A 45115-nucleotide genomic window follows, 5' to 3' on the forward strand; every position below is an offset into this window, starting at 1 on the left:
CCCCTTCGCGGCACCTTTGCGCTTTGTGACAATTGAAATGACCCCTTTTCGGCTGACAAAACTCTCATACTCATCACCTGGCTGAATGCCAGCTATCAAACATTGCTCAAGCGGTAACGTCACCTGCCTTTTTTGGCTAACTATTGGCATACAACACCTCTTTACTAAATTTAAAAAGTAAAGATATGCGTATCTTTGTATGTTGTCAACAGTAAATATATACCCAATGGATTTCAAGATGGATCGCGACGGCAAGGGAGCGAATCCCCGGGAGCATAGATAACTATGTGACCAAGGTGAGCGAGTACAGCCAACAAAGAGTCAACTTGAAAGATAACGGGTATAGAATCTTTTTTTGAATTACATGACAACTCGCTATCATCAATAAATTGAAAGTAAGTTACGTATGCATATCAGAAGGAGAATAATATGGATTGCTGCTGGTCTTCATTAATTGGAAATAATGCCGGTAAAAGCCGACATTATTTTATTAATTGGTCATCGAATAGGTAAAAACCTAAAGATCTACTTATTTGGCATTTAACACTTCGTTTAATTTACTTTCATCAAGCTGACGACAACGTTTCGCTACCACAATCGTTGCAACGCCATTACCAATTAGGTTCGTTAACGCTCTTGCTTCTGACATGAAACGATCTATTCCCAATATTAATGCCAGCCCCGCTAGTGGTAAATGCCCAACCGCAGAAATTGTCGCAGCTAATACAATAAACCCACTACCTGTTACACCAGCGGCACCTTTAGAGGATAAAAGCAATACAACTAATAGCGTTATTTGATGCACTATATCCATATGAGTATTCGTTGCTTGAGCAATAAATACCGCAGCCATTGTCAGGTAAATAGAGGTCCCATCCAGATTAAATGAATATCCCGTTGGTATTACCAAACCAACAACAGATTTCTGGCATCCCACTTTCTCCATTTTATCTAACATACGCGGCAATGCAGATTCAGAAGACGATGTTCCCAATACGATTAATAATTCTTCTTTAATGTAATTAATGAATCGGAATATACTAAACCCAGTGGCTTTAGCAATCGTTCCTAAAACAAATACCACAAAAAGAATACAGGTAATATAAAAGCAAACTATTAATTGCCCTAATTGTACCAATGTACCAATACCATATTTCCCGATAGTAAATGCCACTGCACCAAAAGCCCCTAAAGGAGCTAACCGCATTATCATATTGATAATACCGAAAATAACATGAGAGAAACCATCAATAATATTAAAGATTGGTTTCCCTTTCTCTCCTAAACGATGAAGTGCAAAACCAAATAACACAGCAAATAATAAGACCTGCAAAATATTACCACTGGCAAATACCCCGATGACACTGGCCGGAATAACATCAAGTAAAAATGCTACTGTCCCTTGTTCAGCCGCCTTTTCCGCATATAGGGATACCGCTTTAACATCTAATGTAGAGGGATCAATATTCATCCCCGCGCCAGGCTGTACAACATTGACAACAATTAGCCCAATAATCAAAGCAATTGTGCTAACTATTTCAAAATATACCAATGCAATAGCGCCTGTTTTACCAACAGCTTTCATACTTTCCATACCTGCGATACCGGTTACAACGGTACAGAAAATAACTGGAGCAATAACCATTTTGATTAATTTGACAAACCCATCACCTAATGGCTTCATTTCTGCACCAAGCTGTGGATAGAAATGCCCCAGAAGTATGCCGATAGTTATTGCAACCAAAACTTGAAAATAAAGACTCTTTAGTAAATTTTTCTTCACTTCTTAATTCCCTAATCCATAGTATAAAATCAGATTCTATTTATTCTTATTAGAACGGTGTAGCTATTGTTAAATGTACCTTATGTCTTCATTCATATAACACATAAAGTAAATTTTCATCATTTTTTCACAAAAAATTAAAATTAACACACAATTTTTTAAGATATAGATCACATAAACACACAATCAATAACCTCACTAAGATGATTGAACCGATAATCATCTCATAAGTTATTTAAAACTTTCCATTTAATAATACTATTTACTTGAAGAACATTTATTTTTCAATCCATTAAGTATTACATTGAAAAAATTAACAAGTTTTTGATGCATGAGCGTTTTGATAACCATTTAATCATAAGATATTATTAACTATAATTGTACAACCCAGTTGCTTTTTCATAATTTAAGCAACAATATACACGGTACGATATCAATACCTGACAGAAAATAATTCTCATCATGAAATTAGACACCCCGTTAAATTACCATATGCAGATACCGGAAAATCCGCTCTCTTCTACTCCTGTGGTATTCATCCACGGGTTATTCGGTGATCTCAATAATCTTGGGGTTTTGGCCCGTGATTTGCAGCAATACTATCCCGTCATTCAAGTTGATGTACGCAATCACGGTTTATCTCCACGGGCAAATAACATGGATTACCACGATATGGCACAAGATGTTATTTCCCTGCTGGATCATCTGCAAATTCAGGCCGCCATTATTATTGGTCATTCAATGGGCGGTAAGATCGCGATGGCAATAACCGCGCTAGCGCCAGAACGGATAGAAAAAATTGTTCTTATTGATATAGCGCCTATCGCTTATCAGGTTCGCCGTCATGACCAAATCTTTACCGCACTAAACAACGTGACAGAAGCCGGAGTTAAAACCCGTCAAGACGCCGCTAAAATTATGCGAGAAAATATTCAGGAAGAAGGTGTCATTCAGTTTTTACTGAAATCATTCCATCAAGGGGAATGGAAATTCAATTTGCCGGTATTAATTGACCAGTACGAAAAGATCAGCGGCTGGCAAGAAATCCCTACCTGGCCTCATCCCGCTTTGTTTATTCGTGGCGGCCTCTCCCCTTATATTCAGGAAGAATATCGGGACGATATCGCCAGACAATTTCCACAGGCTAAAGCTTGGGTAGTCGCCGGTTGCGGCCACTGGGTTCATGCAGAAAAACCAGACGCAGTTTTAAAGGCAATTCATCGCTTTCTTAATACCGATACGCAATTAATGTAGGAAACCAGTCGATTAGCGATAAAAGTGGCTCATTTATCTTGAGCCACTTGATTACCAGGAATTTAATTAAGCAAATTTCCCCTTGCCAATCGTGACATCTGCCCATGCCGTTGCGATAGCCACTTTCGCTTGACTTTCTAGCCCTTCAATAAAACCATTATCACCGGTTGTCGGAGCAAAACCACTCATTGCCTGGATCAAAGAATCCACCACATTATCTGACAGTGCCGTAAATTCACGCTCCCCTAATACGTTCTTATCACCTATCTGAGTCACCAATTTGGCGCGATTGCCATTAAAGTAATCATCAAAGGTAATCGAACCTACTGATTCAAATAACCCCTGAGCGCTATTGTCCCGAGTTTGGCGCTTCACTGACAGCACCAAATCATATCCGCTGCGCTGCAACCACAGGTTTCGCCAGTCAACGTCATTCAGCAATATCATGTCTTCTGCGTTGATATCATTGACCGACGTATCAATCACCTCTCCGCTAACCACAAAACTGTCTGCGCCCGAACCACCCAGGAAGCGGTTCTGGTACCCGCCTAGCACCAGTAGATCCTGACCTTCACCGCCATCAAATTCACTGAACTTCGAAATCGCCGCAGCTATCAAGTGATCATCACCTTCTCCACCGTTGATTACCGCATGATAGCCCATCAGTTTTATTGCATCGTTACCGGAATAGCCGTCGATCCGGTTGTCATTGCCAAATACTCGGGCAAAATCATTGCCTCCACCCAATTCAACCTGGTTATTATTGCCGATGGCGACAACATAATCCTGACCTTCACCGCTATCTACTCGGTTATAGTTGCCGGAGATAGTGACGTAATCCTGTCCGTTACCCGCATCAATAAAACCGCCTTCACCAAAGACAAACGCCTGATCATTACCTTCACCCATAAACACATGGTTAATACGCCCGGCCACTACCGCGGTATCATTGCCATTACCGCCAAACATCCAGTTTTCACGTCCCATCAGGACGCCCAGATCATCGCCTTCACCGCCGGTAAAGATGTTGGAAGTACCAATTGAATAATAAACATCATCACCTCGACCACCCCAGAAGTTGTTGTTATCTCCCAGATAAGCACCGAGATCTTTACCATCTCCACCCCAGTTGAAGTTGTAGTTTCCCAACGATATATGGATATCGCCATCATCATGCAAATGACCGCTGTTACGCAGGAAATCAAACGTTTTTTCCTCCATATTAAGCAAATCAGCCGTCAGGTTTTCTTTCAAATGCGTGGCTAAGGACGTCATTTCTGCTTGCTTATCTTTACTGAACATCGTCGCAAACAGACTAGGCAGATTCAGTGAGTTAAAGCCAAATGCAAATTTTGCTGTATCATCGGCCTGAGTACGCTTTCCATCAATGTTTACTGGAGATTCCGGTTTACGGTTTTCATCAGAGGCTTTCTCTTGCAAACCATGACTTTCCGCAAACGATCTGACGCCATCCTCGCCCATATCAATTCCCGCTTTCAAACCATCAAGCAATCCCTCTAGATTTGTAAAAGCTTTCAGTTGATCCCCACTAAAGTCTGCAATCACTGTCAGCATCTCTTGCAGAATCGCTTCGCTATTAACCGGTTCTCCTGTACGGGAAACAATGTAGCCCTCTGCGGTGTAATTCACGGCAAAAATGTCCGCTAAGGTAGTCTCTGCATTTACACTTGCTAATCGGCCAAGCAGCTTATTCTTAAGCTGACGCGGCAAGTCTTGCGGATGATAGGTAAAAGTGGTCTTCGCCATACCCGTTGTCGAATATTGCTGAGTCATCAGACCAAACAACGAACCCAGGTTGGTATCCATAATCGACTGGATATGATCACCAAACATAAAATTCCAGTTTCCGGCTGTTACCTGGATATCTGCCCCTTGACCACCGACGGCAAAGTTAAAAGCCAGCTTCTCATTAGCCTGACGGAATTTATTTGCGCGGCTCATTGTGCCCATATCATTCACATTGCTGGTTAGCCATTGGTAGTATTTTTTATTCAATGTGGCTTCAATATCTCGCTTCAAACCACGGCTACTACGTTCATGCTGTAAATCCAGCTCAACCAACGTCTTGTAGTTCACACTACTGGTCTGATCCAAACCAGACATATCCTGCACAAATTTGCTCGCACCGGCGATAGTCCATTGCTGATCTTGCGCGATTAACCAATCCTGTTCTCTACCAGAGCGGGAAATACTTTGTAGTACCCCACTAACATGCGCCACACCATCAAATGGGTTAACCAGTGGCGGCGTTGGAATGGATTTATCCATCATCACAATCAAGTCATTACTGCTGCCCTGACTGAAACTAACGTTACGATGACCGATAAACATCTGCGCCCCTTCAAGCGCCTGATAACCACTGATATCGTAGCTGTGTTTGCTGTCACCGTCACCGATATGAACCATCACATTATTGTCACCGAAGGCCAGTGATTTAAAGCCACCGCTACCCACTTTAATACCGACATTTGATGTTCCCCAATTGAGCGCAGTAAACTCCCCTTCACCCACATTAACCTGAATGTTGCCGGAGTAGCTAAACTGATCGTTAGGGTCAATTTGAATAATATTTTCACGTTTCTTTGGCGCAGTAAAAGGGCGACGATAATCTGCAACTGCCCCTCTCGTCACCACATCAGCCCCAGAGTATCCCACTTTGGAAAGAATGATGTCACTTTCAGTAATACCGCGAATAACCCTTTCTGTACTGGTCGTCAATCCATCTTGTTTATTCCATTCGAATACGACTTTGTTATCAGGCAAGTTATTAACCCACTGGTTATTGGCATCACGGGTAAATTTACGGCCTGTTGCATCAACCGCTACTTCGCTACGGCGGGCGGAAACATTACTGCGAATACCTTGCTTATCTAACTCTGTGATAAAGCGATGGGCAAAACCGTCCCGTTTGTCATCACTTATCAAAGAACAACCCACGATGCTGATATGGTCAGGTTTACCCGCTGGTTTAAAGTCGTGACTGAACTGCCTTAGTCTGACAGCCAATTCATCGGCAGTGTAACCACTCAGGCGAATGTTATTTTCCTCCGACGTATCACGGCCATGACCGACAATTTGCCAACGTAACTTGCCGGATAATCTGGCAGAATCGCCATAAACGACACGATATTTACCATCAGCATCGAGTTGCACCACCACACTGGAATCCGGGTGTTTACCGGCCAGATTGGCGGCAGCTTTAGCAACAACCGGATTATCCTCCATTTGAATAATGACCTGATAACTAAAACGAGTCGTACGCTCATCGGCTTGTGGTGTGACAGCTACCTGCTCCCAATCCCCTGCATTTTTGTTTTTGATGATGTCACTTGATGACAGTTTTTCCAGTAACGTGCTCGCCGCATCACTATCAACCGGCATTTTAAGTATCAGCCGATTTGTTGCTGGATAAGAGAGGACTTTATCGATATTCAACTGCACAAAGCTGGTCGCTTGTTTAAAGTTGTTGCTCTCAATGTCGACCAGAACCTTCTTAGTTTGTTTACCTTGCTTAGCTGTCACTTCCAAGGTGATATCACCTTCTCGGTAATCAACTACACGGCCAGTGACGTTTTGAATTAAGTTAAATACCTTGCCTTGCTCTTTCAATGCACGCAATACGTAGTTTTGTTCACCATCACGCGACGTTTTCCAAACGCCGTCATATTTCGCAATGGTTCCCTCTTCAAACTTATTAAAGTGAATATAAAAGCTTTGGTCGGGTTCTTTACTTGCCTGAAATTTATAACTCGTTATAAACCCTTTATGAAACGCATCCATAAAACGGCGGAAATCGTTATAGTTAGCAAACGATTTGCCGCCATAGTTAGGATCATAAAATGACCAAACTGTTTGGTTGAGTTTTTTATGCACCACAACAGACATGGCATGTTCTTCAGACATGAATGATATGTAAGTCGACTTTCTCACATGAAGCAACTTATCCATAACGGATTCATAGCCCTCAGCAGAGTAATTAAGTGCATTACTAATATTCGGCCCGGCCAATCCATTAGCTTTCAATTTGCCGCCATAGGCAGCATTCGCTTTTTTATAGGCTTCAAGAGTAGAGTCATCCATAAATTGGCTGTACTGCATCGATAATAAATCTTCAATAACCAGCCCAATATTTTGACGGCGATATTGGATTAACAAAGCGGATTCGATGGCGTTGATATCGTTTTTCTTATTGACTGATTTGTCGTTGTAGGCTTTTACAGTGTCCTTCAACCACATCATATAAGCTTTACCGCCTCCTGAGCCATGTACTCGTTCTTCCATTAAATAACGAGCAGATAAAGCAAAACACAATCCTTTCATGAGTTTTTTAGACTCGGCGGTATCTCCTTTAGTCAGAAGCACACTGCCAATTTCCGGGATAATTTCGCTAAGTTTTTCCAACACATTACCGTCCTGGCTAAAATGAAATGAATAAGCCTCCAGCTCTTTTCCGTGTGCTATAAAGTCAAAAATTTTATTATCAATTTTTTGTAAAACATCCCCTTTTATTGTCCCACGATGTTGAGAAGATGTTGTTAGTAGATTTTTATCCAACAGGATTTGATTATTAACCTGCAACCGATTAATCATGTTTTCCGCATCTTTCAGTACGGCCAGATCTTCTTCCATCAACCCTGCACTGAATCGCCCATCTGCCTGTACAGCAAACTCGGGGTTGACATGGCTGCTGGTTTCAACCATAGCCGTTGACTGGTAAGCCTCTCCAGACAAACCGCTGCCAAGTGCCCCCATACGCTGTGGCTTAGCATTGTCACTCTGCTTGGCGCTCTTCGCATCGGTTTGTGCCTGAATCACTTTATCCTCAGCCACAGCAATTTCCTGTTTGCCTCGATTCTCTGCCTCCTGATAGGCAATGTTAATATCATTCTTAGCTTTTTCTGCCTGCTGCTGTTGTAATAGCGCCTCTTTCTTTCTCAATTTTGCTTTTTCATAAGCGCCTATTGCATCTTGTTGCATACCAATACGATGCTGCTCACTTTTCGCTACACCTGCCTCCGATTGCGCAATCGCTTTTTTTATTTTTTGTTGATTATCAGTAACATTTTTCTGAGCATTAAATAACTCTTCCTGTGTAGTAAATTTGGTGTGCTCCCATTTACTTCGAACATTGTTCAATAATCCAGCAGCAAATTGATTACGCCATGGATCACCTGATTTACCGTGGTAATTATCAAAGTCATTCAGTGTATCCAAACCTTGAGTCATGGAGAGCAGTTCATCTGTTACTGCTTGTGATTCTTCTTTTATTGCATCACGTTGTGCTTGCCCATTGGTGTTTAGCGCTGCCTGATCCGTTGATTCCAACTGAGACCGCGCTCCTGCAATTGCTGCCAGTTGTTTCTCTTTCTCTTGTTCTAAGATGCGGCGATCTTTTTCAGCTTTATCTTTATCGTTTAACGCATTTTGCGCCGCTTTATCCTGTTTTATCTGTTCGATAACAGCCTTGGCTGGTCGTAGGCTCTCCGATTTCGCAACAATATTATCGAGAACATAACCTACGCCATCATTTAAACCTGTACCTTTAAATGCAATTTGGTTACTACCTGCTTTTGCTGTCAACTCCAGCGTTTTGTTTTGCCATCCAGCGGCATCTCCAGCAGTTGAGAATACCTGTTCCCCGTTCCAGAAAACCTCCATGCCATTGTTGGTAAGATAAGCATTATGACGATTGGCAAAATCAAAACTCAGTGAAATAACTTCTCCTTCGAACAAGTTTTGTAGATCCTGATAAATCGCAGTGTTTTTATCCGCATCAAGTTCACTAACCCGCTCTCCATGCCCCTCGTTATCAAGACCGTAAGCACCGGCTGGGTGATATGCCTCAATACCATTAGTTGCCTGCCAGCCGTAATTACCTTGTTCAAAATTACCATTGATGATCAGATTGGCTTCCTGTTCCGGATCATCGCTTTCATTAATATTCAATGAATGATGGGTATTTTCGAATTCGGGCGTTTCGACCGCTGTTATAGAACCATTTAGGCGGCTGCTCAAGTCTGAACTCACTGGTGCGATTTCATCCAGCTTAAAACCATCAATAGCAGAAACTTCGGCTAAATTAATCGCCCCTCTGCCTTTATGTGTCCCTGACGTATTAGCCTCGCCCCCCTCAACCAGATAGTTAATCGCCTGACTGCCCCCCACACCTAACGCTGTCTGTTTGATATGTTCAAAGAAGGAAGAGAGTTTGTTGCTTGGCGTATTGCTTGCTGCAACAGAGAAGCTATAGAAATCACCGTTACCAACCTTAATCGCCACGTTATTACGTGCATAAGAGGCATTCATCCCCAAGCCATCACCAATATGAATATTGGCGTTATTTTTACCTTTCATCACCGCAACATTCAGGCCATTTCCAACTTTAGTATTAACATTGAAATGACCCCATGCCACGTTAACGGAAACACCCTCACCCACTTTGGTATTCACATTCAGGTCGCCATGCGTCGCCGTTACATTTAAGCCATTTCCCACGGTGGTAGTGATATTCGCTTTGCCTTTTGCCACAGTAACCTGCATGCCATCACCCACTTTAGTGACAATATTCCCTTTACTCCACAAGGCATTAAAACTGTTACCATTACCCACCTGAGTCACAATGTTAGCCTCACCTTTGGCAAGCACCACATTGCGCCCATCACCGACCTTGGTAATGACGTTAGCTTTACCCCAGGCGCCAGTGTAATCATCACCGTGACCAACATAAGTGATAATATTGGCGTCACCTTGAACGATGGTCACTTCTTGTCCATCACCCACTTTGGTTATGATGTTCGCTTTACCTTTCGCGAAGTTATAACGATCACCATGCCCCTTTTGCGTCAGGATATTGGCCTCCCCCCAAACCGCATTAAGACCATCACCATTGCCCACTTTAGTAATGATATTGGCTTTGCCTTTAGCCAATCCCACTGTTGTGCCATCACCAACATGGGTCATAACATTACCCACATTCGACACCAGCAAGCCGACGGTCGTCCCCTCTCCTACTTTGGTCAGAATATTACCTTCGCCAAGTAGTACGCCAGCGGTCATCGAGTCGCCTACATGAGTAATAACGTTAGCTTTCGCCCCTGCAACAACCCCCATAAAATCATTACCGGTTTTGGTGACAATATTCGCTTCTCCTAACGCCAAAACACCGGTTAAGCCATTGCCGACATGGGTCATGATATTGGCCTGACCAAACATTGCCGCCAACGTTGTACCATCACCGATTTTAGTCATCACGTTCAGTTCACCGGCAAACAAGCCAATACTGGAGCCATTACCCGCATGGGAATAGATGTTAGCTTTACCTATCATCAAAGCAGTTGTCAGACCATTACCGATCTTAGTCAACACATTGGCGCCACCGATCATGGCGGCAAAGGTATTGCCATCTCCCACATGGGTAAAGATATTGGCGCCGCCAATCATTGCGGCCAAAGTCATACCATTACCCACTTTAGTCGCGACATTGCCTTTCGCCAGCATCAGGGCAACACTTCCCCCATCACCAATGTGGGTAAATACGTTGCCTGCGGCTATCATCAGCGCCAACGCATCACCATCACCCACTTTAGTAAAGATATTGACTGCGCCCCCCATCAGCGCCCATACATCACCGTTACCAACATGAGTAAAGAGGTTGCCTGCGCCAATCATGGCTGCAATCACAGTTCCATCCCCGACTCTGGTAAAGATATTGCCTGCTGCCCCCATTACCCCCAAAGTCTGACCGCCACCGACATGGGTAAGTACATTACCTATACCAAACAGAGTGCCAGTAGTATCGCCGTCTCCTACTTTGGTCAGGATATTGGCGCCACCGAGCATCACACCTGTCGTATTCCCATTACCAATGTGGGTCAGAACGTTTGCTCCTCCCCCCATCACTGCCAGCACATTGCCCTGTCCTTTCTTGGTAAGTACATTAGCACCACCCAACGCAATTGCCCTGGTACTCGACATTTCAGCATCATCACTGATATGCGTGATAATGTTAGCCCCACCGAGCATACCGGAAACCAAATCACCGGCACCGAACTTAGTCAGCACATTAGCGCCGCCCACCAATACCGAGGAGACATTGCCATTTCCTTTTTGGGTCATGACATTAAAACCGCCCGCACCTAACCAACTCGCTCTGCCATTACCTATCTGCGTGTGCGTGTTGTAACCACCCAGCATAATAACCCGACTGTTACCATTGCCTTTTTGAACCGAAATATTGCCAACTGCCAGAAGATGTGCCAAATATCTTCCATCTCCAACCCGCACCAGAACATTTGCGGCACCACCAGCGTTAACATCCATTTCTCCATATTGACTTTGATGAAGGATAACGTTTGCTAAACCAGCACCGTTAAAATTGACATTGCCATAGGTGACGCTGGAGGTAATAACATTTCCTCCGCCAGCGCCATTGAATTGAATATCACCGGAACTGTCACCACTGTTAGCAGATGAGTTCACCAGTGCTTGCTGACAGTATTCTTCGGTATGTGCTAACCGATCAGAACCACACCGCATCGTTGCATTAAGGCTATATTGAAGCTGACTTAACACACAACTACCTGCACTCACCGAGTAGTAATCGTTTGCGGATGAAATATCTTCATCAGCCAGATTACTGGTATGATCACCTGCTTTGCACCACGCATTAACAAAGTATTTGAGTTCCTGCGTGATAGGATCATTTCCTAGTTCAACCACCACCACTCTCGTGCACGATTCCAAATATTTAGCGTACACATAAGTATTTGGTTGACGGTTCGATCTCACCGCGGAAACATCAAACTTCTGACAATTGGCAAAGATCGTATCTCCTCCCATCTTTGCATCAGAGAGAGTGATATCTTCCGCTTTGACCGTTGTTCCACTCGCATAAATAATCCACTCGTTTTCAGATAACCCCTCTTCAACGGCATGAATAGTTACCGGCTGATGATGTTCGACCATTAAATTGAAAAGACGATAAGCATCATTGATGTTGATATTGACAAATCCATTACCGGAAGAGATCTCCGTTGAAGCGAGACCATTAAGGTGATTACCTTCCTTATACCAAGAGGTGGCGTAATAATTGAGCTTACCGGTTTCGGGATCATTTTGGAGCTGAATTTTGCTGATTTTTGTATACATTTCGTCAGCAAAGGCAAAAAGATAAGTATCAGGTTCAACCGTTGATTTAATACCTGTCACTTGTCGGGCTTCTTGAATCCAAGTTCCGCCCATCGTTGCTGTGGTTAATACAATATCTTTAGCCTTAGCATATTCCAGTGTCTCATCACGGAGACTGTTATTTACACCGATTCTTGATATTTGGTTGTAGGCTCCGGCGCCGGAGAAATTGATATTGCCATGTGCAATATTAGAATAAATGTTGTTATAACCACCTGCCCCCTCGAAAGAAATATCACCACGGGTTTGTACGTAAACATCTTCTTTTTGGCGAATACGTTTAATTCGGTTCGATGCCCCGGCGCCAATCAAGGTAATATCACCTTCTTTACCTTTACGTACAATATGATTATCAACCCCGGCGCCTTCGAAAACAATATTACCTAACTCTGTCCGCGAGCTAAGACTATTTGCCGCGCCTGCGCCATTAAATGTGACATCGCCACGGCTTCCGTTGTAATTGTCATACCAGGTGCGGTCAATTTTGTTACCCGCTCCAGCGCCATCAAAGAATAAATCGCCCTGATTAGTTCCATGCCATAATTTATTGTAGCCGCCAGAGCCATTGAAGCTCATATCACCCGTTAGACCGTTACGGTTCATTTCGTTATAAATAGCCGCACCGGTAAAATCCAGATCACCATGATGACCTGTATGATCCATAACAACGCCACCCGCAGCGCCAGAAAATGAAATATTACCATCACCATTTTTATCAATATCGGCGTAACCCGCACCACCTTTTACTATCAGATTACCAGTGGAATCCTCAACGGATAAATATGCGGCACCACCGACTACCGTGTCATTACCTGCGCCGGCATAGACTTTGGCAGCAATCGACCCTAACGTAATATGGTCATTTCCTCCACGGGCATAAATGTAGCCACCAAATCCAATGGCATTAATGTCATTATCATTGTCATCAGCGAAATAATTCCCAGTAAAAAAATATTCCGCACTCCTGCTTGATGATTTCCCCATAAACAATCCCTTAGTTTAATAGAAGTTAGAACCGTACTCGACGGATATAATGGTTAGGTTGAACATCTCATTTTTTGGCAATACAAATCCTTTAGCCTCTCCATGATAAAAAGAGACTTAAAAACAAATTGTTAGCAACGTTAAAGCGGTGATCACCGGATATGGCCATTTCGAAAAAAACAGATATTCCGGCTCAACGATTAAGCTTTATTTAAAATACTGAGAGCAAGAAAATGCTACTCCACCGTTTTTCATTTATCCGATAATTTTATTCTTAGCACACGGAATATAAGGCCAGAAGTTCTCCTGCTAACATGCAGATTAGAGATAATTTGTACGAATCTTTCAGACATACTTTTACTCAAAAGACAATTTATTCATAAAAAGTGCACAATAAAACTTTAAAATCAGAAAATACCTAAACTGATGTATAGACAAATACTTTCAGATAAAACCAAGAATAAAATAAAACCAAAATTCAAAAACAATATTTAACCCAGAAAACCCCTTTCTTTCACATAAGATATAACGTTTCACTAATTATGATCAATTATTTATTTTTTCTTTATTAAAATACCAAAAATATATTTTCACGAATAATATTAATTTCACAAACATAATATATATTTAAAATAATATATATTTAAAATAATAATAATTTGAAATAATTAATATCGATTCTATTTAATGTAAACCTGCCACCTATCCTGACGTTAAAAAAATGCCCAGTTCACATTTAACTGGGCATTAATCTAGAAAAGAGAGGTTAAAGAAGGAGAATGATTTTTCTTAATTCTATAAAGAAATCATGAGAATACCCCATGCTCCAGACGCCCGATGAGATCTAACACTTCAAGTGCGCCGCTTTCAGTTGCAATAAGAGACATCGGAGTGACTGCACCAAGGCTCTTAACAGGGCTTTTTAACCATGTCCATGCTTCATTCTTATTTCCGCCAAAAAGTTGTACTGCGGCATCAAACACACGAATCAGCCGTGCAACACGCTCATTCTCTTCGACAGAAAGGACGAAACCTGCATTTTTTCGGCGGATAACGTTTTGCTCCTTATATTTGTATTTGTCAAAGTTGTACATATGACACCTTAGTTAATCTGATAATGACCGCTATAGCTCAGCTACCACAAATTACGAACTTGGAAGTTTGCAAGATACAAAAACAACCGTACAGTATGTTGTACGAACAATGGGCACTTCGTTGTATTTTTCAGGTTATTTCTTGGCATAGGTAGGATAAATGAAAGTGTTAACTGACTCAGAAGCAAAACAAAATCTTTCTGAAACGATGATAAATGTCGTGAACGATTGTAGCCCAGTGATTATCACTCGTAAAAATGGCGAAAGTTGCGTACTTATGTCATTAATTGATTTCGAATCTTTGCAAGAAACAGCTTATTTGATGAGATCACCAACCAACGCGAATCGTCTTCTGGAATCTATCTCTCAGTTAAGAACCAGAAAAGGGAAACTCAAGGAATTAGATTTAGACTGATAGTACAGAGCAGGAAAAACTCCCTGCTCTGACTACTAACGAGGTCTTGGATAATTTATTCTCCCGGGCACCGATTTACCCATTCTTCATTTTACCTTTTACTGCTGTGGCAAACGGTTTACCACCATCTAACGCAGTGTAATGAAGATGAATCTGAATATCTTTCAACTGCGATGTGAGGATATTGGGAACCAAGACATCAATCACAGACTGATCGGGGAATTCCAATGTCCAAGTTGAAATAGCGCCTGTTCCTTCGAAAGGCAGATAGCGATCATCATCAAACATCAGGGTGCAGAGCCAATTCTCTTTCGCAACACCACCATCATCTTTTTCATTTAAGGAAGAGAGGGCAATTTGCTGTTGGGCTCGTAGATTCTTCACAATATTTTTATCGCTTCCACTATTTCTGGTTGGATCATAAAGCCAAGTTATCCCATCAATATCGGCACTGGTTAAAGTGAAACTGCTGGTTTGTGTCAGGATGGCGCTAATCTCCGTCGGTAACGCAGGATAAGGGCTAAGTGCGTTTACCAATATCGAAACAGAAATGCGCTTAATCTGGCGTAAATAATGTCCGGGATACCAGAAGAACGCCAAACTCACCACTTTTCCACTATGCTTTAAGCTTACACAGGATGGAAAGAATAGCAGCATCGCAGCGCTTCTATGGTGTTATATTATCAACCTATCTATTTACTTATCAATTTTCGGCAATGGCCCCAATTTCACACCTTCTGGGTAATATTTCCAGCCATCACGAATACGGATGCTTTCATCCCAAGGCAATTTATATTCACCGTTTGCCAAATCGCGCACCCAAGTCAAATAATTAGCTCTCTCTCCGCCAGGTTTACCAACATAACCTCGGCAACCGAGATTAAAAATACTGTTCTCTAATGCCCAATTCTCACGAGCCTTATCTGCCAGACGCGGGAACAATTCAGCGGTGACAATTTCCCACGGATTACGCTGGCCTTGCTGGATAACGTTACCGTCATAATTACAAATTGTACCTTCACCGAAATAATAAAAAACCTCATCATAGCCTGCCAGATTAACCGATACGGTATACATTAAGTTCTGCCAGGCATTAGTGCGATTAGTCCAGATCCATTGATCGTTAACTTGGGTAGAATAACCGGAAATACGGATAAAAACGTTACAGCCTTTATAGGCGGCTTCGCGTGCCAATTCAGGAAACATACCATCGTGACAAATACACACCGCCAGCTTCGCACCTTTTGGCCCCTCACAAACCGGCATTCCCAAATTACCCGGCATCCAAGGTTCAATCGGCACCCAAGGCTGCAATTTTCGGTAATGCAATGCAATCTCACCATTGTTGTTAATAATAATTGCGGCGTTATAAGGTGGCTGTGACGAATCTTCATTACGTTCCATGACTGAAAACACGCCCCAAATATCATTGCGAATACAAGCCTGACGAAAACAATCCACTTCTGGACTATCTAGTGATAATAGCATTTCATCATAGGTCCAGATCTTGGTATTTAATCCCTGAGCGGAATATTCAGGAAATACAATAAGATCCAAATCAGGATAACCGGCTTTAGTTGAATCGATTGTTTTACAAATCTGCCGCACTTGAACCTGAATATCTTCAGGCACCTTAATCACAGGAACAGGATATTGAATAGCAGCAATTAATAACGCCTCATCCCATGCACTGACACTTCCGGTACTGCCCATAAAGACCTCTGAATGAATAGTAATTATTAAAATTGAATGACAAGTTTCATCGTTATACAAACAAATAGAACTTATCTTTACCCGTCGTTAAGTGATTTCACTAATGCATAATAGCGCCTCTTTTGTTTACAAAAATGCGATCTTTAACATTAAATAAAAAAATTAATAACTTTTTAGTAAAGAATACTGTTATTAAAACTAGGGTTAATTTGCCCTTAATAACTTTGCAAATAGTCGAGCACTTTGAAGGAACTCAATCCGGTTTGAGCGATATGAGGAGTTATAAAAAATCCCAAACGACCTGTTTGGCCTTTGCAGCATGTTGACCATCAGCAATCAGTTGATAGAGGACTTAGATTCACTGTATTTGAGTGTAAAAGCTAATAATGCAAGTTCGTAAAAGCTAGTAATTCAATATCGTAATAGCTAATATTGTATTCCCGTATTAGCTAATACTTAAACATCTGCTGGAAGAAAGACATGGCAAAAACTGGAAACGAAAGGTTGGCAGAAGCGCTGAGAGCTGCAAGCGATGCGGCCGTGGGCAACGTGCTGAGTTCTAAGTCAATCACTGATAAACAACGCACACTTCTGATCAATAAAGGCTATTTCAAGCAAATCATCAGGGGATGGTATCTCCTGGATGCAGATCTCACGACTGAAAAAGCGGGTGATTCAGTACTTTGGTATGAATCCATCTGGTCTTTCGTTGGGCAGTACGTCGAAAATATCTTCGGAGGTGATTACTGGCTAAGTCCCGAATCCTCTCTTGATTTACATACAGCAAACAATGCCTTACCAAACCAGATAATTGTCTACACCTCAGACACGACGCCTCGCACACTTAACCTACCTAACAACATGAGTATGGTGATCATCAAGGGAAGGGTTCCCTGTAAGACTGTCAAAGTAAACGGTATAAATGTTCATTCGTTAGAAAGCGCACTCGTTGAAACTGGCCCACAAACTTTCAGAGCCAACCCTATAAGCATTCAGCTAGCACTCAGGAATGCTGATCTGAGTCTGCTTTCAGAAGCAGTACTGACAACCAAGAATGTTGCCTCAGGGAACAGATTAATTGGCGCCTACCAGCAGCTAAAGATGAAGGCCGAAAGCCGGAAACTACAAACCATCATGGAAGGAGCCGGTTTTGAAGGTATTAAGCAGGTTAACCCATTTGACTATATTCCGATGATAGTAGGTGGTAGTCGGGGAGAATCCCCAAGCGCAGTTCGCGTTAGGCTCTTGTGGCAGGAGATGAGACAAGAAGTCGTCGAGGTATTTGATGACTTTCCACCACCTTTTGACTTCTTTGAGCGCTCAATCGAAAAAACACACGCCATGATGAGCAACCTCTACATAAGCGATGCCTACAACTCACTATCCATCGAGGGTTACAAAGTTACGCCAGAATTAATCGAGCGTCTGTCTAAAGGTGACTGGTCGCCGGATACCATCCAAAGGGACAAAGAGCAGAAGGATGCAATGGCTGCCAGAGGCTATTACGATGCCTTCAACAAGGTGAAAGACCTACTGCGTGAAGCACATGAAGATAAGGAAGGCTTGGACATCCACTATCTGATTGACGTTGGCTTAACTGACTGGTTCACTGCGCTGTTCAATCCCTGTGTAGATGCCGGAATCATCAACAGACTGGATTTGGCGGGATTTCGCAAAGGACCAATCTATATCCGCACTTCAATGCATGTACCGCCCTCCAGCGAGCAATTGATGGACTGTATGGAAGCACTGAAAGAGTTGATCGCTACTGAGAAACACTTTGTGGTAAAGGCTATCTTGGGGCATCTTTTTCTGGGTTATATTCATCCGTTCCCCGATGGGAATGGCCGCACTGCCAGATTCTTAATGAATTTCTTGCTGGTAATCGGAGGATACCCTTGGACGGTAATTAAACTGAAAAATAGAACTCAGTATCTATCAGCGTTAGAATCAGCCTCGGTAGGAAAAAATGTGAAGCCATTTGCGGAGTTCGTAAGGCAATCTATGCAGGAAGAATACAATATCGCAATATGAGTGGATATTGACCTGAGTTCTAAGATCGGAGCTGACAGGTCCCTTAGAGGCCAGCAAAAATAAATTCCTATTCGGGACCGGAAAGTTAAGAAAGAGGTGCGTCATGATATATCGAAGTAAAGTTTTTATGAGCAACCAAACTCAGAATGTGAGATTACCCGCAGATCTCCGTTTCCCTAGAAGTTATTGTTAGGTCAAAAAGCAAGGAACGAATTATTACGCCCGTACAAAATACATGGGATAGTTTTTTTCTGTCTGATCAATCTGTAACTGACGATTTTTTACTTAGACGTCCTGATCAAGTAACAAGTGAAAAAGAATCTTTCGATGATTAAATATCTTCCCTCTTTAAAGACATTTATTTATCCATAAGTTCAAAGCTTAGATATAAAAATTTTATTCAATTAAATACCTGTCAATAAAGCCCGGAAGTGATGTACTATCCCGGCGATGCAATTTAGAATCCCTGTCCATAAAAGTAATATTGAAATTAATTACGTAAAAAACAATTAGCATATATTTTTAATATAAACGTGATAAAAATAACATAAAATAAATAAAAAATTGTTTTATATAACACAGCTATTTAAGACAAAAAATATCGCCAATTTTTATCAGTATTTTCTTTTAAAATTATCACCAAGTTAACCATCTATATAATAAAATTAAAAATTTTTATAAAATCATTATTAATAATTTTATAAAACAACTACTGAAAGAGTCACATAAAATAAGTGAAATTATAATAAAAATTTATTTCAGAGTGATTAGATGCTATTAAAAAGCGATTAAAAACCACAAATAATATTAGAAATCAAAATTAAAAAAAATAAATAAACAATAAAACCCAGTGAAATCAATAACAGCAATATGTATTACCAAATAACGAATACTTTATCTATTATGTAAGTTTTTTTAAACTAAATTATATTTTATGTAAAAATAGAAATATCAATTTCGCATGATTTTATTTATTTAAAAGACAAGAAATTAGTATATAATTGAGGTACTAAGTTATTTACAAGCTATCAGCCTTTTAATTTATTCGATTAACAATTATATTTGGAATTGCATTTTATTTTTATCTTAAAAATATATATTTATATTATTACTTTGGTTTTATTTTATTATTTGAAAATATTGTTTAATTATATATGTAAAACAAAATCAGATTATAATTATCTATTTATGATTTTTAGTCTATTTTATCTATCCTAAATAAGATTCCAAAATAGCATCACATATTACACTATTCATAATTCCATATATAACAATGGGTTGAGGCAGGTCATGTGTGGCAAAATTATGAAACGTTATTGAGTTAAAAATAAGATTTATACAGTAGTTATTAAAATTAAGTTATTTTGTAAAAACATTCAATAAGAGTCATTAAAATTTTTGTAACTAATCTTTATTCAAATATATGGCAGACAAAATCACCCCGATTTTATGAATTATCCCCAAAAATTGAGCAATTAAACACACGTTTATCAAGGTCTGAGTCCTGTATTTTACTGGACTCAGACTCTTTAATTTTTACTTGATTCAGTAATAAATGGAGACTTCAATTCTGCCAACAACTATTTATCACTCGCTAAATAGTCACTTATTCATTACCGGAATGCTTCCACGTAACCAACTGCCTAATTTACGCTGGTAAAATGGCTGCGTATGCTGAATCAAATAATGGCTGATGCCACTCTCTTTTTCATCAACTAAACAGAAGTCAATCGGCTCTTCTTCCGATGTGTATTCACAAGCAATAGTGCCCGCTTCATGGATTAGTTGTTCAATTTCGTCTACGGCGCCACTTACTTCCAGTCCAATTAATAAATTGGGGGTTTCATCCACATTTTTATCATGAGCTTGAATGATAAAAGCACGGCGAACAGGTTTACGTTGGCTAAATAAACTGACCAGAGCCTCAATGAGCTTCGCAGGATATTCTTCCGGTTGGCTAAGTGTTATTTTACTACCACTTGGAACATCAATCTCAACCGAAAATAATTCACTTAATGAACCCATAAAAATCTCCAATCAGTTTTTTAGATAAAATAAATTTATTTCGCCTTCGCCAACAACAAATTAGCAATCGAACGAACCCCATAACCTGTCGCACCAGCAGACCAATGTTCTACTGCGGATTTACGATAAGTTGCCGAGCAATCAATGTGAATCCAACCTTTTTGGTATTCTTCCACAAAGTGAGACAAGAAAGCCGCCGCGGTACTGGCGCCCGCAGTATGCGATGGCGCAGCAACGTTGTTCAAGTCAGCAAAATTCGATGGCAGTTGGCTACGATGGAATTCAGCTAATGGTAAACGCCAGAACAGTTCATTCTCGGATGCAGCCGCCGCCAACAGATCAGCCGCCAGTTTGTCATCAAAGCTGAATATAGAGTGGTAATCATTACCTACTGCCGTTTTCGCCGCACCGGTCAAGGTTGCCGCATCAATGATTAATTTCGCTTTTTCTTTGCTGGCATCAATTAAACCATCAGCCAGCACCAGACGACCTTCCGCATCCGTATTCATCACTTCAACAGATTTGCCATTACGGTAATGAATAACGTCACCCAGTTTAAAGGCGTTGCCACTGACCATGTTATCCGCTATGCAGAGGAACAGTTTAACTCGCTGCTTCAAACCACGACTGATTGCCAGCGCCAATGCGCCTGCCAAGGTTGCGGCTCCACCCATATCCGATTTCATGGAATCCATAAAGGAAGATTGTTTCAGGCTGTAGCCGCCAGTATCAAATGTGATGCCTTTACCTACCAAACAGGCAAACACCGGCGCTTGCAGGTTGCCAGTTGGGTTGTAATCCAACGCCAATAGAATCGGATCGCGAGAAGAGCCACGGCCAACGGTGTGAATGCCAGCATAACCCTGTTCACGTAAATCTTCGCCTTTAATAATGCGATAACTGACTGATTCACCCGCCATACAACACATCAGGTCAATCGCACGCTTCGCCAATTGTTCCGGCCCAAGCTCTTCCGCTGACATGTTGATGGTGTCACGCACCCAATCAATAATTTTAATTCTGCTTTCCAGTTCCTGTTTTTCAGCCGCAGGCAATTGAGGCCATTCGATAGAACGATTACCTTTCGGCGCGCGGAATCCTTGCCAGAAAGCCCAACTTTTCTCTAAATCCCAACCTTCACCCACCAGAGCCACATGACGAATTCCCTGACCGTCAATTTTACGCCCGGCACGCTGAATAGCACCTAATTTACCTTTACCAACCAGATGGATGGTTATCCCTTGCTCACTGGAACTAATCAGCGCTTTTTCACCCCAGCAAGCTGCTGCTGGTTCATAAGACAGTGTTATTGGCATGATTTGTTTAGTCATTCTTTTTTCACCTCTTATTATTACCGCTTGATGGCAGTGAGAAGCTTATTTAAGCTTCTATCGATATAATTCTTCGTCTGCCAGATATTCATCCTATAAAAAAACCGGCCAAAGCCAGTTTTTCATTGAAGAGCAGCCTACCTTAAAACGATAGTGGATAAATAACAAATTAATGCTATTTGTTATTCAAACTCATCCAACCAAACAAGCAGGATTGCTTCCAAAATCTTTTCATTGGATTTTTCAGGCGCATCATCAAAATCATCCAGCTCACAAATCCACTGGTGCATATCAGTAAAGCGAACCGTTTTTGGATCTACTTCAGGAAATTTGTCATATAGCGCTTCACCAATTTCACGGCTATTGGACCATTTCAGGCTCATTTATTTTTCTCCTGCCAATCAGTGCTCACGGGCATGGTTAATGGTGTATTTTGGAATTTCTACCACCAAATCTTCGTCAGAGACTCTAGCTTGACAACTCAGACGACTTTCCGGCTCCAGCCCCCAAGCTTTATCCAGCATGTCATCTTCCAGTTCAGAGCTCTCTTCCAATGAATCGAAACCTTCACGAACGATACAATGGCAAGTGGTGCAAGCACAGGATTTTTCACACGCATGCTCGATTTCAATCCCATTGCGCAATGCAACATTCAGAATAGATTCCCCTTCTTTGGCTTCCAGAACTGCACCATCAGGGCAAAGATCGTTATGAGGTAAAAATACAATTTTTGGCATAATTAAATCTCGTCCACAGAATGGCCCGCCAACGCCCGACGAATAGATGAATCCATCCGACGCGCAGCGAATTCCTGCGTTTGCTTATCCAGTTGTTTAATCGCGTTTTCAATAATTTCAGGATCATTGCCCTGAACGCTTGTTATAAGTATTTCCACGGCAGCATCAATTGCCGCCTGTTCTTGTTCATTTAGTAGGTCAGCATCTTTTTCTAACGCATTGGTGACACTTTCCAGTACTCGCGCCGCTTCCACTTTTTGTTCTGCTAGTTTGCGCACACTGATATCTTCCTGAGCATTTGCCATCGAGTCTTTTATCATACGAGCGATTTCTTTATCAGATAAGCCATAGGAAGGCTTCACCTGAATAGAAGCTTCGACGCCTGTGGATTTCTCCAACGCACTAACACTCAACAAGCCATCAGCATCGACCTGGAAAGTAACCCGGATATGAGCCCCACCAGCGGGTAATGGAGGAATTCCACGTAGGGTAAAACGGGCCAGTGAACGGCAATCACTTACTAATTCCCTTTCCCCTTGCACCACATGAATACTCATTGCACTCTGGCCGTCTTTGAAGGTAGTGAATTCCTGCGCTTTGGCAACCGGAATGGTCGTGTTACGTGGGATGATCTTTTCAACCAAGCCCCCCATCGTTTCCAGCCCAAGTGAAAGCGGAATCACATCCAACAACAGCATGTCGCTATCTGGCTTGTTACCCACCAGAATATCCGCCTGAATCGAAGCGCCCACAGCAACCACTTTATCAGGATCAATGGAAGTCAACGGTTCGCGGCCAAAAAACTCGCCAACCATGTGACGAACCAATGGTACACGGGTTGAACCACCCACCATAACCACCTGTAAAACCTCATCCGCAGAGACTTCTGCATCTTTCAATGCCCGACGACTTGCCAGTAAAGTCCGTTTTATCAATGGTGTTATCAGGGCTTCAAATTCGCAACGGGTGATTTTACCCTGCCAGCCGCCAATGTTTATTTCTGCAATATCAGCATCACTCAAGGCGATTTTTACCTGAGTAGCCATATCCAATAGCTGGCGTTGCAGACTATGGTCATTTCGATCGCCAATCCCCGCCTGTTCACGAATCCAATCAGCCAGTATTAAATCGAAATCATCACCACCCAGTGCGGTGTCGCCCCCGGTTGCCAGCACCTCAAAGACACCTCGGCTTAACCGCAGAATAGAAACGTCAAAGGTACCACCGCCTAAATCATAAACCGCAATTACACCCTCTTGACCAGAATCCAGTCCGTAGGCAATCGCAGCGGCAGTAGGTTCATTAAGCAGACGCAGAACGTGCAACCCGGCTAAACGCGCCGCATCTTTTGTTCCCTGACGCTGTGCATCATCAAAGTAAGCAGGAACCGTGATCACAACACCATCAAGCTTACCATCCAGTGTTTCTTCTGCACGCTGCGCCAGCAATTTAAGAATTTCAGAAGAAACCTGAATAGGATCGACCAAACCCGTTGCGGTGTTGATTAACGGCAACCCGTTTTCACTCGCTTGAAATTGATAAGGAAGATTTGGATAACGTTGCTGAATGTCAGCCAGAGAGCGTCCCATCATACGTTTTACTGAGCTGATGGTATTAGCCGGATCGCACGCAGCCTGTTGACGGGCCTGCCAACCAATTTCAGGCCCCTTTTCATGGTAGCGAACAACCGAAGGAAGCAGATAACGATCTTCACTATCCATCAATGTTTCTGCTTGCCCACTGCGAACAGTGGCAACTAATGAATGTGTCGTGCCTAAATCAATACCGGCAGCTAAACGACGTTGATGTGGTGAAGCGGATAACCCCGGCTCGCTAATTTGTAATAAAGCCATATACGCCTTCCTTAAAAGTCGTCCAGTAAACGTTCTTCCAGTTGCTCAACCTGCTGTTGCAATTTATCCAGAAAACGCAATTTACGCACCGTATCGGCTGCTTGTTCCCACTGCTGTTCATCCAATCGCTGCACCATTTGCTGACTGCGGGTTTTAATCATCCCATTCAGGCGAGCGGCAAAATCAGCCAATGCCGCTTCTGGACTAGCTTTGCCGGCAATACATTCCAACTCTTCCCGCAACATGAGCTGTTCCATCAGGAAAGCGTTGTCATTCATGGTGTGCTGTTCGTTGGCTAAATCAAAACCATGCAAAGAGAGCATATATTCAGCGCGTTTCAGTGGATGTTTAAGCGTTTGATAACCGTCATTGATAGTCGCGGCTTGCTGCAACGCCAGCGTTTTTTCACGCTCTGGCTGACTAGCAAAGCGATCAGGATGGAACTGACGCTGCAATTCTTGATAACAGCTTGCCAGTTGTTCTCGATCAACAGCATAACGAGCCGGCAGCCCAAATAAAGTGAAATAGTCCATAATCTAAACTTACTCTGGATTTGGCCGAAAAACGGAATTAAACGTTAAAACTCTCTCCACAACCACATTCACTGGAAACATTTGGGTTGTTGAATTTAAAGCCTTCGTTAAGGCCCTCTTTAACAAAATCCAGCTCTGTACCGTCGAGATAGACCATGCTTTTGCCATCTACGATAACTTTGACGCCCTTATCTTCAAACACTGTGTCGTCTTCGTTAATCATATCGGCAAATTCAAGCAGATAAGCCATACCTGAACAGCCTGATGTTCTGACGCCCAGACGCAAACCAACACCTTTTCCACGGTTACTCAGGAATGACGAAACACGTTGTGCAGCACTTTCTGTAAGGGAAATTGACATACAACAACCTCACTTTTTAAAACCAGCAAAGGCAGATACCGGATGGTATATAACAGCCAGTATCCACCAAATTTTTTGCTATACCCGTCATCTTTCAAGTCGCCTCTTTGTTGGCCGCACTCACTCCCCCCGGTAACATAGTTATCTATGCTCCCGGATTCGCTCCCTTGCCGTCGCGATGCATCTTGAAATCCATAGGGTATATCTTGTTATTATCAAGGGCCGTTATCTGCCCTGGCGTTTACTTTTGTAATCCGCAATCGCTGCTTTAATCGCATCTTCTGCCAGAATAGAACAGTGGATTTTCACTGGCGGCAGTTCTAATTCATCGGCAATTTCAGTATTTTTAATCGCTTCCGCCTGCTCCAGAGATTTGCCCTTCATCCATTCTGTGACTAAAGAGCTGGACGCAATCGCAGAACCGCAACCGTAAGTTTTGAAACGCGCATCTTCAATAATGCCTTCATTATTGACTTTGATTTGCAGTTTCATCACGTCGCCACACGCAGGGGCGCCGACCATGCCGCTGCCAACCATTGGATCTTCACTATCGAAAGAACCGACGTTACGTGGATTTTCATAGTGATCAATTACTTTTTCGCTGTAAGCCATGTTGTTACTCCTGAAACCGTCTGATTAATGATGAGACCATTCGATACTGTTTAGATCCACACCTTGTTTAAACATTTCCCACAGTGGAGAAAGTTCACGCAGGCGGCCAATAGATTTGTGAATCAGTTCAATGGCGTAGTCGATCTCTTCTTCTGTTGTAAAGCGCCCTAAAGAGAAACGGATAGAGCTGTGAGCCAGTTCGTCATTCATCCCCAACGCACGCAATACGTAGGAGGGCTCCAGACTGGCAGAAGTACATGCAGAACCCGAAGAAACCGCCAGATCTTTTAATGACATCATCAGTGATTCACCTTCAACATAGTTGAAGCTGACATTCAGAATATGCGGCGCGCCGTGCTCCAGATCTCCGTTAAGGAAGACCTCTTCGATATCTTTAATACCCTGCCACAGACGCAACCGCAGGCCGCGCAGACGCTGAGATTCACTCTCCATTTCCTGCTTGGCAATACGGTAAGCTTCACCCATCCCCACAATTTGATGAACAGGCAAAGTACCAGAACGCATACCGCGTTCATGACCGCCGCCATGTTGCTGTGCTTCAATACGAATGCGTGGTTTACGACGAACGTACAGCGCGCCAATCCCCATCGGGCCGTAAATTTTATGGGCGGAGAAAGACATCAAATCGACTTTCAATTTAGTTAAGTCAATTGGCAGCTTGCCCACGCTCTGGGTGGCATCAACATGGAAAATGATACCGCGGCTGCGACACATTTCACCGATGGCGGCAATATCCTGCACCACGCCAATTTCATTGTTAACATGCATGATAGAAATCAGAATGGTGTCATCACGCACCGCAGCTTCCAGATCGTTTAAATCAATCAACCCGTTGCTCTGAGGCGCCAGATAAGTGACTTCAAACCCTTCACGTTCCAATTGACGGCAAGTATCCAGAACCGCTTTATGTTCGGTTTTACTGGTGATGATGTGCTTGCCCTTTTTCTGGTAAAAATTAGCCGCGCCTTTGATGGCAAGGTTGTCAGATTCCGTCGCGCCAGAAGTAAAAACAATTTCTCGCGGATCTGCGCCCACCAAATCAGCAATCTGATTACGGGCAATATCAACCGCTTCTTCAGCCTGCCAGCCAAAACGGTGTGAACGAGAAGCGGGATTACCAAATATCCCGTCCCTGGTCAGATAGTTCATCATCTTTTCAGCAACACGCGGATCAACCGGCGTTGTTGCTGAGTAATCTAAATAAATTGGTAATTTCATTGCTCACATGCTCCCTACTTCTAATACTTCAATTCATCACAAGTTCTGCTTATGGGCGCAGATTGACATTAATTGTTTCTTGTGCTCTACCGTGAGGTGCACGGCGTTTATCGTTATCCTGGCGACCAGCAACGTCCAATACTTCTTGGTTATTGACTAATTCTTCTAAACTGATACTGCTCAGGAAACCGGTAATACGATCACTTAAATCGCGCCATAAAGCATGAGTCAGGCAGCGATCGCCGCCCTGACACCCTTCTCTACCCTGACAACGGGTAGCATCTACTGATTCATCAACTGCGAAAATCACTTCGGCAACAACAATTTCACTGGCATCTTTGCCCAACAAATAACCGCCACCTGGACCACGGACACTTGAAACCAGACCATTTTTGCGCAAGCGAGAAAATAACTGTTCAAGATAGGAGAGGGAAATACCCTGACGTTCAGAAATGTCGGCCAATGGTACCGGACCTTCTTGTGAGTGCAACGCCACATCAAGCATGGCAGTTACTGCATAACGCCCTTTAGATGTCAATCTCATAAATGAATTACCCCGTGGTGAAATATGAGCGAAATTGTGTCATTCCTGAGTATTTTAGTCAACTATTTAACCTAGTAATTTACTCAACTATTTCTTCGCCCATTTTTCAACGGAGGACAAGATACCACGCAGAATATTCAGTTCCTGCATCTCAGGCCGGGCACGGGTAAAAAGCCGCCTTAATCTATTCATTATCTGGCCTGGATGCGCTTTTCTGATAAAACCGGAATCATTTAATACACATTCAAGATGATGATAAAAACGTTCCATATCATCAGCTAATGGATATTCCACTTCATCAATTTTTTGCTCATTTTTATCCTGACGCGCTAAATAAGCCATACGGATTTCATAACTAACAAGCTGAACCGCCATCGCCAGATTTAATGAACTGTATTCAGGATTAGTTGGGATATTCAGATGATAATGGCACTTCTGCAATTCTTCATTGGTCAGCCCTACCCGCTCACGGCCAAAAACAATAGCAACCGGCGCGTGCGCAGCCTCCTGAACACTGCGTTCACCACATTCACGCGGTTCGACCATCGGCCATGATAACGTTCTTGAACGGGCACTGGTGCCAATCACCAATCCACAACCCACCAGCGCTTTATCCAAACTATCGACTATCGTCGCATTACCAATAACATCGCTGGCGCCAGCAGAAAGTGCAATCGCGTGAGAATCTGGCTGAACCAAAGGATTTACTAAATAAAGATTGGTTAATCCCATTGTTTTCATTGCCCGGGCGGTTGACCCCATATTTCCGGTGTGGGAAGTTTCAACCAGGATAATGCGGATATTTTCTAACATGACAACTTCTGAATAGTCTGGATAGTTATAAGAATCAAATATCTTAACACAGCATTAGTCATTTTTCCGAACTACTGCTATACTATGCGCCGATTAATTACCCGTTCTTTAACATCCTGGTGGAAGATATCCCATGCATCCGATGCTGACCATCGCCATACGCGCTGCGCGTAAAGCCGGCAATCTAATTGCCAAAAATTATGAAACTCCCGATGCGGTTGAAGCTAGCCAAAAAGGCAGTAACGATTTTGTTACCAATGTTGATAAAGCCGCAGAAGCGCTCATTATCGACGTTATTCGTAAATCTTATCCCAAACACTCGATTATTACCGAAGAGAGTGGCGAGCTGCTAGGCGAAGAAGCTGATATTCAATGGGTAATCGATCCACTGGATGGCACGACTAACTTTATCAAACGCCTCCCTCACTTCGCCGTTTCTATTGCAGTACGCATTAAAGGCCGTACTGAAGTTGCGGTTGTTTATGATCCAATGCGTAATGAGCTTTTCACCTCAACCCGCGGTCAAGGGGCTCAGTTGAATGGCTATCGTCTGCGTGGCACTAATGCCCGCGATCTGGATGGCACTATTCTGGCAACAGGTTTCCCATTCAAAGCAAAACATCATTCCACTGTTTTTATTAATACTTTGGGTAAATTATTTGTTCGTTGCGCTGATTTCCGTCGTACAGGCTCCGCTGCACTGGATCTGGCTTATGTTGCGGCTGGTCGGGTGGATGGTTACTTTGAAATTGGCCTAAAACCGTGGGATTTTATGGGTGGCGAACTGCTAGTTCGTGAATCTGGCGGTATCGTAACTGATTTCGTTGGCGGTCATAATTACATTCATTCCGGCAACATTGTTGCAGGTAATCCACGCGTTGTTAAAGATATCCTGGCAGAAATGCGTGATGAATTATCAGAAGCATTGAAACGTTAATTCACGCGAATTTTAAATAGAATTACAAGACGGTATTTTAGGTAGACCGCAAAAAATGCGGTCTACCCTGCGATTCATTTAACCAACAACAAAGGCCATTGTCACTCCGCTAACCAATAAACAGCTTCATAAGGCTGTAGCTGCATATTTTCTACCGGTAATTGGTTTTCAGGATAGTTCCCCATCAATTTCACCCATGAACAGTGGGATAAAGAAGCATCCAGCGACCACTCTTGCACTTCCGCGCTGAGGTTAGCAATAACCAGCAACGTTTGGTTTTCCCATCGGCGAACATAACACCATAGCCAAGGGTGGGACGGCAACAAATCTTCATAACTGCCATAAGTCAATACCGGATATGTCTTACGCAGTTTTATCAAGCGGGCATAACAATGGAAAACTGAATCCTCATCCTGGATGGCGTTTTCAGCGTTCACAGCCTGGTAATCACTATTCAACGCTATCCACGGCTCCCCTTGAGTAAACCCTGCATTGGCAGTCGCATCCCATTGCATTGGTGTTCGTCCATTATCACGAGATTTCTTCGCTAAGACCGATAAAATTCGCTGTTTATCACTGCCCTGCTCAATCTTCTCTTGATAAATATTTAAACTTTCTATATCCCGGTACTCTTCAATATGCGAAAAATTAGGGTTAGTCATTCCCAGCTCTTCCCCTTGATAGATATAAGGGGTTCCCTGCATACCATGCAGTACCATTGCCAACATTTTAGCCGACGGCACCCGCCAAACGCCTTCACCACCAAAGCGTGAAACAATACGCGGCTGATCGTGGTTACACCAGAACAGTGCATTCCATGCCCGTTTGTGCATACCTTGCTGCCACTTGGCAAAAATTTTCTTCAATTCAACAAAATCAGGCGGTGCTGCAACCCATTTTTCACCATTGGGGTAATCGACTTTTAAGTGATGGAAAGCAAAAACCATCGACAGCTCTTCACCATCTAATGAAGAATAGCGTTGACAGTGTTCCAGTGAGGTAGAAGACATCTCCCCGACCGTCATCACTCCGGCAGGCTGGAATACTTCTCTGTTCATTTCTTGCAGAAATTCATGAATACGCGGGCCATCAGTGTAGAACTGACGCCCATCTCCCTGAGTTGATTCAGGGAAGTCTTGCTGCTTAGAAACCAAATTAATGACATCCAGGCGGAAGCCATCAACACCAAGGCCAGCCCAGAATTCACAAATCTTTTTCAGTTCAGCCCGTACAGGTTCATGTTCCCAGTTTAGATCGGCCTGCTCAACAGCAAACAAGTGCAAATAATACTGTTGGCTTGCTTCATGCCACGCCCAAGCATTGCCGCCAAATTTTGACGCCCAATTATTAGGCGGCGTCCCAGGTTCCCCATCCCGCCAAATGTAATATTGCCGATAAGGGCTATCAATATCCTGTGCTTGTTTAAACCAAGGGTGTTGAGTCGATGTATGGTTGAAAACAATATCCACGATGACGCGGATATCACGTTGATGTGCCTCATCAACCAAACGCTTAAAATCATCCATTGAGCCGTAAGCTGGATCAATCGCACAATAATCAGCGACATCATAACCGTTATCTACCTGTGGCGAGCGGTAAAAAGGCGTCACCCAAATAGCATCTACGCCCAATTTCTTCAAATAATCAAGCCGATAAGTAATGCCGTTAAGATCGCCCGTTCCACTACCTGTCGTATCCTGGAAACTCTTAGGATATATCTGATAGATGACGCCTTGTAACCACCACGGAATGATTTTGTCCATCAAAAACACCTTATCAATATATTTCCTGAATTAAATAGCCATGAATTGAATAACCACATCATTCAACCGCTAACATACCGGCCATATTCTTCCTGCGATAAACAACAGTCGTGAGAATCAACGGAACAATGATGGCGACAAGCATAGCTAATGCGTAAATTAGCCAAAATTGCGGTTTGATCGAAAGAATACCTGGCAGGCCGCCTACACCAATACCATTTGCCAATACACCACTGAACCCACAAATCAACCCGGCTAAACTAGAACCAATCATGGCACAGAGCATAGGGAATCGATATTTGATATTAATACCGTACATTGCCGGCTCAGTGACGCCCAAATAGGCGGAAATAGCCGCAGGTACGGATAATTCACGTTCATTATGCTTTTTACTGATTAAAATGATACCAACAACCGCGGAGCCCTGAGCAATATTGGATAATGCAATAATAGGCCAGATCGGTGTTCCTCCGATACTCTGCACCATCTGCATATCTATGGCTAATGTGGTTTGATGGATACCTGTAATCACCAATGGCGCGTAAAAGAATCCAAATAAAGCTGCACCAATAGGCGCAAAACTTCCCGTCATCAACGCCTTAACAACCCAAGCAACTCCATCACCCAGTAACCGACCAAATGGCCCAATAAGGCTATGTGCTAAAAAAGTCGCCAATATTAACGAAACTACCGGAACAATGACTAAATAGAGATAACTAGGAACCACCCGCTTTAACTGAATTTCAATCCACCCCAAAGTAATACCCGCCAAAAGTGACGGAATAACCTGCGCCTGATAACCCACTTTTCCAATCGTGAACAGGCCAAAATTCCATAGTTCAGGGATTTGTTGCCCTAAATGATAAGCATTCATTAATTGCGGCGAGACTAATGTTACTCCCAATATAATACCTAATATTGGTGTTCCACCCATCATCCTAACCGCCGACCAACAAATACCCACTGGCAGATAGAAGAATATCGCCTCTCCTAACAGCCATAAGAAATCATATATTGTTTTCCAAATAGGATATGTTTGAGCTAGAGTTTTACCGTCACTAAAAGGAATGTCACCAATAATGTTACGGAAACCTAGAATAAGTCCGCCACTAATTAATGCGGGTAAGAGAGGAAAAAATATCTCCGCAAACTTAGAAATGAAGCGCTCTTGCCATTTCATATTTTTCTTCTCAACCTGCTGTTTATCTTTTTTGTTCAATTCAGATTGACCAAGATAACTATTTAACGCCTTATAATAATCACCAACATTAGTACCTATCACTACCTGGAATTGCCCTGCATTGGTAAAACAGCCCTTAACCATCGGTAAGTTCTTTATCTCATCCGGCTTGGCTTTAACTGGTTCAACTAATACAAACCTCAATCGGGTAATACAATGACTTACACTGGCTATATTTTCACAACCACCGATTAATGTAATTAGTTTTTCTATATCTTTAGAATTTATTTTGTTTTTCATAACAGCCAGTCATCATAAGTGAATATCAATTACTAATTAGCATGCTTAGTAAACTAATTTCATCCTAATATCATTTGGTTATGCTTGTCATGGGAACGTTCCCAAAAATGGGTTGAAGATCACATTGAAACGGCAATATTTCTTATTTTTAAGCCAACTTACTCGGAATGATTACTTGTTGTTTAGGGTATTGCCGGTTTATCTGAGCAATTAATTGACCGGCTGCATATTTACCTGCCTCACTATAACCCAGATCAATAGAAAGCGTGTTAGGGTATAAAAAGTTCAACAAAGGTGTATTACCAATGCTACCTATTTGTATATCTCCCCGATTATTTTGCTGCAAATATTTATATGCACCTAAAGCCAAACTATCGGTTGCACAGATTAAAGCTGTTGTTTTTTCTCTCAATACCTTATTAACATGCTGGAACCCACTCTGATAGCTTAAATCACATTGGACGGAAAGCGGATGCAACCCCTTCTGTTGACAATAATTCAGATAAGATTGATGGCGAAGAAAACCTGTCGTGGTATCACAATCATCTACACCAAGAAAACTGATATTTCTGTGCCCCCGCCGGTAGAATTCATTCATCAATAAATGCACAGCACCAATATCGTCATAACATACAGAAGAAAAACCCGTATATTCGCGGGCAAATACCACTATTTTGTCACGCCAAGGGCAGAGGAGCTCTTCTGACAATCCAGTGAAACCGAACAAAATAATGCCATCTGCATGACGCAATGCCAATTGACGTAGATGTTCCTGTAAAAGCTGTAGATCAAAATTACTTTCCATAATAATCGGATCGTAACCACGCTGGTAAAACAGAGGTAACATGGTACTTATCGATAAATTCTCTGAAAAAGATCCCAGACGCGACACAATTAAGGCTATGATTTTGTCACTTTTCACTCGCATCGCTCTTGCTGATTTAGATGGAACAAAATTATTTTGTTGGATAATCGCCTCAACTCTTTCACGTACTTGTGGACTTACGCTATTTTCATTGTTTAATACCCGCGAAACGGTTGATTTACCGACATTAGCCAAACGAGCGATATCTTTTATTGTTAATTTATTCGACATGATATCTCATAAAAATATTATTTGAGATACTTAGTTTCTTACAAAAATATTGTAAGAAACTAAATTTATATTATTAATAATTATGAGCTTTAACCTGTGGCCGCAAGAAGATAGCAGGAAAAGCAACCAAAGCCATCATCCAGAAAATGCCGCTGTGCAGATAATCATACATAAATCCGGCAATGACCGTCATGATAGCGATCCCACCCCCCATTGCCAATGCGGAATAAGCCGCTTGCAAACGCACAATTTCCCCTTCCTTTCTCGCACCGATAAAACGCATCGCAGCCAAATGGCAGACAGTGAACGTGCCACAATGCAATATTTGAACAACAATCAACACCGGTAATGCGGTGAATGTTCCCATCAATCCCCAGCGAACAACACCACATATACCAGAAAGCAGCAAAAGATTACGGGCATTCCAGCGGCGAAATAATTTATTACTCAGAGTAAAAATAATCACTTCAGCCACTACGCCCAATGACCAGAGATAACCGACTACCGAGGCAGAATAACCTGCGTTTTCCCAGTAAATTGTACTGAAACTGTAATATCCCGCGTGGGCGCCCTGCAATAAAGCCACACATAACAAGAATCGGCGTACTGATTTTTCAGACAACAACTGTTTAAATGACACAACATCCACTTTGGCAGATTTGGTTTCACCAACCGGCATGATAGAGGGCCGAAGTAATGTCACCAACAAGGTAGAAAAGACGCTAAACAATATCGTGATGAGGATGGCCCGATGTCCCCAGACAGAGATCAATTCCCCGGTTAATGCTGAACTGATAATAAAGGCAATTGAACCCCAAACCCGTATTTTGCCGTAATCAAAAGAAAATTGTTTTTGCCATGTTCCTGCCAACGCATCACCCAATGGTATCATCGGCGAAAAAAATAGATTGAAGCCGACCATAACGAACAGGAGCCACGCCCAATGATTTCCTAATGTAAAACCAACAGCGAAAATCAGAGTCAGCAACGCCAATATACGCAGTGCAAGAATAAGTTTTGCGGGATCTTTAACTGTAGGCGCAATTAATAAACTTCCCAGGAAACGGGAAACCAAACCAGCCCCCAATAAAATCCCTATCATATCGTGCTCTATACCTTCACCCTGGAGCCAGGTTGCCCAGAAAGGTAAAAATATCCCGTAAGAAAAGAAATATGTGAAGTAATCTAACGCCAGCCAACGCGTCGATTGAATAACCATTAATCCCCCTGGTAAAAAATGCAAAAAACCCGCCCTTAACTAACTTAGTTAACTCAAGAAACTAGATATTGAGCGTTATCTTGAAGTGGATCTTCCCCGGAGGAAAATCCACACATCACTCCTCAATATCTCACTTAAGCAAACGATGTTAGCCGGAGCAGGTTTTGTAACGACTTATTGAAATTTTAATTTATGCGTAAACCGGATATTTTGCGCAAATAGCCAGAACTTTCTGTTTAATTGCTTCAATGGTCGCTTCATCATTGATGTTATCCAATACATCACACATCCAACCAGCCAATTCACGCGCTTCGGCTTGTTTAAAGCCACGACGGGTAATCGCAGGCGTACCGATGCGCACACCAGAAGTCACAAATGGGCTCTTCGGATCATTAGGCACGCTATTTTTATTTACCGTGATATTTGCACGGCCCAACGCAGCATCGGCATCTTTACCAGTGATGTTTTTATCAACCAGATCCAGCAGGAACAGGTGGTTTTCTGTACCACCAGAAACCACTTTGTAACCACGAGCCAGAAACACTTCAACCATCGCTTTCGCGTTATCAGCAACCTGATGTTGATACGCTTTGAATTCTGGTTCCATTGCTTCTTTCAATGCCACCGCTTTACCTGCAATAACATGCATCAGAGGCCCACCCTGACAACCAGGGAACACAGAAGAATTCAGCTTTTTATACAGCTCCTCATCGCCACCTTTCGCCAGAATCAAACCACCACGTGGACCGGCCAGTGTCTTATGCGTCGTGGTAGTGACGATGTGAGCATGAGGAACCGGGTTAGGGTATACCCCTGCGGCGATCAGACCAGCAACGTGCGCCATATCAACGAACAGATAAGCACCAATGCTGTCTGCAATTTCACGCATCTTTGCCCAGTCAACCACACCGGAGTAAGCCGAGAAACCGCCAATAATCATTTTTGGCTGGTGTTTTTGAGCTTGTGCCGCAATATCGTCATAATCGATTTTACCGCTCTCATCGATGCCATAAGGCACAACGTTATATAACTTACCAGAGAAATTAACCGGAGAGCCGTGAGTCAAATGACCGCCATGTGCCAAATTCATCCCCAGAACCGTATCGCCCGGTTGCAGCAAAGCCATATAAACCGCCGCGTTCGCTTGAGAACCAGAGTGTGGCTGCACGTTGGCATAATCAGCGCCAAACAGCGCCTTAGCACGATCGATAGCTAATTGTTCAACAACATCTACATATTCACAACCACCGTAGTAGCGTTTACCCGGATAACCTTCAGCATATTTGTTAGTAAGTTGAGAGCCCTGTGCCTGCATAACTCTTGGGCTGGTATAGTTTTCAGAGGCAATTAACTCGATATGTTCTTCCTGACGAACAACTTCCTGCTCCATCGCCTGCCATAGTTCGGGATCATAACTAGCAATATTCATTTCACGCTTTAACATTGGGTTCTCCTGACTCAGCTAACTTCTCTTCAAACAACACCCCAAGGGGCCGAATGGCACACAGTGTAAACCCTTTTCACCGAATGAGATAGTCTTGACAAAATATTTTACGCAAACGATTGCATGCCTGTCACAAGCAAGATCTCTGTTTTAAATAGAAGAATGGAAATTACGCTAAATTTTTCCTCTTTGGTTAGAATTTATGACCTAAAGTAGTCATTTATTTAGTGTAAATATCTTTTATGAATATTTTTTTCACCACAAAGACCACATTCTATATTTACAAAGTCTCCAAAAGGGTATAAGTTGCATTTAAATTACATGTTATAACTTTCATTACCACTTGAAAGAAATTCAGGAGCTTCACCATGTTGGATAGCCAAACTATTGCAACTGTCAAATCAACTATTCCATTACTTTCTGCTACTGGTCCAAAACTGACAGCACACTTCTATGAGCGGATGTTTAACCATAATCCTGAGTTGAAAAACATTTTTAATATGAGCCATCAACTTAATGGCGATCAGCGTGAAGCCCTATTCAACGCGATCTGCGCCTATGCAGCCAATATTGACAACTTAGAGGTGCTACTACCGGCAGTAGAAAAAATCGCGCATAAACACGCTAGCCTGAATATTCAACCAGAACATTATCAGATTGTCGGTACTCACCTGTTAGCAACATTGGATGAAATGTTCCAGCCGGGAAATGAAATTCTGGACGCCTGGGGAAAAGCTTATGGCGTGCTCGCTGATGTTTTTATCAATCGTGAAGAACAAATCTATCATAGTGGTGAATCAACAGATGGCGGCTGGCGTGGTTTACGTCCATTCCGTATCAGCCGGAAAGAGGTAAAAAGTGAGGTGATTTGCAGCTTTGAATTTATACCACAGGATGGCGGGAAAGTGATGGATTACAAACCTGGCCAGTATCTGAGTATTTATCTGGAAGATAATAGCTTTGACAACCGAGAAATTCGCCAGTATTCACTGACAACAGCGCCAAACGGCTCCAGCTATCAGATTGCGATTAAACGTGAGCCACAAGGAATCGTTTCTAACCATATGCACGATAAGATGCAAGAAGGCGATACCGTCTGGTTGGCCGCCCCACGCGGTGATTTTTTCCTTGATATAAAACCAGAAACGCCGGTTACTTTGATTTCCGCTGGCGTTGGCCTGACACCCATGATGAGTATGTTGCATCACCTCCACCAGCAAAACCATGATAGCCAGATTAACTGGTTACATGCGGTGGAACACGGCGGCCATCACGCGTTTAGCAATGAAGTCGCAACAATGGCGCAAGCAATGCCAAATTTTGCTAGCACAATTTGGTACCGCGAACCAAGGGATGAAGATCAACAAGGTATTCATTATCAACACCAAGGCTTTATGGATCTGACGGTTCTGAATGAAGAGTTGAAAACAGAAGGAATGCATTTCTATTTCTGTGGTCCTGTTCCCTTCATGCAATATATAGCGAAACAGTTATTGGATATGGGAATTGATAAACAATTTATTCACTATGAATGTTTTGGTCCACACAAAGTGATTTAAATTTTCAGCTTAATATTAAAAACGTTATAAGGTGATAATAGCCAATAAAGTGAATAGAGCAGAAATTATCTTTAATTTATAGGCTCTGATATTCAATATTCATCTGTATTGAATGTGCTTAATGTGACTGAAAAAACCAATTCATCACTATTTTAGAGACTTTATAGAGTTTGTTTATCATGGAGCCCGCCTTATCGGACGTCAGCTCCATTGATTTCAAGAGTCATGGGTAAAAATACATATCATCAGCTACTTGCGCTACTATATCTTGATAAAGCTTTAAGCCAGAGGTATCGGGTGAAGAATAACGCCCCTAATGCGTACATAAAAGCCATAGCCAACGTGCCGAAATTAAGCATGCCCAAGGCAGCTTGCACAGGTACGTTACTTACGAAAACAATTGGTAATATAAAACTCAGAACGAACCGCATAGCACCTGGATAAGCACTGACAGGAAACCGTCCCATATCCATAAGAGAGTAGCAAATAATCCATACATCAGAAACTTTAGTGAACCAAAAGGCAATGAGATTTGAACACATAAACAGAGAATAGAAAATACACGCGCCCAATAATAGCGCCAGATTAAACTGTATAAAGTTTGAAAATATCAAAGCATCTTGTTGATGCATAGCCACCAGAACAACTATATAACCAACGACAAAATTCGCACCATCCCACACATTAAAACGATGAAATGTGATAAAAAATTGATGGTCAACGGGGCGAATAAGCATAAAATCCAAGTCACCTCGTCTGATGTATTCAGATAAAGAGTGGATACTTGGAAATAGCCAGCTATCGATTAGTGACTCCACAATGAGAGTCACACCAAGTAAGGCAACCATTTGATTGAAACTCCACCCCCCTACTTGGGATACCTGACCGAAAAAACCCGTCAGAACAAGTAACGCCAGCAGGCAAGCGAGAGAGGAATTGATCAAATTAACCAAAGCATTGAGTCGAAATTCAAGTTCCAAGACGAAAGAATTCCTTATCAATACCAACAATAGTAAACAGTATCGCATTTAGTTAGGCTCCTGAAGCCGTATATTTTTTCAATCCCATCGACCATAGCAAAGCACGAATTAACATGAGCGCGATAACCCAGAATAACTGTATCAAGAAACCTATTAATAATTCACCATGATCTAGTTTTCCTAATATTATTTGCACTGGAAAATCCATTGCCGATGCAAAAGGCAAAACTTTTAATAACCCGGCGATACCAGGCGGATATAAATCAAGAGGAATGAGCGAACCTCCAAGTATCGTATAAAGCGCCCAAAGCAATGGGTCAAACGCCATTGTGTTATTAATCCAAAAAGCCAACAAACCTAGACAATAATAAAGATGAAAAATGATAATCCAAGCAAACATGAGTGAGGGCAAAAAAGCCAAAAAGTTCCAGATATCCAAGCGTTGCAAGTTACCACTTAAAACGATACCAGAAATAAAAACCACTAATATAATCGTACGTGACTTACAATACGCTGAAATCGGTCAGACATACCGGGTGCATGGCGCATGCCCGTCGTAAATTTACCGAGACCCAGAAAGTTCAGCCAGGTAAAAAAGCCGGATGGCGTTACCGAAAAGTGCCATCGGTACCGCGATCACGTATGCCCTGAATCAGTGGCCAAAACTGATCGTCTATCTGGAAGACGGTCATCTCAGCATTGATAATAATGTCACGGAGCGGGATATCCGCCCGTTCACGACCGGGCGTAAAAATTGGATTTTTTCCACCTAGCCTGACAGAGCCTTTGCCTGCACCAACTTATTACAGCCTGGTGATGACCTGCCGGGCCAATGACATCAATCCTTATTTTTATTTTCGGCATATTTTTACGGAACTTCCCAAACGCCATTCTGATGATTCATTGCACGATCTGTTGCCGTGGAACGTAAACATCAACGACATCATGTAAACTGCACTGCTTAATTGGGCACTTACGGAATTACCCAGTATAATTATTACTTAGTAAATCATAAGTAATATTTCTTACAAAGGGATTTTAATTAAAATGAGCATAATTTATCATTATTGTAGTCCTGATTCCTTTTTTAGCATTATTCAGAATCAGCGTTTATGGTTAAGTTCTATGGATCACATGAACGACTACATGGAAAAGAAGTGGTTCTATGCTGCCTTGAATAATTATTTATCTAGAAATCTCGATCCTAACTGCTTTAACCAGTTAATAACACATCTAGAGAGTAATATGTCCATCGGGACACCATTTGCTTGTTGTCTATCAAAGTCAGGGGATATTTTGAGTCAATGGAGAGCTTATGCAAAAGATGGATTCGGCGTATCTATTGGATTCAATAGAGCAAAACTTAATATCCATAATGGAATTATAGGTAATAATATTGACCCGAAGTGTCGACTAACTCTAAACGATGTTGATTATATGGATATTCCAGAAATTAATTATTTAGTTGAACCAATATTGTCAAAATATTCCTTTATAAAAAAATACTATACGAATGAAATCGTAACATCATCGGGATTTAGTCGATATGATAAATGCATTTATAAATTAATTAGCAATATCATTCACTTAAATACAATCACTAAAAACCCAGCATTTAAGGAAGAGAAAGAGGTGAGATTAGTTTATCAAACTCTAGGTATTGAAAGATATGAATATCCAGAATCATCATCAATTAAAGATTTAAAGTACAGAATATCCAATGATCAATTAACATCTTACTATGAATTTACCTTCCCCAAACATGCCATTTCAGAAATAATATTGGGTCCAAAGAGTAAATTCAAAGAGAATGACATCATTAATTTCTTGCAGTATAATAGATTTAATCACAGCATAAAAATATTAAAATCTAAAGCTAGCTATGGGTCTTAAATGGAATCTTTACCCTATTTATTGATCGCGGTTGTTTTCGCTTGACATGGCAATTGCGTATTTATTATGTAATAGAGTATTGAGATTGGATTAATACACATAATAAAAAAGGCTTAACAGGTGGGATGGCTCACTACGTGAACCACCAACCAATGCAAAGGATATTTATTTTTGAATATCATCAAGAACAATAGCGGAACCCTTGAAAGGTCTCCCTCCATTCGTATTGACGAGTTACCGAAAAGTGCCATCGGCCCCGCGATCACGTATGCCCTGCACTAATGGCCGAAGCTGATTGTCTATCTGGAAGACGGTCATATCAGTATTGATAACAACGTCACAGAGCGGGATATCCGCCCGTTCATGACCGGACGCAAGAACTGGATATTTTCAACTTCAGCTGAAGGCGCTTTTGCGAGCGCCAACTTATACCGTCTGGTGATGACCTGCCGTGCCAATGATATCAACCCTTATTTTTACTTTCGGCATATCTTTACGGAATTACCCAAACTCCATGCCGATGACTCACTGCACGATTTGCTGCCGTGGAATGTCAATATCGACGACATTATGTGAAGCGCTCACTGCTTAATTGGGCGTTTACGATTTATCAATATCATCCTGATTTCTTCCATCAAAAATGCCTTTTTTGGTAATAATCAGGGAGCCGGTCTGTTCATTACTTTGATACACAGGGAGCACATCCTCCGCCATTGGCAGATAGGCTTTATCAATAATACGGGGCTGGTAAAGCATCCAACCAACGCTGAGACGATCAGGGAAAACTTGTTTATTCCGTAATGTATATTCGTTGGTTTCGACCTGAATATAAGGGAGGTCACGGCTAGTCACCAAGTATTCGACAAGCTCAATTAATCGGGAAATACCAAGCTGACTGCTGTCAATTTTTAGGTTCAGTTTTAATTTAACCCAATTATGACCTTTTGTTGACAATTTATTATAACTAACACTACTAGATAACTCATCCTTTTCACCATCCCATATACCTTCAATAAGTGAAGGAAAATCTTTTTTATAAGATTTTTCAAAATAACTTACTGCTTCGTCTGTAGGCCCTTGTTCATCAAACACGATATGTTTTAATGCCTATTTTCGTGAATATTCTTTTAAGAACCGTGTTTTTTCTTTCCGAAAAATATATCGATTTGCTGTGTGATATGAAATAAATCCATCAATGCCGTATCAGCAGTAATGTTTTTTGCTGTTCATAACGTACATTGATTTCTATACGAACTATTGCCATGTTGACCTCAAATTAAAATAAACTGTCGCAAGGGATATAATGAACTTTGATATTTTTATGCTCGCTAAACTGTACCTTAAAATAAGCATAACTGATTGGTTGTAAAAAATGCCATTCTACATAAGGTGTGCCTTCTAGAACATCACAGACTTTTTGATGCCTTTCAGCCTGTTTTTTGCCTGATTCATCACCTTTCCACCAACTTTTGGGTTTCCCCTCACTATTAAAAAACTGGTCATACCGTGCTTTGGCCTCTAGAAATAAACAATACGCTGGCCGCCAGCCATCAAACGTCACTTTCAGGCACTGAAATTCCTGGATCATTTGTGTGACCGAGTTATATTTAGTTTTCGCAATAAATCGCTGATAGTTAATCGTGATGGCGCTCCAGCGACTAACTTTACGATATTTTTCACTCGTCACCGGAATAGCTAAGCAAGCCTGACACTCTTTTTTAGTACCCGACTCTTCACACTCTTCCGTCTTAGACTGTGCTTTAGCCTGAACAGCACTGGTATCAATTGATTCTTCCCCTAAATCATCATCCTCCCAGAAATCCGCATAAGCTTCGGCACTCCAGACAATATTTCGATCTTCATCCGTGATGTCAGGGCTGATTACAAAATCCGTTTTCTTATGTTGAATACTGTCATCATCTATTACGGATTTATCTTTACCCGCTTCCATGATACCGACTGCAATTAATACTCCGGCACAGACGCTGGCGACATATTCAGCCGCCCCCACAGCGACAGGGGCTAATAAGGGGATTGGCATATTAACGTCTCCTGGTTAGCTTATTTTTTGCAATACAAAGAATATCTTTAAACTGCTGCTCGGATTTTTGATCAGGGGATTCCAAGGCTGTCTTGATTGGCAAAGAGTGCTGAAGATCAGGGTTAAACATTTCAAAAATCATGGGTAAGTGTACTCTGACTGGCAATTAATTTTGCCCCACAGGCAGTTTGCATTCCTTCAAGCGCAATCGCTTTTCCTTTATATTTTAAAGAATCAGTACCCTGAATAATAGGAAAAATGCCTTTACATTGGGGACACGCGACCAAATCTTCTTTACCTGCTATAGGAACACCATTGTGAGTATATTCATCAATAGCGGTAATAACCTTACCGCCATGATCTGTCATATCACCTAACAGAATAACCGCTTTTGACATGAAAGTTCTCCATCGTTTTTCAATTGGTAAAAAATATCATCCTCCATTAAACGTCGGTAATTAATGGCAGTAATCCCAGATTCACCAACTGAATTTCAACATCATTGGATTTATCAATATCATCCTGATTTCTTCCATCAAAAATGCCTTTTTGGTAATAATCAGCGTGCCAACCTGTTCATTATTTTGATACACAGGGAGCACATCTTCCGCCATAGGCAAATAGGATTTATCAATAATACGAGGCTGGTAAAGCATCCAGCCAACACTTAAGCGATCAGGGAAAACCTGTTTATTCCGTAATGTATATTCGTTGGTTTCGACCTGAATATAAGGGAAGTCACGACTGGTGACTAGATATTTAACTAAATCAATTAATTGGGAAATACCAAGCTGACTACTGTCAATTTTCAAATTGAGTTCTAACCTAACCCAGTTAGGACCTTTTGTTGACAATTTATTATAACTAACACTACTAGATAACTCATCCTTTTCACCATCCCATATACCTTCAATAAGTGAAGGAAAGTCTTTTTTATAAGATTTTTCAAAATAACTTACTGCTTCGTCTGTAGGCCCTTGTTCATCAAACACAATATGTTTTAATGCCTCTTTTCGGGAACATCCTTTTAAAAACCATGTTTTTTTCTTCCCGAAAAATATATCGATTTGCTGTGTGATATGAAACAAATCCATCAATGCCGTATTAGCAGTAATAGTTTTTTGCTGTTCATAACGTACATTTATTTCTATACGAACTATTGTCATGTTGACCTCAGATTAAAATAAACTGTCGTAGGGGGTATAATGAACTCTGATATTTTTATACTCTCTAAACTGTACCTTAAAATAAGCATAACTGATTGGTTGTAAAAAATGCCATTCTACATAAGGTGTGCCTTCTAGAACATCACAGACTTTTTGATGCCTTTCAGCCTGTTTTTTGCCTGATTCATCACCTTTCCACCAACTTTTGGGTTTCCCTTCACTATTAAAAAACTGGTCATACCGCGCTTTGGCTTCCAGAAATAAGCAATACGCTGGTCGCCAGCCATCAAACGTCACTTTCAGGCACTGAAATTTCTGAATCATTTGTGTGAGCGGGTTATATTTAGTTTTCGCAATAAATCGCTGATAGTTAATCGTGATGGCGCTCCAGCGACTCACCTTGCGATATTTTTCACTTGTCACCGGAATAGCAAGGCAAGCTTTGCACACTTTTTCAGTTTCCGTTTTTTCACACTCTTCCGTTTCAGACTGGGCTTTAGTTTGAACTGCACTGGTATCAACAGATTCATCCCCTAAATCATCGTCCTCCCAAAAATCCGCATGGGCTTCGGCGCTCCAGACGATATTTCGATCTTCATCTGTGATTTCAGGGCTTATCACAAAATCCGTTTTCTTATGGTGAATGTCGTCATCCTCTATAACGGATTTATCTTTACCGGCTTCCATCAACCCAACCGCAATTAATACTCCGGCACAGGCGCTGGCGACATATTCAGCCGCACCCACTACGACCGGAGCTAATAAGGGTATTGGCATATTAACGCCTCCTGTTTATCTCATTTTTTGCAATAATTAGGAACACCATTGTGAGTATATTCATCAATAGCGGTAATCACCTTACCGCCATGATCTGTCGTATCACCCAGCAGAATAACCGCCTTTGACATTAAAGTTCTCCATCGTTTTCCGATTGGTAAATAACATCACCTTCCATTAAATTTCTGTAATTAATGGCAGTAATCCCAGGTTCACCAACTGTATTTC

Annotated in this window: 35 protein-coding genes and 4 pseudogenes (1 of these 39 only partly in view); 9 read left to right on the forward strand and 30 right to left on the reverse strand. The window is 41.9% G+C overall.

The genetic code is table 11. The features are described 5' to 3' along the window. On the reverse strand, positions 1-150 hold the 5' portion of the coding sequence (locus EAE90_RS07190) for an AbrB family transcriptional regulator (RefSeq protein WP_214052933.1). The gene continues 69 nt to the left of window position 1, outside the view; only the first 150 of its 219 coding nucleotides appear in the window; its start codon is at positions 148-150; its stop codon lies off the left edge, out of view. A 379-nt stretch (positions 151-529) separates the two neighbouring features. Beyond that, the gene (locus EAE90_RS07195; RefSeq protein ID WP_214052934.1) at positions 530-1783 is read right to left on the reverse strand and encodes a dicarboxylate/amino acid:cation symporter; all 1254 of its coding nucleotides are present in this window, start codon (positions 1781-1783) and stop codon (positions 530-532) included. 492 nt (positions 1784-2275) lie between these two features. On the opposite strand from EAE90_RS07195, the gene ybfF reads away from it, so the two are divergent. After that, positions 2276-3037, forward strand: coding sequence for an esterase (gene ybfF / locus EAE90_RS07200; RefSeq protein ID WP_422615981.1), 762 nt, complete (start codon positions 2276-2278; stop codon positions 3035-3037). A 66-nt stretch (positions 3038-3103) separates the two neighbouring features. Here the strand turns inward: ybfF and rtxA are convergent, their stop codons facing one another. Together rtxA and EAE90_RS07210 are read right to left on the reverse strand one after the other, a co-directional pair. Further along, positions 3104-13228: an MARTX multifunctional-autoprocessing repeats-in-toxin holotoxin RtxA gene (gene rtxA, locus EAE90_RS07205; protein ID WP_214052936.1), complete on the reverse strand. Its 10125-nt coding sequence runs from the start codon at positions 13226-13228 to the stop codon at positions 3104-3106. An 806-nt stretch (positions 13229-14034) separates the two neighbouring features. Continuing rightward, the gene (locus EAE90_RS07210; protein ID WP_051560704.1) at positions 14035-14322 is read right to left on the reverse strand and encodes an antitoxin Xre/MbcA/ParS toxin-binding domain-containing protein; all 288 of its coding nucleotides are present in this window, start codon (positions 14320-14322) and stop codon (positions 14035-14037) included. A 160-nt stretch (positions 14323-14482) separates the two neighbouring features. On the opposite strand from EAE90_RS07210, the gene EAE90_RS07215 reads away from it, so the two are divergent. Beyond that, positions 14483-14737, forward strand: coding sequence for a type II toxin-antitoxin system prevent-host-death family antitoxin (locus EAE90_RS07215; protein ID WP_214052937.1), 255 nt, complete (start codon positions 14483-14485; stop codon positions 14735-14737). A 75-nt stretch (positions 14738-14812) separates the two neighbouring features. Here the strand turns inward: EAE90_RS07215 and EAE90_RS07220 are convergent, their stop codons facing one another. Continuing rightward, a complete protein-coding gene (locus EAE90_RS07220; protein ID WP_214052938.1) occupies positions 14813-15343 on the reverse strand; it encodes a Tc toxin subunit A-related protein in 531 nt (176 codons plus the stop codon). Between the two features lie 90 nt (positions 15344-15433). Next, entirely contained in the window at positions 15434-16450 is a 1017-nt protein-coding gene (locus EAE90_RS07225; protein ID WP_214052939.1) for a formamidase, read from the reverse strand. Between the two features lie 480 nt (positions 16451-16930). Here EAE90_RS07225 and EAE90_RS07230 point away from each other — a divergent pair, with 480 nt between their 5' ends. Together EAE90_RS07230 and vapB are read left to right on the forward strand one after the other, a co-directional pair. Next, positions 16931-18484, forward strand: coding sequence for a Fic family protein (locus tag EAE90_RS07230; RefSeq protein WP_214052940.1), 1554 nt, complete (start codon positions 16931-16933; stop codon positions 18482-18484). A gap of 103 nt (positions 18485-18587) precedes the next feature. Continuing rightward, positions 18588-18819: pseudogene (vapB, locus tag EAE90_RS23695) on the forward strand (type II toxin-antitoxin system VapB family antitoxin). A 1267-nt stretch (positions 18820-20086) separates the two neighbouring features. Here the strand turns inward: vapB and EAE90_RS07235 are convergent. From EAE90_RS07235 to trmJ, 11 genes are all read right to left on the reverse strand, one after another. Further along, on the reverse strand, positions 20087-20509 hold the full coding sequence (locus EAE90_RS07235) for an enhanced serine sensitivity protein SseB C-terminal domain-containing protein (RefSeq protein ID WP_214052941.1): 423 nt from the start codon (positions 20507-20509) through the stop codon (positions 20087-20089). A gap of 35 nt (positions 20510-20544) precedes the next feature. Further along, on the reverse strand, positions 20545-21840 hold the full coding sequence (gene pepB / locus EAE90_RS07240; RefSeq protein ID WP_214052942.1) for an aminopeptidase PepB: 1296 nt from the start codon (positions 21838-21840) through the stop codon (positions 20545-20547). Between the two features lie 182 nt (positions 21841-22022). Next, positions 22023-22223 (reverse strand): Fe-S cluster assembly protein IscX, encoded by a 201-nt coding sequence (gene iscX / locus EAE90_RS07245; protein ID WP_065390284.1) that lies wholly within the window; start codon positions 22221-22223, stop codon positions 22023-22025. A gap of 18 nt (positions 22224-22241) precedes the next feature. Next, positions 22242-22577 (reverse strand): ISC system 2Fe-2S type ferredoxin, encoded by a 336-nt coding sequence (fdx, locus tag EAE90_RS07250; protein WP_036779209.1) that lies wholly within the window; start codon positions 22575-22577, stop codon positions 22242-22244. Between the two features lie 2 nt (positions 22578-22579). Continuing rightward, complete coding sequence (gene hscA / locus EAE90_RS07255) at positions 22580-24430, reverse strand: Fe-S protein assembly chaperone HscA (protein ID WP_214052943.1); 1851 nt, start codon at positions 24428-24430, stop codon at positions 22580-22582. Positions 24431-24441: 11 nt separating this feature from the next. Continuing rightward, a complete protein-coding gene (gene hscB, locus EAE90_RS07260) occupies positions 24442-24963 on the reverse strand; it encodes a co-chaperone HscB (RefSeq protein ID WP_214052944.1) in 522 nt (173 codons plus the stop codon). A 37-nt stretch (positions 24964-25000) separates the two neighbouring features. After that, entirely contained in the window at positions 25001-25324 is a 324-nt protein-coding gene (gene iscA, locus EAE90_RS07265; protein WP_036779216.1) for an iron-sulfur cluster assembly protein IscA, read from the reverse strand. Between the two features lie 225 nt (positions 25325-25549). Then, positions 25550-25936, reverse strand: coding sequence for a Fe-S cluster assembly scaffold IscU (iscU, locus tag EAE90_RS07270; protein WP_011147477.1), 387 nt, complete (start codon positions 25934-25936; stop codon positions 25550-25552). Between the two features lie 24 nt (positions 25937-25960). After that, positions 25961-27175, reverse strand: a complete 1215-nt coding sequence (locus EAE90_RS07275; protein WP_214052945.1) for an IscS subfamily cysteine desulfurase — start codon at positions 27173-27175, stop codon at positions 25961-25963. Between the two features lie 49 nt (positions 27176-27224). After that, positions 27225-27719: a Fe-S cluster assembly transcriptional regulator IscR gene (gene iscR / locus EAE90_RS07280; protein ID WP_214052946.1), complete on the reverse strand. Its 495-nt coding sequence runs from the start codon at positions 27717-27719 to the stop codon at positions 27225-27227. A gap of 87 nt (positions 27720-27806) precedes the next feature. Then, on the reverse strand, positions 27807-28532 hold the full coding sequence (gene trmJ / locus EAE90_RS07285; protein ID WP_214052947.1) for a tRNA (cytosine(32)/uridine(32)-2'-O)-methyltransferase TrmJ: 726 nt from the start codon (positions 28530-28532) through the stop codon (positions 27807-27809). Positions 28533-28665: 133 nt separating this feature from the next. Here trmJ and suhB point away from each other — a divergent pair, with 133 nt between their 5' ends. Continuing rightward, entirely contained in the window at positions 28666-29469 is an 804-nt protein-coding gene (gene suhB / locus EAE90_RS07290) for an inositol-1-monophosphatase (protein ID WP_214052948.1), read from the forward strand. Positions 29470-29570: 101 nt separating this feature from the next. Here suhB and treC read toward each other — a convergent pair whose 3' ends face one another. The 5 genes from treC to glyA all read right to left on the reverse strand — a co-directional run bounded on the left by treC (position 29571) and on the right by glyA (position 36471). After that, positions 29571-31232 carry an alpha,alpha-phosphotrehalase gene (gene treC, locus EAE90_RS07295; protein ID WP_214052949.1) on the reverse strand — a complete coding sequence of 554 codons (1662 nt, stop codon included), beginning with the start codon at positions 31230-31232 and terminating at the stop codon, positions 29571-29573. 58 nt (positions 31233-31290) lie between these two features. Then, positions 31291-32712, reverse strand: a complete 1422-nt coding sequence (gene treB, locus EAE90_RS07300; protein ID WP_214052950.1) for a PTS trehalose transporter subunit IIBC — start codon at positions 32710-32712, stop codon at positions 31291-31293. 148 nt (positions 32713-32860) lie between these two features. Beyond that, complete coding sequence (gene treR / locus EAE90_RS07305; RefSeq protein ID WP_214052951.1) at positions 32861-33808, reverse strand: trehalose operon repressor TreR; 948 nt, start codon at positions 33806-33808, stop codon at positions 32861-32863. A 73-nt stretch (positions 33809-33881) separates the two neighbouring features. Beyond that, a complete protein-coding gene (locus tag EAE90_RS07310) occupies positions 33882-35027 on the reverse strand; it encodes a 3-phenylpropionate MFS transporter (protein WP_214052952.1) in 1146 nt (381 codons plus the stop codon). Between the two features lie 190 nt (positions 35028-35217). Further along, positions 35218-36471: a serine hydroxymethyltransferase gene (gene glyA / locus EAE90_RS07315; RefSeq protein WP_088373172.1), complete on the reverse strand. Its 1254-nt coding sequence runs from the start codon at positions 36469-36471 to the stop codon at positions 35218-35220. A gap of 365 nt (positions 36472-36836) precedes the next feature. Here glyA and hmpA point away from each other — a divergent pair. Beyond that, positions 36837-38030, forward strand: a pseudogene (gene hmpA / locus EAE90_RS07320) (NO-inducible flavohemoprotein); the annotation flags it as partial. A gap of 245 nt (positions 38031-38275) precedes the next feature. Here hmpA and EAE90_RS07325 read toward each other — a convergent pair. Both EAE90_RS07325 and EAE90_RS07330 read right to left on the reverse strand, forming a co-directional pair. Further along, the gene (locus EAE90_RS07325; protein WP_214052954.1) at positions 38276-39058 is read right to left on the reverse strand and encodes an ABC transporter permease; all 783 of its coding nucleotides are present in this window, start codon (positions 39056-39058) and stop codon (positions 38276-38278) included. 4 nt (positions 39059-39062) lie between these two features. Continuing rightward, on the reverse strand, positions 39063-39494 hold the full coding sequence (locus EAE90_RS07330) for an ABC-2 family transporter protein (protein ID WP_339920974.1): 432 nt from the start codon (positions 39492-39494) through the stop codon (positions 39063-39065). 11 nt (positions 39495-39505) lie between these two features. On the opposite strand from EAE90_RS07330, the pseudogene EAE90_RS07335 reads away from it, so the two are divergent. The 3 genes and pseudogenes from EAE90_RS07335 to EAE90_RS07345 all read left to right on the forward strand — a co-directional run. Then, positions 39506-39961 (forward strand): annotated as a pseudogene (locus EAE90_RS07335) (IS66 family transposase); the annotation flags it as partial. 96 nt (positions 39962-40057) lie between these two features. Further along, positions 40058-40903, forward strand: coding sequence for a DUF2971 domain-containing protein (locus tag EAE90_RS07340; RefSeq protein ID WP_214052955.1), 846 nt, complete (start codon positions 40058-40060; stop codon positions 40901-40903). Positions 40904-41137: 234 nt separating this feature from the next. After that, positions 41138-41479, forward strand: a pseudogene (locus EAE90_RS07345) (IS66 family transposase); the annotation flags it as partial. 24 nt (positions 41480-41503) lie between these two features. Here the strand turns inward: EAE90_RS07345 and EAE90_RS24445 are convergent. The 6 genes from EAE90_RS24445 to EAE90_RS24885 form a co-directional block, all read right to left on the reverse strand. Then, a complete protein-coding gene (locus EAE90_RS24445; RefSeq protein ID WP_339920977.1) occupies positions 41504-41995 on the reverse strand; it encodes a hypothetical protein in 492 nt (163 codons plus the stop codon). 184 nt (positions 41996-42179) lie between these two features. Next, the gene (locus EAE90_RS07355; RefSeq protein ID WP_214052956.1) at positions 42180-42944 is read right to left on the reverse strand and encodes a restriction endonuclease fold toxin 5 domain-containing protein; all 765 of its coding nucleotides are present in this window, start codon (positions 42942-42944) and stop codon (positions 42180-42182) included. Between the two features lie 131 nt (positions 42945-43075). Next, entirely contained in the window at positions 43076-43342 is a 267-nt protein-coding gene (locus tag EAE90_RS07360) for a PAAR domain-containing protein (RefSeq protein ID WP_214052957.1), read from the reverse strand. Positions 43343-43423: 81 nt separating this feature from the next. Beyond that, positions 43424-44110 carry an Imm52 family immunity protein gene (locus tag EAE90_RS07365; protein ID WP_246550460.1) on the reverse strand — a complete coding sequence of 229 codons (687 nt, stop codon included), beginning with the start codon at positions 44108-44110 and terminating at the stop codon, positions 43424-43426. Positions 44111-44122: 12 nt separating this feature from the next. After that, the gene (locus EAE90_RS07370; RefSeq protein ID WP_214052958.1) at positions 44123-44887 is read right to left on the reverse strand and encodes a restriction endonuclease fold toxin 5 domain-containing protein; all 765 of its coding nucleotides are present in this window, start codon (positions 44885-44887) and stop codon (positions 44123-44125) included. 20 nt (positions 44888-44907) lie between these two features. Further along, positions 44908-45018, reverse strand: coding sequence for a PAAR domain-containing protein (locus EAE90_RS24885; RefSeq protein WP_479687641.1), 111 nt, complete (start codon positions 45016-45018; stop codon positions 44908-44910). Positions 45019-45115: the final 97 nt, after the last annotated feature.

The sequence above is a fragment of the Photorhabdus caribbeanensis genome (assembly GCF_018448885.1).
Taxonomy (GTDB): Bacteria; Pseudomonadota; Gammaproteobacteria; order Enterobacterales; family Enterobacteriaceae; genus Photorhabdus; species Photorhabdus caribbeanensis.

What these genes read in the sequence shown, in the direction of transcription:
- ybfF (WP_422615981.1), top strand. Translation starts at nt 2,276, where the DNA reads ATGCAGATACCGGAAAATCCGCTCTCTTCTACTCCTGTGGTATTCATC.
- rtxA (WP_214052936.1), bottom strand. Translation starts at nt 13,228, where the DNA reads ATGGGGAAATCATCAAGCAGGAGTGCGGAATATTTTTTTACTGGGAAT.
- EAE90_RS07210 (WP_051560704.1), bottom strand. Translation starts at nt 14,322, where the DNA reads ATGTACAACTTTGACAAATACAAATATAAGGAGCAAAACGTTATCCGC.
- EAE90_RS07215 (WP_214052937.1), top strand. Translation starts at nt 14,483, where the DNA reads ATGAAAGTGTTAACTGACTCAGAAGCAAAACAAAATCTTTCTGAAACG.
- EAE90_RS07225 (WP_214052939.1), bottom strand. Translation starts at nt 16,450, where the DNA reads ATGGGCAGTACCGGAAGTGTCAGTGCATGGGATGAGGCGTTATTAATT.
- EAE90_RS07230 (WP_214052940.1), top strand. Translation starts at nt 16,931, where the DNA reads ATGGCAAAAACTGGAAACGAAAGGTTGGCAGAAGCGCTGAGAGCTGCA.
- EAE90_RS07235 (WP_214052941.1), bottom strand. Translation starts at nt 20,509, where the DNA reads ATGGGTTCATTAAGTGAATTATTTTCGGTTGAGATTGATGTTCCAAGT.
- pepB (WP_214052942.1), bottom strand. Translation starts at nt 21,840, where the DNA reads ATGACTAAACAAATCATGCCAATAACACTGTCTTATGAACCAGCAGCA.
- iscX (WP_065390284.1), bottom strand. Translation starts at nt 22,223, where the DNA reads ATGAGCCTGAAATGGTCCAATAGCCGTGAAATTGGTGAAGCGCTATAT.
- fdx (WP_036779209.1), bottom strand. Translation starts at nt 22,577, where the DNA reads ATGCCAAAAATTGTATTTTTACCTCATAACGATCTTTGCCCTGATGGT.
- hscA (WP_214052943.1), bottom strand. Translation starts at nt 24,430, where the DNA reads ATGGCTTTATTACAAATTAGCGAGCCGGGGTTATCCGCTTCACCACAT.
- hscB (WP_214052944.1), bottom strand. Translation starts at nt 24,963, where the DNA reads ATGGACTATTTCACTTTATTTGGGCTGCCGGCTCGTTATGCTGTTGAT.
- iscA (WP_036779216.1), bottom strand. Translation starts at nt 25,324, where the DNA reads ATGTCAATTTCCCTTACAGAAAGTGCTGCACAACGTGTTTCGTCATTC.
- iscU (WP_011147477.1), bottom strand. Translation starts at nt 25,936, where the DNA reads ATGGCTTACAGCGAAAAAGTAATTGATCACTATGAAAATCCACGTAAC.
- EAE90_RS07275 (WP_214052945.1), bottom strand. Translation starts at nt 27,175, where the DNA reads ATGAAATTACCAATTTATTTAGATTACTCAGCAACAACGCCGGTTGAT.
- iscR (WP_214052946.1), bottom strand. Translation starts at nt 27,719, where the DNA reads ATGAGATTGACATCTAAAGGGCGTTATGCAGTAACTGCCATGCTTGAT.
- trmJ (WP_214052947.1), bottom strand. Translation starts at nt 28,532, where the DNA reads ATGTTAGAAAATATCCGCATTATCCTGGTTGAAACTTCCCACACCGGA.
- suhB (WP_214052948.1), top strand. Translation starts at nt 28,666, where the DNA reads ATGCATCCGATGCTGACCATCGCCATACGCGCTGCGCGTAAAGCCGGC.
- treC (WP_214052949.1), bottom strand. Translation starts at nt 31,232, where the DNA reads ATGGACAAAATCATTCCGTGGTGGTTACAAGGCGTCATCTATCAGATA.
- treB (WP_214052950.1), bottom strand. Translation starts at nt 32,712, where the DNA reads ATGAAAAACAAAATAAATTCTAAAGATATAGAAAAACTAATTACATTA.
- treR (WP_214052951.1), bottom strand. Translation starts at nt 33,808, where the DNA reads ATGTCGAATAAATTAACAATAAAAGATATCGCTCGTTTGGCTAATGTC.
- EAE90_RS07310 (WP_214052952.1), bottom strand. Translation starts at nt 35,027, where the DNA reads ATGGTTATTCAATCGACGCGTTGGCTGGCGTTAGATTACTTCACATAT.
- glyA (WP_088373172.1), bottom strand. Translation starts at nt 36,471, where the DNA reads ATGTTAAAGCGTGAAATGAATATTGCTAGTTATGATCCCGAACTATGG.
- EAE90_RS07325 (WP_214052954.1), bottom strand. Translation starts at nt 39,058, where the DNA reads ATGCGATACTGTTTACTATTGTTGGTATTGATAAGGAATTCTTTCGTC.
- EAE90_RS07340 (WP_214052955.1), top strand. Translation starts at nt 40,058, where the DNA reads ATGAGCATAATTTATCATTATTGTAGTCCTGATTCCTTTTTTAGCATT.
- EAE90_RS07355 (WP_214052956.1), bottom strand. Translation starts at nt 42,944, where the DNA reads ATGCCAATCCCCTTATTAGCCCCTGTCGCTGTGGGGGCGGCTGAATAT.
- EAE90_RS07360 (WP_214052957.1), bottom strand. Translation starts at nt 43,342, where the DNA reads ATGTCAAAAGCGGTTATTCTGTTAGGTGATATGACAGATCATGGCGGT.
- EAE90_RS07365 (WP_246550460.1), bottom strand. Translation starts at nt 44,110, where the DNA reads ATGACAATAGTTCGTATAGAAATAAATGTACGTTATGAACAGCAAAAA.
- EAE90_RS07370 (WP_214052958.1), bottom strand. Translation starts at nt 44,887, where the DNA reads ATGCCAATACCCTTATTAGCTCCGGTCGTAGTGGGTGCGGCTGAATAT.
- EAE90_RS24885 (WP_479687641.1), bottom strand. Translation starts at nt 45,018, where the DNA reads ATGTCAAAGGCGGTTATTCTGCTGGGTGATACGACAGATCATGGCGGT.